General features: G+C 71.2%; 49 protein-coding genes, 2 pseudogenes and 1 riboswitch (2 of these 52 cut by a window edge). Of the genes and pseudogenes, 19 read left to right on the forward strand and 32 right to left on the reverse strand.

Features of this window, described 5'->3' with window-relative positions:
* The 4 genes from ligA to AAW14_RS20330 form a co-directional block, all read right to left on the reverse strand.
* A protein-coding gene (ligA, locus tag AAW14_RS20315; protein ID WP_265565319.1) for an NAD-dependent DNA ligase LigA crosses the window boundary here: on the reverse strand, positions 1-852 show its 5' end (the start). The gene continues 1,341 nt to the left of window position 1, outside the view; the window shows 852 of its 2,193 coding nt (coding positions 1-852); its start codon is at positions 850-852; its stop codon lies beyond the left edge, outside the window.
* A 15-nt stretch (positions 853-867) separates the two neighbouring features.
* A complete protein-coding gene (locus AAW14_RS20320) occupies positions 868-1,875 on the reverse strand; it encodes a methionine synthase (protein ID WP_265565320.1) in 1,008 nt (335 codons plus the stop codon).
* A gap of 205 nt (positions 1,876-2,080) precedes the next feature.
* Complete coding sequence (locus AAW14_RS20325) at positions 2,081-2,770, reverse strand: SDR family oxidoreductase (protein WP_265565321.1); 690 nt, start codon at positions 2,768-2,770, stop codon at positions 2,081-2,083.
* Between the two features lie 24 nt (positions 2,771-2,794).
* The gene (locus tag AAW14_RS20330) at positions 2,795-3,334 is read right to left on the reverse strand and encodes a TIGR00730 family Rossman fold protein (protein ID WP_265565322.1); all 540 of its coding nucleotides are present in this window, start codon (positions 3,332-3,334) and stop codon (positions 2,795-2,797) included.
* 50 nt (positions 3,335-3,384) lie between these two features.
* Between AAW14_RS20330 and AAW14_RS20335 the strand changes: the two genes are divergently transcribed.
* Both AAW14_RS20335 and AAW14_RS20340 read left to right on the forward strand, forming a co-directional pair.
* Positions 3,385-3,708, forward strand: coding sequence for a DUF427 domain-containing protein (locus AAW14_RS20335; protein ID WP_265565323.1), 324 nt, complete (start codon positions 3,385-3,387; stop codon positions 3,706-3,708).
* Positions 3,709-3,745: 37 nt separating this feature from the next.
* On the forward strand, positions 3,746-4,525 hold the full coding sequence (locus AAW14_RS20340; RefSeq protein WP_265565324.1) for an alpha/beta fold hydrolase: 780 nt from the start codon (positions 3,746-3,748) through the stop codon (positions 4,523-4,525).
* 141 nt (positions 4,526-4,666) lie between these two features.
* Here the strand turns inward: AAW14_RS20340 and mnmA are convergent, their stop codons facing one another.
* The 4 genes from mnmA to AAW14_RS20360 all read right to left on the reverse strand — a co-directional run bounded on the left by mnmA (position 4,667) and on the right by AAW14_RS20360 (position 7,703).
* Complete coding sequence (gene mnmA / locus AAW14_RS20345) at positions 4,667-5,791, reverse strand: tRNA 2-thiouridine(34) synthase MnmA (protein WP_265565325.1); 1,125 nt, start codon at positions 5,789-5,791, stop codon at positions 4,667-4,669.
* A 157-nt stretch (positions 5,792-5,948) separates the two neighbouring features.
* Positions 5,949-7,112 carry a cysteine desulfurase family protein gene (locus AAW14_RS20350; RefSeq protein ID WP_265565326.1) on the reverse strand — a complete coding sequence of 388 codons (1,164 nt, stop codon included), beginning with the start codon at positions 7,110-7,112 and terminating at the stop codon, positions 5,949-5,951.
* Positions 7,113-7,185: 73 nt separating this feature from the next.
* On the reverse strand, positions 7,186-7,497 hold the full coding sequence (locus AAW14_RS20355) for a DUF4190 domain-containing protein (RefSeq protein WP_416223341.1): 312 nt from the start codon (positions 7,495-7,497) through the stop codon (positions 7,186-7,188).
* A 38-nt stretch (positions 7,498-7,535) separates the two neighbouring features.
* Entirely contained in the window at positions 7,536-7,703 is a 168-nt protein-coding gene (locus AAW14_RS20360; RefSeq protein WP_265565327.1) for a hypothetical protein, read from the reverse strand.
* A 147-nt stretch (positions 7,704-7,850) separates the two neighbouring features.
* On the opposite strand from AAW14_RS20360, the gene AAW14_RS20365 reads away from it, so the two are divergent.
* The gene (locus tag AAW14_RS20365; RefSeq protein WP_265565328.1) at positions 7,851-8,477 is read left to right on the forward strand and encodes a TetR family transcriptional regulator; all 627 of its coding nucleotides are present in this window, start codon (positions 7,851-7,853) and stop codon (positions 8,475-8,477) included.
* A gap of 72 nt (positions 8,478-8,549) precedes the next feature.
* Here AAW14_RS20365 and AAW14_RS20370 read toward each other — a convergent pair whose 3' ends face one another.
* On the reverse strand, positions 8,550-9,515 hold the full coding sequence (locus tag AAW14_RS20370) for a helix-turn-helix transcriptional regulator (RefSeq protein WP_265565329.1): 966 nt from the start codon (positions 9,513-9,515) through the stop codon (positions 8,550-8,552).
* A 101-nt stretch (positions 9,516-9,616) separates the two neighbouring features.
* On the opposite strand from AAW14_RS20370, the gene AAW14_RS20375 reads away from it, so the two are divergent.
* The gene (locus tag AAW14_RS20375) at positions 9,617-10,201 is read left to right on the forward strand and encodes a TIGR03086 family metal-binding protein (RefSeq protein ID WP_265565330.1); all 585 of its coding nucleotides are present in this window, start codon (positions 9,617-9,619) and stop codon (positions 10,199-10,201) included.
* A 3-nt stretch (positions 10,202-10,204) separates the two neighbouring features.
* On the opposite strand, the gene AAW14_RS20380 is transcribed toward AAW14_RS20375, so the two are convergent.
* Positions 10,205-11,065, reverse strand: a complete 861-nt coding sequence (locus tag AAW14_RS20380) for a thioesterase family protein (protein ID WP_265565331.1) — start codon at positions 11,063-11,065, stop codon at positions 10,205-10,207.
* A 230-nt stretch (positions 11,066-11,295) separates the two neighbouring features.
* Between AAW14_RS20380 and AAW14_RS20385 the strand changes: the two genes are divergently transcribed.
* Positions 11,296-12,519, forward strand: a complete 1,224-nt coding sequence (locus AAW14_RS20385; RefSeq protein ID WP_265565332.1) for an alpha/beta hydrolase — start codon at positions 11,296-11,298, stop codon at positions 12,517-12,519.
* Here AAW14_RS20385 and AAW14_RS20390 read toward each other — a convergent pair.
* From AAW14_RS20390 to AAW14_RS20435, 10 genes are all read right to left on the reverse strand, one after another.
* Positions 12,419-13,084: a trimeric intracellular cation channel family protein gene (locus AAW14_RS20390; RefSeq protein ID WP_265565333.1), complete on the reverse strand. Its 666-nt coding sequence runs from the start codon at positions 13,082-13,084 to the stop codon at positions 12,419-12,421. The two genes, AAW14_RS20385 and AAW14_RS20390, sit on opposite strands and share 101 nt — an antisense overlap.
* A 68-nt stretch (positions 13,085-13,152) precedes the next feature.
* Positions 13,153-14,544: a M1 family metallopeptidase gene (locus AAW14_RS20395; protein ID WP_265565334.1), complete on the reverse strand. Its 1,392-nt coding sequence runs from the start codon at positions 14,542-14,544 to the stop codon at positions 13,153-13,155.
* A 97-nt stretch (positions 14,545-14,641) separates the two neighbouring features.
* Complete coding sequence (locus AAW14_RS20400) at positions 14,642-16,087, reverse strand: ABC transporter ATP-binding protein (RefSeq protein ID WP_265565335.1); 1,446 nt, start codon at positions 16,085-16,087, stop codon at positions 14,642-14,644.
* A gap of 23 nt (positions 16,088-16,110) precedes the next feature.
* Positions 16,111-17,208, reverse strand: coding sequence for an ABC transporter ATP-binding protein (locus tag AAW14_RS20405; RefSeq protein ID WP_265565336.1), 1,098 nt, complete (start codon positions 17,206-17,208; stop codon positions 16,111-16,113).
* The gene (locus AAW14_RS20410; protein ID WP_265565337.1) at positions 17,205-18,203 is read right to left on the reverse strand and encodes an ABC transporter permease; all 999 of its coding nucleotides are present in this window, start codon (positions 18,201-18,203) and stop codon (positions 17,205-17,207) included. Before AAW14_RS20410 ends, AAW14_RS20405 begins: the two co-directional genes overlap by 4 nt.
* Before the next feature lie 109 nt (positions 18,204-18,312).
* Entirely contained in the window at positions 18,313-20,100 is a 1,788-nt protein-coding gene (locus AAW14_RS20415) for an ABC transporter substrate-binding protein (RefSeq protein ID WP_265565338.1), read from the reverse strand.
* 68 nt (positions 20,101-20,168) lie between these two features.
* On the reverse strand, positions 20,169-21,176 hold the full coding sequence (locus tag AAW14_RS20420; RefSeq protein WP_265565339.1) for an ABC transporter permease: 1,008 nt from the start codon (positions 21,174-21,176) through the stop codon (positions 20,169-20,171).
* A gap of 328 nt (positions 21,177-21,504) precedes the next feature.
* On the reverse strand, positions 21,505-22,305 hold the full coding sequence (locus tag AAW14_RS20425) for an enhanced serine sensitivity protein SseB C-terminal domain-containing protein (protein WP_265565340.1): 801 nt from the start codon (positions 22,303-22,305) through the stop codon (positions 21,505-21,507).
* Between the two features lie 275 nt (positions 22,306-22,580).
* Positions 22,581-23,372, reverse strand: coding sequence for an enhanced serine sensitivity protein SseB (locus tag AAW14_RS20430; RefSeq protein WP_265565341.1), 792 nt, complete (start codon positions 23,370-23,372; stop codon positions 22,581-22,583).
* Positions 23,373-23,439: 67 nt separating this feature from the next.
* The gene (locus tag AAW14_RS20435) at positions 23,440-24,114 is read right to left on the reverse strand and encodes an AAA family ATPase (protein ID WP_265565342.1); all 675 of its coding nucleotides are present in this window, start codon (positions 24,112-24,114) and stop codon (positions 23,440-23,442) included.
* 167 nt (positions 24,115-24,281) lie between these two features.
* A riboswitch (glycine riboswitch) is annotated at positions 24,282-24,384 on the forward strand.
* Positions 24,385-24,532: 148 nt separating this feature from the next.
* Between AAW14_RS20435 and gcvT the strand changes: the two genes are divergently transcribed.
* The 6 genes and pseudogenes from gcvT to AAW14_RS20465 all read left to right on the forward strand — a co-directional run.
* Complete coding sequence (gcvT, locus tag AAW14_RS20440) at positions 24,533-25,651, forward strand: glycine cleavage system aminomethyltransferase GcvT (RefSeq protein ID WP_265565343.1); 1,119 nt, start codon at positions 24,533-24,535, stop codon at positions 25,649-25,651.
* 106 nt (positions 25,652-25,757) lie between these two features.
* Positions 25,758-26,135, forward strand: coding sequence for a glycine cleavage system protein GcvH (gene gcvH / locus AAW14_RS20445; RefSeq protein WP_265565344.1), 378 nt, complete (start codon positions 25,758-25,760; stop codon positions 26,133-26,135).
* 10 nt (positions 26,136-26,145) lie between these two features.
* Complete coding sequence (gene glyA / locus AAW14_RS20450) at positions 26,146-27,408, forward strand: serine hydroxymethyltransferase (protein WP_265565345.1); 1,263 nt, start codon at positions 26,146-26,148, stop codon at positions 27,406-27,408.
* 74 nt (positions 27,409-27,482) lie between these two features.
* Positions 27,483-28,850 (forward strand): L-serine ammonia-lyase, encoded by a 1,368-nt coding sequence (locus AAW14_RS20455; RefSeq protein WP_265565346.1) that lies wholly within the window; start codon positions 27,483-27,485, stop codon positions 28,848-28,850.
* A 484-nt stretch (positions 28,851-29,334) separates the two neighbouring features.
* Positions 29,335-30,894, forward strand: a complete 1,560-nt coding sequence (locus tag AAW14_RS20460) for a S53 family peptidase (RefSeq protein ID WP_265565347.1) — start codon at positions 29,335-29,337, stop codon at positions 30,892-30,894.
* 64 nt (positions 30,895-30,958) lie between these two features.
* Positions 30,959-31,088 (forward strand): annotated as a pseudogene (locus AAW14_RS20465) (aldehyde dehydrogenase family protein); the annotation flags it as partial.
* Positions 31,089-31,143: 55 nt separating this feature from the next.
* Here the strand turns inward: AAW14_RS20465 and AAW14_RS39770 are convergent.
* Positions 31,144-31,443 (reverse strand): annotated as a pseudogene (locus AAW14_RS39770) (aldehyde dehydrogenase family protein); the annotation flags it as partial.
* 149 nt (positions 31,444-31,592) lie between these two features.
* The gene (locus tag AAW14_RS20470; protein WP_265565388.1) at positions 31,593-32,567 is read right to left on the reverse strand and encodes an MFS transporter; all 975 of its coding nucleotides are present in this window, start codon (positions 32,565-32,567) and stop codon (positions 31,593-31,595) included.
* 1,270 nt (positions 32,568-33,837) lie between these two features.
* On the opposite strand from AAW14_RS20470, the gene AAW14_RS20475 reads away from it, so the two are divergent.
* The 3 genes from AAW14_RS20475 (at position 33,838) to AAW14_RS20485 (ending at position 36,867) form a co-directional block, all read left to right on the forward strand.
* Positions 33,838-35,415, forward strand: coding sequence for a trypsin-like serine peptidase (locus AAW14_RS20475; RefSeq protein WP_416223343.1), 1,578 nt, complete (start codon positions 33,838-33,840; stop codon positions 35,413-35,415).
* A gap of 352 nt (positions 35,416-35,767) precedes the next feature.
* Positions 35,768-36,583: a hypothetical protein gene (locus AAW14_RS20480; RefSeq protein WP_265565349.1), complete on the forward strand. Its 816-nt coding sequence runs from the start codon at positions 35,768-35,770 to the stop codon at positions 36,581-36,583.
* Positions 36,584-36,714: 131 nt separating this feature from the next.
* Positions 36,715-36,867 (forward strand): hypothetical protein, encoded by a 153-nt coding sequence (locus AAW14_RS20485; RefSeq protein WP_265565350.1) that lies wholly within the window; start codon positions 36,715-36,717, stop codon positions 36,865-36,867.
* Between the two features lie 144 nt (positions 36,868-37,011).
* Here AAW14_RS20485 and AAW14_RS20490 read toward each other — a convergent pair whose 3' ends face one another.
* Positions 37,012-40,251 carry an AfsR/SARP family transcriptional regulator gene (locus AAW14_RS20490; RefSeq protein ID WP_265565351.1) on the reverse strand — a complete coding sequence of 1,080 codons (3,240 nt, stop codon included), beginning with the start codon at positions 40,249-40,251 and terminating at the stop codon, positions 37,012-37,014.
* A gap of 270 nt (positions 40,252-40,521) precedes the next feature.
* On the opposite strand from AAW14_RS20490, the gene AAW14_RS20495 reads away from it, so the two are divergent.
* A complete protein-coding gene (locus tag AAW14_RS20495) occupies positions 40,522-41,940 on the forward strand; it encodes an XRE family transcriptional regulator (protein ID WP_265565352.1) in 1,419 nt (472 codons plus the stop codon).
* Between the two features lie 31 nt (positions 41,941-41,971).
* On the forward strand, positions 41,972-43,621 hold the full coding sequence (locus tag AAW14_RS20500) for a DUF885 domain-containing protein (protein WP_265565353.1): 1,650 nt from the start codon (positions 41,972-41,974) through the stop codon (positions 43,619-43,621).
* A gap of 51 nt (positions 43,622-43,672) precedes the next feature.
* Here AAW14_RS20500 and AAW14_RS20505 read toward each other — a convergent pair whose 3' ends face one another.
* The 9 genes from AAW14_RS20505 to AAW14_RS20545 form a co-directional block, all read right to left on the reverse strand.
* Positions 43,673-44,509, reverse strand: a complete 837-nt coding sequence (locus AAW14_RS20505) for an isocitrate lyase/PEP mutase family protein (protein ID WP_265565354.1) — start codon at positions 44,507-44,509, stop codon at positions 43,673-43,675.
* A gap of 119 nt (positions 44,510-44,628) precedes the next feature.
* Positions 44,629-45,618, reverse strand: a complete 990-nt coding sequence (locus AAW14_RS20510) for an MmcQ/YjbR family DNA-binding protein (protein ID WP_265565355.1) — start codon at positions 45,616-45,618, stop codon at positions 44,629-44,631.
* A 25-nt stretch (positions 45,619-45,643) separates the two neighbouring features.
* Positions 45,644-46,912: an ATP-grasp domain-containing protein gene (locus tag AAW14_RS20515; protein ID WP_265565356.1), complete on the reverse strand. Its 1,269-nt coding sequence runs from the start codon at positions 46,910-46,912 to the stop codon at positions 45,644-45,646.
* Positions 46,913-46,934: 22 nt separating this feature from the next.
* Positions 46,935-48,191, reverse strand: a complete 1,257-nt coding sequence (locus tag AAW14_RS20520; protein ID WP_265565357.1) for an ATP-grasp domain-containing protein — start codon at positions 48,189-48,191, stop codon at positions 46,935-46,937.
* Positions 48,192-48,216: 25 nt separating this feature from the next.
* Positions 48,217-49,338, reverse strand: coding sequence for an NAD(P)/FAD-dependent oxidoreductase (locus AAW14_RS20525; RefSeq protein ID WP_265565358.1), 1,122 nt, complete (start codon positions 49,336-49,338; stop codon positions 48,217-48,219).
* A gap of 36 nt (positions 49,339-49,374) precedes the next feature.
* Positions 49,375-51,003, reverse strand: a complete 1,629-nt coding sequence (locus AAW14_RS20530; protein WP_265565359.1) for a class I tRNA ligase family protein — start codon at positions 51,001-51,003, stop codon at positions 49,375-49,377.
* A 3-nt stretch (positions 51,004-51,006) separates the two neighbouring features.
* Positions 51,007-51,372, reverse strand: a complete 366-nt coding sequence (locus AAW14_RS20535) for a cupin domain-containing protein (protein WP_265565360.1) — start codon at positions 51,370-51,372, stop codon at positions 51,007-51,009.
* Between the two features lie 55 nt (positions 51,373-51,427).
* The gene (locus AAW14_RS20540) at positions 51,428-52,726 is read right to left on the reverse strand and encodes a lysine N(6)-hydroxylase/L-ornithine N(5)-oxygenase family protein (RefSeq protein WP_265565361.1); all 1,299 of its coding nucleotides are present in this window, start codon (positions 52,724-52,726) and stop codon (positions 51,428-51,430) included.
* 63 nt (positions 52,727-52,789) lie between these two features.
* The gene (locus tag AAW14_RS20545) at positions 52,790-54,049 is read right to left on the reverse strand and encodes an ATP-grasp domain-containing protein (RefSeq protein ID WP_265565362.1); all 1,260 of its coding nucleotides are present in this window, start codon (positions 54,047-54,049) and stop codon (positions 52,790-52,792) included.
* Between the two features lie 186 nt (positions 54,050-54,235).
* Here AAW14_RS20545 and AAW14_RS20550 point away from each other — a divergent pair, with 186 nt between their 5' ends.
* The 3 genes in view from AAW14_RS20550 to AAW14_RS20560 are tightly spaced (at most 47 nt apart) and all read left to right on the forward strand, a layout consistent with a single transcriptional unit that may run on beyond the window.
* Positions 54,236-54,568, forward strand: a complete 333-nt coding sequence (locus AAW14_RS20550) for a hypothetical protein (RefSeq protein ID WP_265565389.1) — start codon at positions 54,236-54,238, stop codon at positions 54,566-54,568.
* A 2-nt stretch (positions 54,569-54,570) separates the two neighbouring features.
* Entirely contained in the window at positions 54,571-55,956 is a 1,386-nt protein-coding gene (locus AAW14_RS20555; protein ID WP_265565363.1) for an FAD-binding oxidoreductase, read from the forward strand.
* A 47-nt stretch (positions 55,957-56,003) separates the two neighbouring features.
* Positions 56,004-57,059 carry the 5' portion of an MFS transporter gene (locus AAW14_RS20560; RefSeq protein WP_265565364.1) on the forward strand. It continues 336 nt past the right edge of the window, so 1,056 of the gene's 1,392 nt are visible here — the first part of the coding sequence; the start codon lies at positions 56,004-56,006; its stop codon lies beyond the right edge, outside the window.

The following is a 57,059-nucleotide window of genomic DNA, read 5'->3' on the forward strand; positions in this document are numbered from 1 at the left end:
GCCGTAGTACGCGATGAACTCGCGGACGCCGTCGAGGTCGCCGACCACCTTGTTGTGCCGGGCGGTGGGCAGGCCCCAGGAGTGCAGCAGGTCATAGGCCTCGGAGAGGCGGGTGAGGCCCTCGAAGCCCTCCAGGGCGCCGATGCCGTGGACCACCATGTGCAGCGGGCGGGTGGCCGTGATGCGCGGGTCCTTCTGGCGCAGGGAACCCGCCGCCGCGTTGCGCGGGTTGGCGAAGGGCTTGTCGCCGCCCTCCACCAGACGGGCGTTCAGCTCCTCGAACTTCTCCATCGGGAAGTAGACCTCGCCGCGGACCTCGACGAGGCCGGGGACGTGGTCACCCTTGAGGCGGTCCGGAATCTCCGCGATCGTACGGACATTGGGGGTGATGTCCTCGCCGGTGCGACCGTCGCCACGGGTTGCCGCGCGCGTGAGGCGGCCCTGCTCATACGTGAGGTTGACCGCGAGGCCGTCGACCTTCAGCTCGCACAGGAAGTGGTGCTCGGAGGTGCCGACCTCCTTGGCGACACGGTCGGCCCAGGCGGCGAGCTCCGCCTCGTCGAAGGCGTTGTCGAGGGAGAGCATGCGCTGGCGGTGCTGGACGGCCGTGAAGTCCGTTTCGTACGCCCCCGCGACCTTCTGGGTGGGCGAGTCGGGGGTGCGCAGCTCGGGGTACCGGTCCTCGAGCGCCCCGAGAGAGCGCAGCAGCCGGTCGAACTCCGCGTCGCTGATGACGGGAGCGTCCTTCACGTAGTACCGGAAGCGGTGCTCCTCGACCTGCTCAGCGAGTTGCGCGTGCTGCTCCCGTGCCTCGGCGGGCACCGTCGTCTCCGCTTGCTTGTCGCCGGCCACCGTGTTGTCCTCCCGTTACTCTGGGTTGTCCGCGAGGGATCTCGCCGCCTGGACGCAGTGGGCCAGCGCCCTGCGGGCGTAGTCCGGGGAAGCCCCCGCGAGCCCGCACGCCGGCGTGACCGTCACCGCGTCCGGGAGAAGCCCCGGATGCAGCCCCAGCCTGCGCCACAGCGTCCTGACACCCATGACGCTACCGGCAGGGTCTGACAATGGGCCGTCCGTGCCGGGGACGACGCCGACGAAGAGCCGGGTACCCCCTTCCACCGCCTCGCCGATCGCGTCGTCGTCACGCTCGGTGAGGAGCGAGAAGTCGAAGGAGACCGCGTCCGCGCCGGACCTGCGCAGCAGGGCGAACGGAACGTCCGGTGCGCACGAGTGGACCACCACCGGGCCGTCCGCATGAACCCCGATGACGTCCCGCAGCGTCGACTCGACGGCCTGCCGGTCGACCGAGCGGTGGGTCCGGTAGCCGCTCGCCGTCCTCACCCGGCCGCGCAGGACCGCGGTGAGCGACGGCTCGTCCAGCTGGAGGACCAGCCGGGCGCCGGGTACGCGGCGGTGCACCTCGTCCAGGTGGAGCCGCAGCCCCTCGGCGAGCGAACCGGCGAGGTCGCGGCAGGCGCCCGGGTCGGAGACCGCCGCCTCGCCGTTCTTCAGCTCCAGTGCCGCGGCCAGCGTCCAGGGACCCACCGCCTGCACCTTCAGCGGCCCCTCGTAGCCCTGGGTGAACTCCTCGAGCGCGTCGAGGTCCTCGCCGAGCCAGGCGCGGGCCCGCCTGGTGTCCCGCCCCGGCCGGTCGCCGAACCGCCAGCCGCTGGGCTCCACGCGCGCGTACAGATCGACGAGCATCCCGGCGGTCCGCCCGATCATGTCCGCACCGGGGCCGCGGGCCGGCAGCTCGGCAAGAAACGGAAAGTCCTCGAAGCTCCCGGTGGCGGTCTTGGCCGCCTCCCGCGCGTCGCCTCCCGGCAGGGAACCGACGCCGGTGGCGGCACCGAACCTGACATGGTTGTTTTCGCTCACCCGTGCAGCCTAGGCCCTCCAGGGGAGCCGCCCGGGGGCTGCCATCCGCTGGGGGGATGCCCGGTGGCCGAGGTGCCGTCCCGGGGGCTGCGCCCTTGGACCTCCGTCGGCCCAACGGCCTCGTCCTCAAACGCCTGACGAGCCGGCGATGTCCGGCCCCCGCTGGAGATGCCCACGCCGGGCCCCCGTTTGGGCGACGCCCCGTTCAGCGGCCCGGTCGCACCGTCAGGTCGTTGACCTCCGCGTCCCTCGGCAGGTCCAGGCACATCAGGATCGTCGTCGCCACCGACTCGGGGTCGATCCACTCGGCCGGGTCGTACCGCTTGCCCTCCTGCTGGTGGACCTTGGCCTGCATCGGGCCGGCCGTGCGGCCGGGGTAGACCGAGGTGACCCGGACGCCATTGGCATGCTCCTCATGGCGCAGGGAGTCCGCGAGGGCTTTCAGACCGTGCTTGGAGGCGGCGTACGCGGACCAGTCCGCGTGGGCGTTCAGGCCCGCGCCCGAGTTCACGAACAGGACGTGGCCGCGCGCGGCACGCAGCTGGGGCAGGAAGTGGCGGGTCAGCTCGGCGGGGGCGATCAGGTTCACGTTGAGCTGGTGACGCCAGGACTTCGGGGTCAGCTCCGCCACCCGGCCCAGGTCGACCACGCCCGCGATGTGCAGGAGCGAGTCCACCCGGTCCGGCAGGGTCTGGTGGGAGAACGCCCAGGACAGTTTGTCGGGGTCCGCGAGGTCGCCCACCAGGGTCCCGGCCCCGGGGAACTCGGCCGCCAGCTCCTTCGCCCGCCCCGCGTCGCGCACATGCAGCACGAGGTCGTCCCCGCGCGCGTGCAGGCGGCGGGCGACGGCGGCGCCGATGCCGGAACCGGCCCCGGTGATCACATGAGTAGCCATGCCCGCCATGCTCGCACCACGGCGCTAGCGGCTTCCGAGCGACTCCTCCAGATATGCCAGCGCCCCCACCGGCTCCTCCGCGAAGAACACCAGCTCGGTCAGCGGCCGCGGCAGGAAGCCCTCGTCCTCCATGCGCTGGAACTGCTCCTTCAGACCGTCGTAGAAGCCGGCCGTGTTCAGCAGGACCACCGGCTTGTCGGTGTGCCCGTGCTTCTTCAGCTCCAGGATCTCGGTCGCCTCGTCGAGCGTTCCGGTTCCGCCGACCATGATCACGATCGCGTCGGCCCTCTCCAGGAGCAGCCTCTTGCGCTCGGCAAGGTCCTTCGCGATCACCATCCCGTCGGTGCCCGGCCGGGCCTTGGCCGCCAGGAACGCGACGGAGACACCCAGCAGCCTGCCGCCCGCCTCCTGCACCCCGTCGGCGACGACCTTCATGAGGCCGACGTCGGAGCCGCCCCACACCAGCGTGTGTCCGCCCTTGCCCAGCAGTTCCGCGAATTCCCGGGCGGGGCGCGTGTAGCGGTCGGCCAGGTCCGCGGCGGAGAGGAAGACGCAGATGTTCATGCCGTAACCGTACGCGGGAAGAACGGGGGCCCGGCGGGTGCTTACCAGGTATGACCGAAGGACACACGATCACCATCGAGCAGAGCGACCGGCACGTGCGCGTGGTGCACGGCGGACAGGTCCTGGCGGAGAGCGACCGGCCCCTCGTGCTGCGCGAGACCGGCTGTCCCGTGCGGTACTACATCCCCGCCGAGGACGTACGCCTGGACCTGCTGACCGCCTCGGACACCCATACGCACTGCCCCTTCAAGGGCACGGCTTCGTACTGGTCCCTGCCGGAAGCGGCGGACCTCGTGTGGGCGTATCCCGATCCCAAGCCGGACGTCGCCCCGATCAAGGACCACCTCTGCTTCTACGAAGTAGAAGTGTCGTGACCGACGAATGCCGTGCTCTGCGGCAGTCTTCACAGACATGGACAAGCAGACCATCTCCCGCGACGGCACACCGATCGCGTACCAGCGCACCGGAAAGGGCCCGGCAGTCGTCCTCGTGAGCGGCGCGATGTCCACGGGCGCGACGGTCGCACCCCTGGCGCCGCACCTCTCGGACCGCTTCAGTGTCATCGTGTACGACCGCCGGGGCCGCGGCCGGAGCGGCGACACGCAGCCGTACGCGGTGACCCGCGAGGTCGAGGACCTCGCGGCGCTCATCGAGGTGGCGGGCGGTGAGGCGGCGCTGTACGGCATCTCCTCGGGCGGCGCACTGGTGCTGGAGGCGGCGGCGAGCGGGCTGCCGGTGCGCCAGGTGGCGGTCTACGAGCCGCCGTTCGCCGACTACGGGGGCGGCGGGCCGGAACGCGCGGAGTACACCGTGAATCTCGGCGAGGCCCTCGAGCAGGGCAGGCTCGGGGACGCGGTGGAACTGTTCCTCAGGCTCACCGGCCTGGCTCCCGAGGTGATCGCGACCGCCCGTCAGTCCCCCATGTGGGCCGACATGGAGGCGATCGCGCCTTCCCTCGCGTACGACAACGCGGTGATGCGCGACGGGCTGGTGCCCCGGCACCGGCTGGCCTCGGTCGCCGTCCCGGTCCTGGCCGTCGCGGGCGGCGCCAGCCCCGAGTGGCTGCGCAGGGCGGCCGAGGCGGTCGCGCAGGCGGCTCCGGGGGGCACGTATCGCGTCCTGGCGGGCCAGAACCACATGGTGGAGCCGCAGGCACTCGCCCCGGTGCTGGCGGAGTTCTTCGCGGGTTAGCGCGAGGGCGCTGCGCGTCGGCACGAGGCGACCTCGCACCGCGGCCCAGGGTCCTTGAGCGGCTCCAGGGCCCCTCACGCCGTGGCCCGAGGGCCCTTCACGCCGTGACCCGAGGCTCTTCCGAGCCGTGGCGCGGGGACGTCAGGCCACCGCCGTCGTCACCGGGGTCGTCGTCGCGATCGTCGCCGAGCCCACCACGCGCGTGCCGTCGTACAGGACGATCGCCTGTCCGGGGGCCACACCGCGGACCGGCTCGGTGAAGCGCACTCGGAGTTCGCCGTCGGCCGGCTCCGCCGTCACCTCCGTCTCGCCGCCGTGGGCACGGAGCTGGGCGGTGTAGGTGCCGGGACCGGCCGGGGCGACTCCGCACCAGCGGGGCTTGACGGCGGTCAGGGCGGCGACGTCCAGGGAGGACGCCGGGCCCACCGTCACCGTGTTGGTGACCGGCGAGATGTCGAGGACGTAGCGCGGCTTGCCGTCGGGCGCCGGGGTGCCGATCCTCAGGCCCTTGCGCTGGCCGATCGTGAAGCCGTACGCCCCGTCGTGCGTGCCCAGCTTGGCGCCGGTCTCGTCGACGATGTCGCCCTCGGCCCGGCCGAGCCGCCGGGCGAGGAAGCCCTGGGTGTCACCGTCCGCGATGAAGCAGATGTCGTGCGAGTCGGGCTTCTTGGCGACCGCGAGACCCCGGCGCTCGGCCTCCGCACGGATCTCGTCCTTGGTGGTGACCGTGTCGCCGAGCGGGAACATCGCGTGGGCCAGCTGCTTCTCGTCGAGCACGCCGAGGACGTACGACTGGTCCTTCGCCATGTCGGAGGCGCGGTGGAGCTCGCGCGTGCCGTCCTCGAGGGTGACGACCTTGGCGTAGTGGCCCGTGCAGACCGCATCGAAGCCGAGCGCGAGGGCCTTGTCGAGCAGCGCCGCGAACTTGATCTTCTCGTTGCAGCGCAGGCACGGGTTCGGTGTGCGTCCGGCCTCGTACTCGGCGACGAAGTCCTCGACCACGTCCTCACGGAACCGGTCGGCGAGGTCCCAGACGTAGAACGGGATGCCGATGACGTCCGCGGCGCGGCGGGCGTCGCGCGAGTCCTCGATGGTGCAACAGCCGCGCGCGCCCGTACGGAACGACTGCGGGTTCGCGGACAGCGCGAGGTGGACGCCGGTCACGTCGTGGCCGGCTTCAGCCGCGCGTGCGGCTGCGACGGCGGAGTCGACTCCGCCGGACATGGCGGCGAGGACGCGGAGGGGGCGCTGCGGGGTGTCAGTCATAGCTCTTCAAGAGTACGGGGCCCGGGGAACCGGGGCTCGTGGGTATCCGTGGACGACCGGCCCGGCGCACAGCGCGGCGGCGTGCTACGTCCTGCGCGGGGCACCTGGACCGGTACGTGTGGCTCGTGGAGCGGGCGCGGGCGGCGGGCCTAGGACGTCAGGTCAGTCCGGCGGTGCGGGCACGCTCCACCGCGGGGCCGATCGCCTTGGCCACCGCCTCCACGTCGGCCTCCGTGGACGTGTGCCCCAGGGAGAAGCGGAGGGTGCCGCGGGCGAGGTCCGGGTCCGAGCCGATGGCGAGCAGCACATGGCTCGGCTGGGCCACACCGGCCGTGCAGGCGGAGCCCGTGGAGCATTCGATGCCCTGCGCATCCAGCAGCAGGAGCAGGGAGTCGCCCTCGCAGCCGGGGAAGGTGAAGTGGGCGTTCGCGGGCAGCCGGTCCACCGGGTCCCCGCCCAGGATCGCGTCCGGGACGGCCGAACGGACCGCGGCGATCAGGTCGTCACGCAGGCCGCCGATCTCGCGGGCGAACCACTCGCGCTGCTCGGCGGCGAGGTGCCCGGCGACCGCGAAGGAGGCGATGGCCGGGACGTCGAGGGTGCCGGAGCGGACATGGCGCTCCTGGCCACCGCCGTGCAGCACCGGGACGGGGCTGTACCGGCGGCCGAGGAGCAGTGCCCCGATGCCGTACGGGCCGCCGATCTTGTGGCCGGAGACGGTCATCGCGGCGAGACCCGAGGCCTCGAAGTCCACCGGGACCTGGCCGAAGGCCTGGACCGCGTCGGCGTGCAGCGGGATGTCGAACTCACCCGCCACATCGGCGAGTTCGCGCACCGGCATGACCGTGCCGATCTCGTTGTTGGCCCACATGACGGTGGCGAGGGCGACGTCGTCGGGGTTGCGGGCGATCGCCTCGCGCAGGGCCCCCGGGCTGACGCGGCCGTAGGTGTCGACGGGCAGGTACTCGACGGTGGCGCCCTCGTGTTCGCCGAGCCAGTGGACGGCGTCGAGAACCGCGTGGTGTTCGACGGGGCTGGCGAGCACCCGGGTGCGGGCCGGGTCGGCGTCGCGGCGGGACCAGAACAGGCCCTTCACAGCGAGGTTGTCCGCCTCGGTGCCGCCGGAGGTGAAGACGACCTCGCTGGGGCGGGCGCCCAGCGCTTCGCCGAGGGTTTCGCGGGCCTCTTCGACGGTTCGCCTCGCGCGGCGGCCGGACGCGTGCAGCGAGGAGGCGTTGCCGATGATCCCGAGTTGCGCGGTCAGGGCCTCTGCCGCCTCGGGGAGCATCGGGGTGGTCGCGGCGTGGTCGAGGTATGCCATGGTGGGCCCGATTCTACGGGCCGTCGTTCTGCGTCCTCAGCCCCGCCGGGGTCCCGTGCCGCGTACCGGTCTCCTACAAACTCCAGGAGACCGTCTGGTCCATCGCCATGAACGTCGCCAGGACCACCAGGTCCGCGATGCCCAGGCCGAGGCCGAGGAGCGCGCGGCCCCGGCGCTCGGTGCCGCGCCACAGGGCCACGGCCGCCAGGGTGATGGCGATGGGGCCGAGGAAGACGTTCAGGACGAGGAGGCCGAGCAGCCCCAGCACGAAGGACGCGACGGCCATGCCGTCGGTGTCGCGCACTCCGGTGCGGCGGGCAGGCACGGCGGTGTCCTCGGTTCGTTGGGGGTTTCGGGCGGTCGTTCGTACAGCGGTGAGTTGCATGACGGTCAGCTCCCGAAGATGGGTTGGGGTACGGCGGTTCAGTGGGCCGATGTGTGCCGCCGGCGCCCGTGCCACTCGCGGACCGCGAAGACCACGAGCCACACCGCGATGACGGCGGCGGCGGCGAGGGTGAAGGAGAGCGGGGCGTGGGCGACGGTGCCCAGGACCGCGCCCAGCAGCAGAAGTGCGGCGACGAGGAACAGCATGGGACGAGATCCCCTTCCGAGATGCTCGTTTTCCGAGATGCTCGTTACATTTCGGTGAACGATTGTGGTTACAGTTGTTCACTGACTTCCTAGTCTAGCGCGTCCGACACCTTTCCAATTCCAGAGAACAGTTGTTAACTGCATGGCATGAGTCACACCCTCGGCATCCGGCAGGCCCAGAAGCAGAAGACCCGGCAGGCGCTCCTGGACGCGGCGTTGGGGCTGCTGGAGGAGCAGAGCCTGAGCAGCCTGGGCCTGCGCGAGGTCACCCGCGCGGTCGGCATCGCCCCGACAGCCTTCTACCGGCACTTCCGCTCCACCGCGGACCTCGGCGTGGAGCTGGTCGAGGCGGCCCTCGGCAGCCTCCACCCCATGATCGAGTCCACGGTCTCGGACGCCGGCGACAGCGACGAACGCATCACGCGGGCCGTGGACCTGATCGCCCGGCACGTGGACGCGTACCCCGCGCACGTACGGTTCATCGCACGCGAGCGCCACGGCGGCGTCCAGCCGGTGCGGGAGGCGATCCGGCGGCAACTGGCCCGGTTCGCCGAGGAGGTGAAGGTCGCACTGGCCGAGCACCCCGAGTCCGCGGGGTGGAGCGACGAGGACCTGCTGATGCTTGCCGGCCTGTACGTCGACCAGATGCTGATGACGGCCTCCCAGTTCCTGGAGGCACAGGAGGGCGGCGCCGAAGAGCGCGACCGGGTGGCCCGGATGGCGACCCAGCGGCTGCGTCTGATCAGCATCGGCCGCCACCACTGGAAGGACTGACCCGGCCCGCGCCTGCGTTTCGGGCACGGGGGGCTCAAGTGACCGCGTCGGCCCGCTCCTTCACCTCACTCTTCAGCCCTCGCGCCGGTAGAGCTCCGCGACGGAGGCCGCCGCGCGCGCCACTTCCTCGCGCGCCTCGGGCGGGTCCAGGACCTCGAGAAGGTCGGCGAACACGAGGAGTTGACGGACCTCGCGGACAAAGCCGTACGACAGCCGGGCGGTCACCCATGCGCCGGCGCCGTCGTCCTGCGGCAGGGCGACGAGCGCGGAGGCGGTCAGGCGCTGGAACATGTCGAGGACGTCGCGGCGCACCCGGACCGTCACCTCGAAGCCGCCGGGCCGTTCCTCGACCTGTCGGCGCAACACCTCCCAGGCGTCGGCGAGTTCGACGCCCGGGCGCCGCCGGACCGGGTCGGGCAGCAGGGTCGCCGAGCGCACCCGGTCCGCGCGGAAGAGCTGCGGCCTGCCGCGCCGGTCGGCGACCAGGTACCAGACACCCGCCTTGGAGACGAGCCCGTACGGGTCGACGGTGTAGGTGTGCGGCTCGGTGTCCCCGCTGTGCCGGTAGCGCAGCCGCAGCCGGCGGTCGGCGAACACCGCGTCCTGCAGGACGTCCAGGTCGACGGCGGGCTGCGGGCCGCCCTTCCAGCGTGTCGCGTCGACCAGGATGCGACGGCTGGTGGCCTCGGCGGCGGGCCGGTGCGGGGCGGGCAGCGCGGCCATCACCTTGCGCAGCGCGGACCCGAGGGCGGCGTCCAGGCCGAGCGCGGCGTGGGCGCCCTGCGCGGCCAGGATGAACAGGGCGCGGGACTCGTCGGCGGTCAGTCCGGTGACGTCCGTGCGGAACCCGGCGAGCAGTTCGATGCCGCCGTGCCGTCCGCGCTCCGCGTACACCGGGACACCGGAGGCCGACAGGGCCTCGACGTCACGGTAGATGGTGCGCACCGACACCTCGAGCCGCTCGGCGAGTTCGTGCGCCGGGACGCGGCCTCGGGTCTGGAGCAGCAGAAGGATCGAGAGCAGGCGGTCGGACTTCACCCGCCCAGCATCGCGGCGGAGCGAAGTCCCGCGCAAATGCTGACGGAAGTTGTCAGGTTATGAAGCGAACCTCATGGCACGAACCCACGGAGAGGACAACCATGAACACCGACCCCCGCCCCCTGTACGCCCGCGCCACCGACCAGGCCGCCGCGCTGGTCAGGACCGTAAGGCCGGAGCAGCTCACCGGTCCCACGCCCTGTACCGGGTTCGACGTACGCATGCTGCTTTCGCACCTCGTCGGTGCCGCGCACCGGACCGCGGCGATCGGCGCGGGCGGCGACGGCATGGCCGTACGCCCGTTCGCGGACGGGGTCGCGGACGACAGCTGGCCGGACGCGTACGACGAGGCCAGGACCGAGGTTGCAAGGGCCTGGGCCGACGACGCCCGGCTGGACGCGCCGGTACGCGCACCCTGGGGCGAGACGTCGGGCCGCAATGCACTGTCCGGCTATGTCATGGAGTGCGTGACCCACACCTGGGACCTGCGGGAGGCCCTGGGCCGTCCCTTCGAACTCGACCCGGAACTGGCGGAGTTCGCGCTCACCGTGGCCCGCGGCGTCCTGCCCGAGCCGGAGCGGGGCGACGACGTGCCCTTCGACTCGGCGCTGCCCGCCCCCGAGGGGGCGGACGCCTATGAGCGCCTCGCGGCCTGGCTGGGGCGCAGGCCGCTCGAGGGCGCCTGAGACTCAGTCGAGCTTGGCCTTTGCCAGTTGGCGGGACTGGGCGACCAGACGGTCGGCGCTGTCCCAGACCTCGGCGTCCTCCTCGAGGAAGCCGCCGGCCAGATTGCGCGTGGTGATCGACACCCGCAGCGGTCCCGGCGCCGGACGGGACCGCACGTGCACGGTGAGCTCGACGGTCGGCACCCAGCCGAAGAGCCCCATTTCGAAGGCGGTGGGCGGCAGCGCGTCCACCGCGAGGAGGAGCGAGAGCGGGTCGGCGTCGCGGCCGTCGGCGAGCCCGAACCAGGCCCTCATCTCCCCCTTCCCGGAGGGCGAGCCCAGCGCCCAGCCCAGCGTGGCGGGATCGAGCTTGAGCATCAGCCGCTCGGTGATGGCCGAGCTGCCCGGTACGGGCGCCGGGCCGTCCTCGGGGCCGAAGCACTGGTCCATCGGCGGGAGGACCGGCGGCTGCGCGGTCGTACGGACGTCGTCGGGCAGGGCGTCCAGTTCACCGTAGGAGGCGAGGACCCGGATCCGCTCGACCTCGCGGCCCTCGTCGTCGTACTGGAAGAGGGATGCCTGCCCCGTGGAGAGGGAGCGGCCCGTGCGGACGAGGTCCGTGCGGATCACCGCGGGCCCCGGCTGGGACGCGGTGAGGTAGTACGCGGAGATCGTGAACGGGTCGGGGTGCGGCAGGGCGTCGGCGAGGGCGCGGCCCAGGACCGCCAGCAGATAGCCGCCGTTGACGGCGCTGATGATCGTCCAGCCCGCGGAGAGATCGATGTCGTAGACACCGGGCTCACGGAGGGTCACCGCGATGTCGCGGTCGAACTCGCTGTCACCGACCGTGGCCCGCGCGGCAGGTGCGGTAGCTGCTTCTGGCATGCCTGAACAGTACAACAGGAAATTACTAAGCAGTAGCTTTTACTATTGGGCTTATCGTTACGACTCAGGTGACACTCAGCCGAACTCCGCGTGGATCCAGACCCGCGCGGGTGAGGTTTTGGCAATTTCTAGGTAAGTGTCCGCACTCGTCCGTGACCGACGGGCTGTCCTTCCCCTCTCAGAAGACGTACAGCTTGTTCCGCCCGTTCACAGGAAGAGCCGCAAAGCCGATGAGCCTGACCGGGACGCCGTTCCTCCTCATGTCGATCGTCCTCGTGGCGATCGCCCTCATCCTGCCGCTGTTCCTGTGGTCCCGGATCCGTGGACCCCGGATCGCACGCCACGCCGTCCGGGTGCTTATGCTCCTGTTCGCGCAGGTCACAGCGGTCACTCTGGTCTTCGTGCTGGTCAACAACGCCAACAACCTCTATGACAACTGGGCCGACCTGTTCGGCACGGGCAACCACGTCCAGCAGGCCGCCGACCTCGGCAAGGACGGCACCGGCGGGATCCAGGTGAAGGCCCTGCCGAAGGTCAAACAGACGTTCACCCAGGCCGACGGCCCCGGCATGCGCGCGGCGGGCGGGGTGCAGGTCACCCAGCTCAAGGGCCGTGTGTCGGGCGTCAACGCCGAGGTCTACGTCTGGCTGCCGCCGCAGTACAACGACCCCGCTTACAAGGACAAGAAGTTCCCGGTCGTGGAGCTGCTGTCCGGCTACCCGGGCTCGGCCAAGGCATGGTTCGGCTCGCTGAAGGTGCACGAGCAGCTGCTGCCGCTGATGAAGAACGGACAGGTGGCACCGTTCATCCTGGTGTCCCCGCGCACCAACCTGATCGCCAAGGTCGACACGGGCTGCGCCAACGTGCCGGGCGCCGTGAACGCCGACACCTGGCTGAGCATCGACGTACCCAAGATGGTGATGGACAACTTCCGCGCCGACTCCGCGCCGAACGGCTGGGCGACCGCGGGCTACTCCGCGGGGGCGCACTGCGCGGCGAAGCTCGCGATCGCGCACCCCGACCGCTACCGGGCCGCGATCAGCCTGTCCGGCTACAACGACCCGATCGGCGAGCGCAACTCCCTCGCCGCGCAGAGCGTCCAGCTGCGGCGGGAGAACAACCCCTACTACATCCTGAAGGGCTACCGCACCCCGCCGCACGTCGCGCTCTACCTGTCCGGCGAGTCCGGTGACGGCTACCAGGCGGCCGCTGCGCTGCAGCAGATCGCCAAGCCGCCGACGACCGTGCGCGCGGTGCTCATCCCGCGCAGCGCCGGCGGGCACAGCATGGCCCTGTGGCGGCCGCAGATCCCGACGGTGTTCACCTGGCTGAGCCAGCAGATGAGCGGCCAGGCTACGGGAGCTCTTCCTCAGCCACATTGGAGCGCCGGTTCCAAGCGCGCGGCGCTCGCCAGTGGAAACGCATCGCGAGCAGGCGTAGTACGAAAGCGGTGACGGCCGCGAGGCCGGAGGTGAGCGGGGTCAGCACGCCGTAGCGGATGCAGAGCGCGACCATCGTGGCCCCGACGATCGCGGGAACCGCGTACAGGTCGCGGTCCCAGCGCAGCAGCGAGGGCACCTCGTTGGCGAGGACGTCACGCAGGACGCCGCCGCCCACGGCCGTGGCAAGGCCGAGGGCGGCGGACGCCGTCAGGCCCAGCCCGTGGTCGTACGCCTTGGTCGTCCCGGCGACGCAGAACAGGCCGAGGCCGGCCGCGTCGAAGACGTTGACGCCAACCTGAATGCGCTCCACCTGAGGGTGGAGGAAGAACACCAGGAGCGCGGCGAGCAGCGGGGTCAGGAAATACCCCAGATCCGTGAACGCGGCCGGCGGCACGGCACCGATGATCACGTCCCGGAAGAGACCTCCGCCCAGCGCGGTGACCTCGGCAAGCACCGCGATGCCGAAGACGTCGAAGTTCTTGCGGACGGCCAGCAGAGCGCCGGAGATCGCGAAGACGAAGATGCCCACGAGATCGAGCGTGTGCTGGACGGAGGGGCTGAACAATTGCTGGAGCACCCTTATATTCTGACCCATCAAAGGGTGCACGCCTTACAAAGCAAGGCCAAGACGTGGGAACGCCGAGGTTACAGGGCGGGTCTCCCGGTCGTGAAGATCCACTTCTGGAACAGGTCGCCCAGCTTCCGTCCCGAGACCTTCTCTGCGAGCCGGATGAAGTCCTCGGTGCCGGCGTTGCCGTACCGGTGCAGCGCCGTCCAGGCGGGCAGGAGCCTGAAGAACGCGGTGTCGCCGATGCGCTCGCGGAGCGCCTGGAGCGTCATCGCGCCCCGCTCGTAGACCGCGGAGGCGAACATGGTGTCGCGCTGCGGGTCCGCCACCTTGATCTGCCAGAACGCGGTGTCGGACTGGCGGGCGCCGTACGCCGCCAGGAAGGAGTCGTGCGCCGAGCGGGTGCCCTTGTGCTCGGCCCACAGCCACTGGGCGTAGGTCGCGAAGCCCTCGTTGAGCCAGATGTCCTTCCATCGCTCGACCGAGACCGAGTCGCCGAACCACTGGTGGGCCAGCTCGTGCACGATCGTCGTCTCGTTGCGCACGGCCGAGTACGCGGGCTTCGACTGGACCTCCAGGGAGAATCCGGCCTCGGGCATGTCGTCGACGATGGCACCGGTCTCCTCGAAGGGGTACGGGCCGAAGACCTTCGACCAGTAGTCGGTGGCCTCTGCGGTGACGGCGTACACGTCGACGGTGTTGCTGTGCGCCAGAGCGGGGTCGATGGCGACGTAGATCGGGATCCCCGACGGGGTCCTCCCGGTCCGCACGTCGAACTTGCCGATGGTCGCCGTCGCCAGGTACGTGGCCATCGGCCTGGACTCCCGCCAGTGGGTGACCGTCCGGCCGCCCTTGTCGTACGTCGAGACCAGCCTGCCGTTGGAGACCGCGGTCAGGCCCTTGGGCGCCGTGATGCGGATGTCGTAGGTGGCCTTGTCGGAAGGGTGGTCGCTGGACGGGAACCAGGTGGAGGCGGCGTTGGGCTCGCAGGCGACGAAGACGCCGTCGGTGGTCTTCATCCACCCGTACTTGGAGCCGAACACAATGGGGCCGCTGAGCGGCTGGGGAACACCGCCGTAGGTGACGGTGACCGTGAAGTCCCTGCCCTTGCGGAGGACGCCACGCGGGGTGATGCGGATCTCATCACCCTCGCGCGTGAACGCGGCGCGTCTGCCGTTGACCTCGATCCTCGTGACCTCCAGCTTCTGCAGGTCGAGGTCGAAGGAGGTCAGGCTCTGGGTGGCGCGGGCCGTGATCGTCGTACGGCCGTCGAGGCGGGCGGTGCCCGGGTCGTAGGAGACGTCCAGGGCGTAGTGACGGGCGTCGAAGCCGCCGTTGCCGAGCTGCGGGAAATAGGGGTCGCCGATACCGGGGGCGCCGGGGGACGGGGCGGGGGAGGCGGCGATGACGAGGAAGGAGGCCGCGGCGGCGGTGAGGGCCCCTAAGCGTGCCGAACGGGAGAGTGCCATGAGTCGTCCCTTCGAGCGTGCTGTCGATCAGACGGACACGCCAGACTCTGCGCTCTCCCGTTCGGTCATGCACATGACTTTGCCAACTCGTCACGTGCTACTTCTCGGTTGACTCCTGACGGTCGGCTTCCGCGTCCTCGGAGGCACCGTCCTCCGAGGCACCGTCCTCGGAGGCACCCTCCTCGGCAGCCGCGGGCTTCTCGGCAGCGGGCTTCTCGGGGGTCGCGGGCTTCTCGGCGGCTGCCTCGGGCTCCTCGGAAGCATCCTCAGGCTCGTCGGCAGCGACCGCAGGCTCCTCGGAGGCAGCAGGCCCCTCGGAGGCAGCAGGCCCCTCGGAGGCAGCAGCCTCGGCGGACTCCTCGGCCGCCTGCTTGGCGGAAGCCTCGGCCTCCACCTCCGCGGCCACCGCCGCCGACGTCTCCGCCGACTCCTCCAGAACGGCGTCCGGCACCAGCTCCGCCGCCTCCTTGGCGTCGGACAGCAGAACCGTGTCCTGCGGGGCCTGGTCCTCGAAGTTCTCCGGGTGGTGACAGGCCACCCGCTGCCCGGGCTTCAGCTCGAGCAGCAGCGGCTCGGTCGTCCGGCAGATCTCCGTCGCCTTCCAGCACCGCGTGTGGAAGCGGCAGCCGCTCGGCGGCTCGATCGGCGAGGGGACGTCGCCCTTGAGCAGGATGCGCTCGCTCTTCGCCGACTTCCGCGAGGGGTCCGGGATCGGCACCGCCGACATCAGCGCCTTGGTGTACGGGTGCATCGGCGCCTTGTACAGCGAGTCGCGGTCGGCCAGCTCGACGATCTTGCCCAGGTACATCACCGCGATCCGGTCCGAGACGTGCCGGACGACCGACAGGTCGTGCGCGATGATCACGTACGTGAGGCCGAGCTCCTCCTGGAGGTCGTCGAGCAGGTTGACGACCTGCGCCTGGATCGACACGTCGAGCGCGGAGACCGGCTCGTCGGCCACGACCAGCTTCGGGTTGAGCGCGAGCGCGCGGGCGATGCCGATGCGCTGGCGCTGGCCGCCGGAGAACTCGTGCGGATAGCGGTTGTAGTGCTCGGGGTTGAGACCCACGACCGACAGCAGCCGCTGCACTTCCTTCTTGACGCCGCCCTCGGGCGTGACGCCCTGGAGCCGGAAGGGAGCGCCCACGATGGTGCCGATGGTGTGGCGCGGGTTGAGCGACGAGTACGGGTCCTGGAAGATCATCTGCACATCGCGGCGCAGCGGGCGCATGCCGCCCACCCCGAGGTGCGTGATGTCCTTGCCCTCGAACTCGATCGTGCCGCCGGTCGGCTCGAGAAGACGGGTGATGAGCCGGCCCATCGTCGACTTGCCGCAGCCCGACTCGCCCACCACACCGAGGGTCTCACCGGCCCGGACCTCGAAGTCGAGGCCGTCGACCGCGTGCACCGCGCCCACCTGCCGCTGGAACAGGCCCTTGCGGATGGGGAAGTGCTTCTGGAGCCCGGTCACCTTCAGCAGGGTCTCGCCGGGTGCGGCGTCCTTGGTGAGAGTGGCACCGTCGCTCTGCGCAGGAATCTTCACTGCCGCGTCTTTGGGGTTCTCGCTCACAGCTTCGGCGCAATCTCTTCGGTCCAGATACGCTCCCGCTGCTCCTGCGTCATGTGGCAGGCGGCCCAGTGCTTGCTGCCGACCTCGGTCAGCTCGGGACGGACCGTGCGGGTGACGTTGTCCTTCGGGAGGTCCGCGTACGGGCAGCGCGGGTTGAAGGCACAGCCGGACGGGATGTTGATCAATGAGGGCGGCGAGCCCTTGACCGGGATGAGGCGCTCCTGCTGCTCGCGGTCGAGTCGCGGCATCGAGCCGAGCAGACCCCAGGTGTAGGGGTGGCGGGGCTCGTAGAACACCTTCTCGGCCGGGCCGCGCTCGACGCAGCGCCCGCCGTACATCACCAGGATGTCGTCGGCCAGCTCGGCGACGACGCCCAGGTCGTGGGTGATGATGATGACCGCCGAGCCGAACTCCTTCTGCAGATCCCGGATGAGGTCGAGGATCTGCGCCTGGACGGTCACGTCCAGTGCGGTCGTCGGCTCGTCCGCGATGAGCAGCTCGGGGTTGTTGACCAGCGACATCGCGATCATCGCGCGCTGGCGCATACCGCCTGAGAACTCGTGCGGGTAGTTGTCGACCCGCTTGTCCGGCTGCGGGATGCCCACTCGGTCGAGCATCTCGATCGCCCGCTTGCGGGCGGTCTTCTTGTCGACGTCGTGGTGGATGCGGTACGCCTCCACGATCTGCTGGCCGATCGTGTAGTACGGGTGCAGCGCGGACAGCGGATCCTGGAAGATCATCGCCATCTCACGGCCCCGCAGCTTGCGCACATGCTCGGGGTCGGCGGACAGCAGCTCGGTGCCGTTCAGCCAGATCTCGCCGGAAATCTGCGCCTTGCGCTTGCCGTACTGGCCGGCGGTGTGCAGACCCATGATGCCGAGCGAGGTCACCGACTTGCCGGAGCCCGACTCGCCCACGATGCCGAGGGTCTTGCCCTTCTCCAGCGTGAAGCTGAGCCCGTCGACGGACTTGACCAGGCCGTCGTCGGTCGGGAAGTGCACCTTAAGATCGCGGACTTCGAGGAAGGAGCTGGGGGCGGGCGAGTCGCTCACGGGCTCGCTCACGGCCGCTCCGATCTTGCTGGGTTCGGTCATGTGAGCCTCACTCGGGGGTCGATCACGGCGTACAGGATGTCCACCACGAGGTTGGCGATGAGCACCGCGAGAGAAGTGATCAGGGTGACGCCCAGGATGAAGGGCAGGTCCTGGTTCTTGATGGCGTCGAGCACCTTCTGGCCGAGGCCGGGCAGGCTGAAGGTGGTCTCGGTCAGGATCGCGCCGCCGATCAGGGCTCCCAGGTCCATGCCGAGCATGGTCAGGATGGGCGTCATCGTGGAGCGCATGGCGTGCTTGCCGATGACCGTCTGCTCGCGCAGGCCCTTGGCGCGGGCGGTGCGGATGTAGTCCTCGCCGAGGATCTCCAGCATGGTGGCGCGGGTGATGCGCGCATACATCGCCGCGTAGAGGAAGGCGAGGGTGATCCAGGGCAGGATCATGCCTCCGATCCAGCCGGTGAAGCTCTGGCCGATCGGGACGTACTGGGCGTCGATCCACTTCAGTCCGTAACTGAAGATCGCCAGCGAGAGCAGGCCGGTGAAGTAGATGGGGAGCGACACACCGCCGAGGGCGACGACCATCGCGCCGCGGTCCCACAGGCTGCCCCGCTTGAGAGCGGAGAGCACGCCCGCCGCGACACCGAAGACCAGCCACAGCACGGCCGCGCCGAGCGCAAGACCCAGGGTCACCGGGAAGCGGTCGGTCAGCACCGGCCACACGGCCTGTTCGCTGCGGAAGGAGTAGCCGAAGCACGGCGCGGCACAGCGGGTGACGTCGCCACCCGCCGCATAGGTACGGCCGGCGAAGATGCCCTTGAAGAACTCCCAGACCTGGGAGTAGATCGGGTCACTCAGGCCCAGCTTCTCCCGCACCGCCTGCACGGCGGCCGGGTCGGCCTGCTTGCCCACGAAGCTCGTGGCGACGTCGACGCCCGCCCACTTGGGGACGAGGAAGAAGATGCTGAAGACCACCAGGATGATGACCAGCAGCATCACTGCGGCGGCGAACAGCCGCCTGATGAGGTAAGCGAGCACAGCTTACGGCCCGCCGCGGACCGCGGGCCCCGGAGGTCGTCCGGGGGCCCGCGGTCACGCCGCGCCGGCCTTCACCTGCCTTTCGTGCCGTACGGCGGGTGTGCCGGGTTTACTTCGTGGACTTCAGACCGAGGTTGACGAAGTCGTACATGCCGCTGTACGCGTCCGACGTGTAGACGTTCGACAGTCGGTCCGAGCGCCAGTTGATGAACCGCTCGAAGACGAAGGGCAGGTAGTAGCCGCCCTCCATGACCTTGTGGTTGATCTGCGTGGCGATCTCGGTCTTCTTCGAGTCGTCGAGCGAGTTGACGTACTGGTCGAACAGGCCGTCGATGGCCGTGTCCTTGATCATGGCGTAGTTGTTGTTGCCGCTCGGCAGGATGTACTTGCTGTCCCACAGCGGCAGACCGAAGCCCTGGACCGACGGGAAGTCGGGGCCCCAGCCCATGATGATGATGCCGTAGCCCTTCTTCTGCACGTTGGCGGGGCTACCGATGATGCCGGTGGTCTGCGAACCGTCGAACTGGTCGATCTGGGCGTTGACGCCGATCTTCTTCAGCGACGCCTGGAGCGACTCGGCCGTGGCGACCTCGACCGGCTTGTTGTTGCGGACGGCGATGGTGGTGCTGAAGCCGTTCGGCTGACCGCAGGCCTTCAGTTCCTCCTTGGCCTTCGCCACGTTGCCGTTCTTGTTGGCGCCGGCGAGCCCGAACGGGTCGTACTTCTGGCCCTCGCCACCCGCCACGGACGGAGGCAGCATGTTGGTGCCGATGTCACCGCCGGCGACCGGGCCGCCGCGCGCCGTCTGCAGCGACACGTGGTCCGCGCCGTAGATCACGGCGTTGCGGCAGTGGATGTTGTCGAACGGCTTCACGGTCTGCGGGAAGACCGCGTAGCGGATGTAGCCGGAGACCGGGTTGTCCAGGTTGCCCTTGTGCTCCTTCAGGGCGGTGGTGCGGCCCTGCGGGGACATGCCGGTCTGGTTCAGGTCCAGGTCGTAGTCGCCGGCGATCAGGCGCTGGTCCAGGTCGTTCGCGTTCGAGAAGAACTTGATCGAGATCTGGTCCGGGTAGGCCTTGCGGATCGGGTCCGAGGCCTGCTTCCAGTTGGTGTTACGGACCAGGGTCAGGTCCTTGCCCGGGTTGTACGACTGGAACTTGTACGGGCCCGAGGAGAACGGGTGCAGACCGTACTTGGACTTGGTGTCCATGTCCTGGCGGACCGGGGAGGCCGAGACCAGCGACAGCATCTCCTCGAAGTCCGAGTTGGCCTTCGGCAGGTGGAAGACGACGGTCTTGTCGTCCGGCGTGTCGATCGCCTTCAGGCCCAGGTGGTCCGCGCTGGTGTCCTTGTAGGGGCCCTGGTACTTGCCGTCCGGGTCCAGGACGTCCTTCAGGTAGGTCGGGCCGCCGGACAGCACGTCCTGCGCCCAGACGCGCTCGATGCCGTACTTGACGTCCTTGGAGGTGATCGGCTTGCCGTCCTCCCAGCTGACCCCGTCACGCAGCGTGTACGTGTAGGTCTTGCCGCCGTCGCTGACCTTGGCGAGACCGGTGGCGAGGTCCGGGGTCAGCTGGGCGCCGGCCTTGCCCGGCTCCGTCTTGTCCGTGACGAGCTGGCGGCTGTAGTAGCGGGCGAAGTCCCACATGAAGCCGTAGTAGCCGCGCGTGGTGTCCCACGAGTCGGCGTCCTGGGCGGCGCCGAACTTCAGCGTGCCGCCCTTCTTGGCTGCGGATGCCTGGGCGACCTTGTTGTTGGCCGCGTCGAAGCCGGCCGCGCCGTTCTTCGAATCGCCACTGTTGCCGCCGCCGCACGCCGCCGTGGTCAGCAGCGCCGCGACCACGGCGGCAGCGGCCATGGCCTGCTTACGCCGCCCTGAGGTGCGTTGGGTAGTCACGTTCTCGGATCCTCCGGATAGATGAGAGACCCCGTGTGGGTGCACGGGTCGCTGGGGGGTACGGCAGTTCAGCGGGAGCCCTTGGGATCCAGCGCATCGCGCACGCCGTCGCCGAAAAGGTTGAAGGCAAGGACGGTGATGAAGATCGCCACACCGGGGACCACCATGTACATGGGGTCCGAGTCGTAGTAGTCGATCGCGTTCGAGAGCATCTGCCCCCAGGAGGCGGTCGGCGGCTTGACGCCGACGCCGAGGAAGCTGAGCGCCGCCTCCGTGAGGATGTTGGTCGGGATCATCATCGTCGTGTACACGATGATGGGGGCCACGAGGTTGGGCAGCAGCTCCTTGAAGAGGATGTAAAGGCGCCCGGCACCGAGCGAGCGGGCGGCCTCGACGTACTCGCGTTCGCGCAGGGAGAGCGTCTGGCCGCGCACCACGCGGCCGATGTAGGGCCAGCCGAAGAAACCGATGACCAGGATCATCACGAAGACACGCACACCCGTGCCGGTCAGGCCGAGCATCTGGTTCGGCATGACCGACACCAGCGCGATGATGAAGAGCAGCTGCGGGAAGGCGAGCAGGCCGTCCATCACCCGGCTGATGACCGAGTCCACCCAGCCGCCGAAGAAGCCGGCCAGGATGCCCAGGACGGTACCGAGAACGACGGCGACCACCGCGGACAGGAAGCCGACGAGCAGCGAGATCTGGGCGCCGTAGACGATACGGGCGAAGATGTCGCGGCCGCTGACCGGTTCCACGCCGAAGAGGTGGCTGCCACTCAGTCCGCCCAGGGAACCCTTGGGGGTGCCGAAGAGCGGGTCGATCAGGTCCTCGTGGTGGAGCTCCGGGTCCTGGCCGACCGCGTGCGCGATCACGGGCGCGAGGATCGCGACCGCGATGAGCAACAGCACAATGATGCCGCCCGACAGGGCGAGCTTGTCCCGCTTGAGGCGCTCCCAGGCGATCCGCCCCAGGGAACGTCCCTGTACGGCCTTGGCATCGGCGCTGGCTACCGCCGCTTCATCGGCCGCGCTCGGGGCCGCTTCCGCGGTCGGCTCGTGCAATGGTGCCGTCATCTGGCAGGGACCCCTCTCAACCGGCGGTGACCGGCGCGCACTTGCCGCTGTGGCGGCATGATCAGTCCGTCGTACACAGGGGCGAAGGCCCCTTGGAGCGGGAGTCTTCAACGCTTTGGCGATCTGTTGCCAGACTTGACGGGGAATGGATGCGTAAACGTGATCCGGGCAGGAGGGTTCCGTTATCCGGACAGTGGGTAGCGGGGGTCGGACGGGTGTCAATTAGGACACAACCGGCAATATGTGGGTAATTCACCCCAGATCTACGCGCGCAGAGGGCTTTCCGGTGCCCGGACCGGCGGCCCCGCCAGGAGCGTCGGCCCGGGTTTCAGTAGCCGCCGCGGGCCGGCGGATAACCGTAGCCGCCCGCAGCGGGAGCCTGCACCGGGGCCGCCTGGGCCTCACGGTCGTAGAAGGGCCGGGCGCCGGCGCGCAGCCACATCACCACCGGGTCGTACTCGTCGGACATCGCGACGGTCGACACCGGCAGTCCCTCGGGCACGGCCACGATGGACTGCTGCATCATCGCGCGCACCGAGTCCACGGCGGGCGGCGAGGTGTCGTACACGTCCAGGCCGATCGCCAGATAGGGCGCGCCGAGGGCGGGCTGCACCCAGGCACGGCGCAGGGAGCGCACGGCAGGCGTGCGGTGCGCGTTCTGGGCGAGGAGGGCGTAGAACTGCGGGATCTGGATGGCCGGTTCGGACAGCATCAGCGGTCCCGCGGGCTGGCGCTCCAGACCGGTGGCGATACGGCGCAGGTCCAGCCAGGGGATCCCGACGCCACCGCCCGGCGCATGCGGGTTCAGCCACAGGCCGTGGTGATCCGGGTAGAGGGTGCGGGCCACGTCGAGGCCGTCGACCACCTCGTACGACCGGTTCCAGCCGCTGACCGAGAGTTCCTGGGCGGAGGTGACGCAGGGCGCGTAGCCGTAGCCGTCCACTTCCATGGTGCCGTACTGGGCGTCGGGCGAGCCGGCCTGGCCGTGCCAGAGCAGCATCCAGACCTGGCCGGACGACGGGGTCGCGAGCGCGCGGAGGAGCGCCTCGTAGGCGTCGTAACGCCCGGGTGTCACCTGGCGCAGCATGTGCTCGACCTGCCCGGCCGCGGCCGTGCCCGACGCGCTCACCCTCTACCGCCCCTTCACGACAGACCTGACAACCCCGACGGATGTCTCCGGTGCGTTGCGGGCGGATTCCAGCCGCACCACCCCGACCGAGCCATTCTCCCCTGTCCGGGGACCCCCGTGGCACTTGGCGGCGCCGCCGCGGGCCGGCCCCCCACGGCCGGAAGCGGGCTCGCTCCGCTCCGGCCATGAAACCAGGTTAAGGCGCCATCCTGACAGCAACTTGACGCGCGTCACCCCGCATCCCCCGGGGACGGCGCACCCCGCCTCCGGCCGGTTCAGTAACCCTGCTGGTAGAAGGGCCGTACCCGCTCCCGCAGCCAGTCCCCCACCGGGTCCTGGGCCACGTCCATGAAGACCATGTTGACGGGGGTGTTCACCGGCACCTTGCCGAGCGCCCGGCCGAGCGCGTCCAGCGGGAGCGTGCGCGCGTCCGCCTCCCAGGAGGAGAGCTCGACGCCGATGAACATCACCGGGTCGGCGGTCTCGATCGCGGCCAGGCAGCGGCGAGCCGTGAGCACCACGCCGGTCGCCGCGAACTCGGCCGACGCGGCGGCGAGGAAGTCCACCGGGTCGTCCTGCCAGTCGGGCTCGAAGAGGCGGACACGACCGCCGCTCGCCGGCCCGTCCAGCGGGGTGCGCCCCACGCGGCACAGCTCGGCCACCGCCTCCGGCGGCAGCGGAACCCCGACCACACCGTCCGGGTTGACCGCGACGCCGACCTGCGGGGGCAGCCCCCGGGCGAACTCCACGGCGGGCGCGATCGTGTACGACATGTGGTTGCCGACGACCTGGCGGAACTGCTCCTCCGAGCTGAACACCGGGACGTACGCCTGGCCCGCGATCTGAAGCGTGGGCAGGTCGAGGGGACCGCCGTGCGGGCCGCCGCCGCCCGGCAACGGCACCCAGAGGAAGCTGCGGCCGAGGACCTCGATGATGCGGGCAGCGGCCGAGGGGACGCCGAGAGAGGCGGACAGCACCTCCTCCAGCTCGTTGCCCGGCCATCCGCCGTGCGGATGGGGGTGTGCCTGTGCGGGGAAGTCCGCGGGAAGGTCCGCCGGGAAGTCCATCTGCCTACCGTCTGCTCGGAACCACTGCTGTGGCTGAAAAGGCTAACGGGTGTGCCCGCACGGTCACTCAGCCCTCGAAGTCGATCCTGCGCAGCACGTCCGCCGCGTCCCGGTCGAGCAGCACCGCCGATCCGCAGCCCTGGGGCAGCGAGCCCCGCTCGACGCAGCGCAGCAGGCCCCGGGTGGTCCGGCGGTGCCTCAGGAACGCGTAGCGCGAGACGCCGCGGCCGCGCTCCCGCTGGCCTGCCATGGCCGTGTCCGGGGTGACGTCGAGCAGGAGCAGATGGAGCGTGCCGCCGCGGCGGCGGGCCTCCCGCGCCAGCCAGCCCCGCACCCAGCTCTGCGCACCGCAGTCGTGCACGACGACTCCGGTGCCGGCGCGCAGGGCGCGGCGCAGGCCCGCGTAGTGGGCGAGGCGGACGAGAGGACGGTAGACCGCATACGGAAGGAAGCGGGCCAGGCGCGTGTCCCAGCGGTCTCGGGCGTCCTGGGAGTCGACCCGGACGCCCCGCACGGCGCGCCGCATGAGCGTGGACTTGCCGCTGCCGGGCAGACCGGTGATCACGACGAGGTCGCCCCCGCCGAAGGTGAGTCCGTACGGACTGTGCCCTCCGCGATCGCGCAGATCGCGCACCACGGCGGGCCGCAGCGCTCCGGGGACCTCCCGTGCCGCCGCTCCCTCCGTCTTGGGCACCGTGATGCCCGTGGTCGTGGCGTACGCCGTCGTCCTGTTCACCGTCATCGCCCTCCCCTTGGTTCCGGAAGTCCCTCCCCACCGACCGTAAAGAGAAGGTAATGAATCCGTCTCTCGATTTCGTTCGGGTACCGCCACAGCACGGTTACGGATGCGGCCTGCCACGATCGGGCGATGCGTGCAATGATGTGCGCGCCAACTGCATACCGGCCGCTTGAATCCGCGCGGGAGAGTTCCGGGTACGTACGTGCCGCCCGGACGCCGAAGGAGCAAGTCCCTCCCTTGAATCTCTCAGGTCCCCGATACCGCGCGGGCGAGGCACATCTGGAAAGCGGGCCGCTTCTGCCGGCTCCACCCAAGGTGCAAGCCGTGACGACCCGCCGCGGGGAGTCATGGCGAACCTCTCAGGTTCCGATGACAGATGGGGAGGAACGCCCTCGCCCGTCCTGTCCTGGGAGCACAACCGATGAGCAGTAGCCCCCTGCGCCGTACCGCGCTCGATGCCCTGCATCGTTCGCTCGGCGCGACGATGACCGACTTCGCCGGCTGGGACATGCCCCTGCGGTACGGCTCCGAGCGCGACGAGCACGTCGCCGTCCGTACGAAGGCGGGCCTCTTCGACCTCTCGCACATGGGCGAGATCACCGTGACCGGGTCCGAGGCGGACCGGCTCCTCGATTACGCCCTGGTCGGCAACATCGGATCCGTCGGCGTCGGCCGCGCCCGCTACACCATGATCTGCCGGGAGGACGGCGGCATCCTCGACGACCTGATCGTGTACCGGCTCGGAGAGCGGGAGTACATGGTCGTCGCCAACGCCTCCAACGCCCAGGTGGTGCTGGACGCGCTGGTGGAGCGGTCCTCCGGTTTCGACGCCGAGGTGCGCGACGACCGGGACGCCTATGCGCTGATCGCCGTCCAGGGCCCCGAGTCCCCCGGCATCCTGAAGTCCCTGACCGACGCCGACCTGGACGGTCTGAAGTACTACGCGGGCCTGCCCGGCACGGTCGCCGGCGTCCCGGCGCTGATCGCGCGCACCGGCTACACCGGCGAGGACGGCTTCGAGCTGTTCGTCGCGCCGTCCGACGCCGAGAAGCTGTGGCAGGCGCTCACCGAGGCGGGCACGCCCGTCGGGCTCGCCCCCTGCGGACTGTCCTGCCGGGACACACTGCGCCTGGAGGCGGGCATGCCGCTGTACGGGCACGAGCTCGGCACCTCACTGACTCCTTTCGACGCCGGGCTCGGCCGGGTCGTGAAGTTCGAGAAGGAGGGCGACTTCGTCGGGCGCACGGCCCTCCGGGAGGCCGCTGCCCGGGCTCAGGAGAACCCGCCGCGCGTCCTGGTCGGCCTGGTCGCCGAGGGCCGGCGCGTCCCGCGTGCCGGGTACTCGGTGGTCGCGGGCGGTGAGGTCATCGGCGAGGTCACCTCCGGGGCACCCTCCCCCACGCTGGGCAGGCCGATCGCGATGGCGTACGTCGACGCCGCGCACTCCGCGCCGGGTACGCCCGGGGTCGGGGTGGACATCCGGGGCAGCCACGAGCCGTACGAGGTCGTGGCTCTGCCGTTCTACAAGCGCCAGAAGTAGAGACTGGGCGCGGGCAGGACGTGACACTGCGCACGCCCGCCCTGCTCACGAGCGTCTCCAGCAGTCCCCCCTTCACCACTCCCCCGCGTACAGGAGAATTCAGGCCATGAGCAACCCCCAGCAGCTGCGCTACAGCAAGGAGCACGAGTGGCTGTCGGACGCCGAGGACGGCGTCGCGACGGTCGGCATCACGGAGCACGCGGCCAACGCGCTCGGCGACGTCGTGTTCGTCCAGCTCCCGGAGGCCGGTGACACGGTGAGCGCGGGCGAGACCTGCGGCGAACTGGAGTCGACCAAGTCGGTCAGCGACCTCTACTCCCCGGTCACCGGCGAGGTCACGGAGGTCAACGAGGACGTGGTCAACGACCCGTCGCTGGTGAACTCCGCCCCGTTCGAGGGCGGCTGGCTGTTCAAGGTACGTGTTGCGGAGATGCCGGACGACCTGCTCTCCGCCGACGAGTACACCGCCTTTTCCGCCGGCTGAGGAGTCCCGCATGTCGCTTCTGAACACGCCCCTGCACGAGCTCGACCCGGACGTCGCCGCGGCTGTCGATGCCGAGCTGCACCGTCAGCAGTCCACCCTCGAGATGATCGCCTCGGAGAACTTCGCCCCGGTCGCGGTCATGGAGGCCCAGGGCTCGGTCCTCACCAACAAGTACGCCGAGGGCTACCCGGGCCGCCGCTACTACGGCGGCTGTGAGCACGTCGACGTGGTCGAGCAGATCGCCATCGACCGCATCAAGGAGCTCTTCGGCGCCGAGCACGCCAATGTGCAGCCGCACTCGGGCGCGCAGGCCAACGCGGCCGCGATGTTCGCGCTGCTGCAGCCCGGCGACACGATCATGGGTCTGAACCTCGCGCACGGCGGGCACCTGACCCACGGAATGAAGATCAACTTCTCCGGCAAGCTCTACAACGTGGTCGCCTACCACGTCGGTGACGACGGTGTCGTCGACATGGACCAGGTGGAGCGCCTGGCCAAGGAGTCCCGGCCGAAGCTGATCGTGGCCGGCTGGTCGGCCTATCCGCGTCAGCTGGACTTCGCCGCCTTCCGCCGGATCGCGGACGAGGTCGGCGCGTACCTGATGGTCGACATGGCGCACTTCGCCGGACTGGTGGCGGCGGGCCTGCACCCGAACCCCGTCCCGCACGCCCATGTGGTCACCACCACGACACACAAGACGCTGGGCGGCCCGCGCGGTGGCGTCATCCTGACGACGGCCGAGCTGGCGAAGAAGATCAACTCCGCCGTCTTCCCCGGTCAGCAGGGTGGTCCGCTGGAGCATGTGATCGCCGCCAAGGCAGTCGCCTTCAAGGTCGCGGCCTCGGAGGAGTTCAAGGAGCGGCAGCGGCGGACGCTTCAGGGCGCGAGGATCCTCGCCGAGCGTCTGGTCCAGGACGACGTCAAGGCCGTGGGCGTGGACGTCCTGTCCGGCGGCACCGACGTGCACCTCGTCCTGGTCGACCTGCGCAACTCCGAGCTGGACGGCCAGCAGGCCGAGGACCGCCTCCACGAGGTCGGCATCACGGTCAACCGCAACGCGATCCCGAACGACCCGCGCCCCCCGATGGTCACCTCGGGTCTGCGCATCGGCACGCCCGCCCTGGCGACCCGCGGCTTCACGGCCGAGGACTTCGCCGAGGTCGCGGATGTCATCGCCGAGGCACTGAAGCCGTCCTACGACACGGAGGCCCTCAAGGCCCGGGTCAAGGCCCTGGCCGACAAGCACCCGCTGTACGCGGGTCTCACCCAGTAATTCAGGACGCCGCGCACACTGGAAGGTGGGCGCGGCGTCCCGCCCCCGCATCACCCCCGTATTGAGGAGTCACCGTGGCCGTCTCGGTCTTCGACCTGTTCTCGATCGGCATCGGCCCGTCCAGCTCCCACACGGTCGGCCCGATGCGTGCGGCGCGCATGTTCGCCCGCAGGCTGAGCAACGAGAGCCTGCTGGACAAGGCCGCGTCGGTACGGGCGGAGCTGTACGGCTCCCTCGGCGCCACGGGCCACGGCCATGGCACGCCCAAGGCGGTGCTGCTCGGGCTCGAGGGCTCCTCGCCGCGCACGGTGGACGTGGAGACGGCCGACCAGCGGGTGGAGGAGATCAAGACCTCCGGCTCGCTCCGGCTGCTCGGCGAGCGCGAGATAGCGTTCGCCTTCGACGACGACCTGGTCCTGCACCGGCGCAAGACGCTTCCGTACCACGCGAACGGCATGACCCTGTGGGCCTACGACGCCTCGGGTGCCGAGCTGCTCACGAAGACGTACTACTCGGTGGGCGGCGGCTTCGTCGTCGACGAGGACGCGGTGGGCGCCGACCGCATCATGCTCGACGACACGGTGCTCAAGTACCCCTTCCGCACGGGCGACGAACTGCTGCGCCTGACGAAGGACACAGGCCTGTCGATCTCCGCGCTGATGCTGGAGAACGAGCGGGCATGGCGCACGGAGGAGGAGATCCGGTCCGGGCTGCTGGACATCTGGGGGGTCATGCAGGCGTGCGTGTCGCGCGGCATGTCGCGCGAGGGCATCCTGCCCGGCGGGCTCAAGGTGCGCCGCCGCGCGGCCGTCACCGCGCGCCAGCTGCGCGCCGAGGGCGACCCGGTGGGCCGCGCGATGGAGTGGATCACGCTCTACGCGATGGCCGTGAACGAGGAGAACGCGGCGGGCGGCCGGGTGGTCACCGCGCCGACGAACGGCGCCGCGGGCATCATCCCGGCGGTCCTGCACTACTACGTCAACTTCGTGCCGGGCGCGGACCAGGACGGTGTCGTCCGCTTCCTGCTCGCCGCGGGCGCGATCGGCATGCTCTTCAAGGAGAACGCGTCCATCTCCGGCGCCGAGGTCGGCTGCCAGGGCGAGGTCGGCTCGGCCTGCTCGATGGCGGCGGGCGCGCTGGCGGAGGTGATGGGCGGCACTCCCGAACAGGTGGAGAACGCCGCCGAGATCGGTATGGAGCACAACCTCGGTCTGACCTGCGACCCGGTCGGCGGTCTGGTGCAGATCCCGTGCATCGAGCGCAACGGCATGGCGGCGGTCAAGGCCGTCACGGCCGCCCGTATGGCGATGCGCGGCGACGGTTCCCACAAGGTTTCCCTCGACAAGGTCATCAAGACCATGAAGGAGACCGGCGCGGACATGAGCGTGAAGTACAAGGAGACGGCGCGAGGCGGGCTCGCGGTGAACATCATCGAGTGCTGATGATGTAGGCCCTGACCAGCGTGCTCGTGCCTTTCAGTGCTGCCAGGGCCGTCTCTGCCCATCCGGTGTGAAGTTCCCGCAAGATGGATGTCGTCAGTCGGCCGGTCTGTCCGGGCGGGTACGCCGCGGCGTAGCTCGTGGGACGTGAAGAGGCCGGAGTTGGCGCACAGTTCCTGCCGAGTTGCGTCGGCCGCCATGGCGTGGTCACGTGGAAGAAGGCATTGGTAGGAGACCGAAGTCAGGGCCAGAGGTCTGGCACGAAAGAGCTCCGGCCTGTGCGGCACATTGGTCCTAAGACGCCATGGCCGGGACCGTCCCTCGCCGCTCCTTCGCGTTCCGCCTTCGACCGGTGTGATGCGTGGTCATGTGCCTCAGCGGAGGCTGTCTCTTTCGGACTCGGCGAGGCCTGGACGGCCTGCTCGTACAAGGGTCTTCGCCGGACAGCCGTCCCAATCGCACGCCCATCGCACGATCGGTGAGACCGATGGCAACGAAATCACTGGTTCCCCTCAGCGGCAGCGAACGCATGGCGATTCCTGATGCCCGCCCCGTCGACGAGGTGGACGACGCCCAGCAGATCGACATCACCCTGATCCTGAAGCGCCGCGAAGAAATCCCCAAGAGCCTGGTCGAAGGATCCGACACCGTCTCAGGCACGCAACTCGCCGAGCGGTACGGCGCGAATCCCGACGACATCGACCTCATATGCCGCACGGCGCAAGACCGCGGACTGACCGTCGTGAAGGCGGACCAGGCATCACGCCGGGTCGAGATCGCCGGGCCCCTTGGCCGACTGCGGACCGTGGTGGATCCTGGACGGCTCACCTGGGTCAAGAGCACAGATCCCATCACCGGCAAGGCGACTGAGCACCGCCAGAGGGAGGGCACGCTGCGGATCCTCCCCGAGTGGAAGGGCATCGTGAGCGCGGTGCTCGGCTTCGACGATCGCCCTCAGGCGCGCCCTCACGTGCACCGTGGAGACGCCGGGAGCGAAGGGATCTCCTATTCGCCTGCCGAGTTGGGCCGTCTCTACCAGTTCCCGCCGGGGACTGATGGCACCGGTCGAACAATTGCCCTCGTCGAACTCGGTGGCGGCTTCGACCAGGAGAACTTGATGAGCTACTTCGCCGATCTCGGAGTGCCGACTCGGCCGAGCGTGACCGCTGTTGGCGTGGGCCACGGGCAGAACGCGCCCGACGGACGCCCGGACGGCGACGACGGCGAGGTCCAACTCGACATCGAAGTGGCCGGTGCCCTGGCACCTGGAGCCCAGCAGATCGTCTACTTCGGCGAGAACAACGACAAGGGCTTCGTCGACGCCGTGAGCGCTGCGGTGTACGCCGATCCCCCGCCGACCGCCCTCAGCATCAGCTGGGGCAAGCCGGAGGACGCCTGGTCGCCGCAGGCCCGTGACGCGATGGACGCCGTGTTCGCGGACGCGGCGGCGCTGGGAGTGACCGTGTGCGTGGCCGCGGGCGATCACGGGGCGAGCGACGGGGTGCCGGACGGCAGGCCGCACCCCGACTTCCCGGCCACCAGCCCCCATGCCCTCGCCTGTGGCGGCACCCGGCTGGAGGCGGATCCCCGGACAGGGGCGATCGACTCGGAGACCGTGTGGAACGACGGCCAGGGCTGGGCCAGTGGTGGCGGCTACAGCACCGCTTTCGAGCAGCCTTCCTGGCAGGCGGCCGCGGGCAACTCCGATGGTGTCACCGGCTGGCGCGGCATACCGGATGTGGCGGGTGACGCGGACGGCGACACCGGATACGAGGTGCGAATCGACGGGGAGGACACGGCCCTCGGCGGCACCAGCGCAGTGGCTCCGCTGTGGGCGGCTCTGGTCGCCCGCCTCTCCGAATCGAAAAACCGGCCTCTCGGCCTCATGCAGCCCCAGCTGTACGCCGGCATCACGCCTGGTGGGTCCGTCCCCGGCTTCCGGGACATCACTGAGGGCGACATCGGCGACTACGGGGCGGCGCCCGGCTGGGACGCGTGCACCGGCCTCGGCGTCCCCGTCGGCGCCGAGCTGGTGAGTCGGGTGTAGCGAGTCGGCTCGTACCGCGGCGCGCCGGACGGCGACACTCGGGCGGTGGCCGGCCGACCGGCGTTCGATGGCTGTCACCCGCCGAGAGCCGTTCGGAGTGGTAGGCGCCATCACGCCGTTCAACTTCCCGCTCAACCTGGCGATCAACAAGATCGCCCCGGCGCTCGCCGCGGGCAACACCGTCGTGCACAACACGTCGAAGGCCCGCGCGACGGTGATCGGCTTGCCCACGTTGAGGGACTCCAGCAGGGCCAGCTCGTCCGCGCGCTCCTCGATCGCGTCGGCGATCCGCAGCAGCACCCGGCCGCGCTGCGGAAGGGTGAGTCCGCCCCACTCCTCGCTCTCGAACGCGGCCTGCGCGACGGAGACGGCCTGGTCCAGATCAGCGTTCGAGCCCCAGGCGACCCGGCAAATCACCTCCTCCGTAGCCGGATTTATGATCTCTCGGGTCTCACCGCTCTCGGAGGGGCGGGGCTTCCCGTCGATGAAGAGCTGTCCATCCGCTAAGTTCCGGGCTGGAGAAGACATGACTGCACTCCTGTCGCGCATACGATGATTTCGGCTGCAGGTGGCATCGCCGATCGCCGGCGGATCTCCCGGTTCTCTCCGACCGGCCCGCTCGCCCAGCAATCCAAACGCTATCCACGCCTTGCTCCCGATCGGCGTTCTGCGGCAGGCCCGGGTGCAGTCTCGTTGAGTCAGATCTGCCTCGGCCGGCCGATGAGCAGGTGGACCAGCAACGCCACGACGGCGAGCGCGGCGCCGGCGAGGCAGAGCGTGCGCACCCCTGTCGCATGGCCGAGCAGGATGCCGCCCAGGCCGACACCGAGGGCCTGGCCGAAGTAGATGCCCGAGGAGTTGAACGAGATCACCACGGGCGGCAGTTCGGGCACCAGCGCGGTGAGGCGGTGGTTGTTCGGCGTGGCCACCGCCCATCCGGCGGCACCGTTGAGCACCATGACGACCACGACGGCCGCCGTGGAGGACGTAACCGCCAGCGCGGCCAGGGTGACCGCCAGCACGACCAGGGCGAGCGACAGAGTCCGCTCGGCACCCCAGCGATCGGTGAGCCAGCCGCTTCCGAAGGAGCCGACCATGCCGCCGACGCCCCAGAGGAGCAGCGCGATCGCGAGTGCCGTGCCGGTGGTGTGCGCCGTCACGCGGAGCACATCGGCGACGTAGGCATAGACCATGATGCTCGACGCGCTGGCCAGCAGCATGAAGGCGACCAGGGCCACCACCCGTCCGCGGGCGAGCACCGCCAGCCGGGCCGACATCGGTACGGCCGGCGGGATGGGCAGCGCGGGCAGCGTGGCCAGCAGTCCGAGGAGGGCGATCCCGCCGACCACGGCGACGAACACCAGGCTCGCCTGCCAGGACATGTGCTGGCCGATCGCGGTGCCGACGGGGACGCCGCAGACGGTACCGACGGTCAGGCCGCCGAGGATCACCGCCAGGGCCTGCCCGCGGCGAGCGGGACCGGCGAGGGCCGCCGCCGCGGAGGCGTTCGGCGTGTAGAGGGCGGCGCCAAGTCCTGCCAGGACGCGCGCCACGAGCAGCAGCGTCAGGGAGGGCGCGGCGGCCGAAGCCAGGGCCGGTCGGGCCGCAGGCCGTGGTGAGTGTGCAACAGCACCTGGGCGGCACCGAGCAGTTGCCCCTGCCCGCCCGGGCATCGACCCGCGACGGTCCAGGATGGTCTCGGCCCTGGCCCGGATACCGCTGCCCAGGGGTTCCGGAAGCGCCGCCACCCAAATCGTGCGGGTGATCGGCGAACTGAACGGCCGGGTTTGTCATGGAGCCACCCACCCTTCAGCGCGCTCCTTCCCTGAGGAGGCCGACCCCACGCTGCGTGGGTGATCGGCAACCTGTACTCTTCGGTAACAGGTGTTCGAACCACCCCTGACCAGGGTGGCGCCGAACGCTGTCAGGGCATCATCCGCGCCCGGATTCGCGAGTCGCCCAGGGCGACGGAGGGCGGCGGACACTGCTTGGGGGGAAAAGCTTGTCCATCAACGACGATCCGCGGGTGAAGACGACCACGTGGACATCACCGCACCTGGGCGACGACGACCGGTCGTCCGAGCCAGGTGGAACTACGGCATTCCGGATCGCCGGCGAAGGCAACGCCCCCGATACCTGCCGCACGGCCGCCACCTGCCCTTGCGCCGACAACCCGGGGTGCGGCCGCAATGACCGGTCGGCCGCGTGCGATGGACATGCCGCCCCACGGCCGGGCCTCGCACCGGAAATCCACCCCGTGACGGTCACCCGCCGCCACGGTCGGCGGACCGGCAGCAGGCCGTCGTCGGCGGTGGCCCTGCTGCCGCCCGGCCCTCGGGCATCACGGGCACTTGGGCCCGGGCAGCTGCGGGAGCGACGGCCTTCGGCGCAACGGTCCTCGTACGCCTGACGGTGCTTCAGGTTTGACGTGGGCATCGGGCGACAGCTCCGCGCTTCGGCGACAACTGCCCCCGGCGCACCACGGGGCGCGGCCGCCACTTCGGGCACCGCGCCCAACACGTGTGGCCTCCTTCGGCTCTCGCGTCCGCCCGCCCGTGTGTCGCACCCCGCCCTGCCGTCGGGGGCCGGACAGGGCGCTTCCCCCGTTTTCAGGCATTCCTCACCCAGTGGAGTCTTGCTGTGCACCGAATACGCACGCTCAGTGCGGTCACCGCCATGCTGTGCGGCCTTCTCCTCGCCGGTAATCCGGGGACGGCGACCGCTTCTCCTTCCCCTGCGCCTCGGACGGACAACGCGCAACACCGTTCCTCCGGTCATCGTCCGGCGCCGTCCCCATGGTCCAGGCCGACGACGGGGGCCGCCGATCCGGACGACGACCCGAACTGGACGGCCGAGGATGCCATCCGGTTCTGGACGCATGACCGCATGGAGGCGGCCATCGACCCCTCCGGCCGCCATGCCGAACCGGCGGGGCATGCGTCGATGCGAAGGGGTCCGGCCGTCAAGTCGCCCGCTGACGGCGGAAAGCACTTCGCCGGGATCAAGTCCGTCGGGACTCTCTATGGCGGAAGCGCTCCTCAGACGCACTTCTGCACGGCCAGTGTGGTGGACAGTCCGGGGCACGACCTGATCCTCACCGCCGGGCACTGCCAGAGTGCCCACGGTATGTTCGTCCCCCGGTACGACGGCAGGAAGTCCGCCGACGCCCAGCCGTTCGGCGTCTTTCCCGTCCAGGAGTGGTTCCGCGACCCCCAGTGGGCAGCGGACAAGGGCGCCAACTCCGACCTGGACTTCGCCTTTGCGCGGGTCGGTACCTACCACGGCAAGAAGGTCCAGGACGTGGTCGGTGCGAACACCGTGGCGCCCACTCCGGGATTCACCAACGATGTCACCGTCATCGGTTACCCGATGACCAGGTACGACCGCGCGGACCAGGCGGTGAGCTGCCCGGCCAGGACCAGCGCCCTGGCGGGGTTCAATCAGATGCGCATCGACTGTGCCGGCATGTGGGGAGGAGTCTCCGGCGGGCCGTGGTTCTCCAGGGTCGACGTGAACGGCTCGGGTACCGGGGAGATCGTGGGCAACGTCGGCGGCTGGAACGCGGGCGGCCCTGACGTGCCGACCAGTGATCCGCTGTACAACCGGCTCACGTACAGCCCTGTGTACGGCGACCGCTTCTTCCAGCTGTACGGCGACGCCAAACTCGGTGCCCATACCGATCACGGCCCCTACCAACAGCCTGCGCTCCCCTACTCCATGGGCACCTGGGACGCCTGGCGGCACGCCCGGCTGCTGGTTTCCGGGGACTTCCGGGGTACCGGCCACGGCGACATGATCGCGATGTGGAGTGATGGCCGGGCCACCTTGTACCTCGGCGACGGCAACGGAGGGTTCGCCTCCGAGCATCAGCTCCTGGCTCCCAACACCACCTGGCCCCATGCGCAGGCCATCACCGCGGGGAACTTCACGGGCTCGAACCGGTCCGACCTTTTGGTGCGCTGGTCCGACGGCGAGGTCACCCTGTACGACGACGTCGCGGACAACGGGCTGAACACGGCCGGTACCCAGATCACCGGCCCCAACCCGACGTGGCCCCATGCCACCCAGATGACGGCCGGCCACTTCACCACGGGCCAGGACGCGACCGACCTCATCGTGCGCTGGTCCGACGGCGAACTGTCCCTCTACTCCGGCGTCGGTGCCGGCACCTTCGGCAAGGAAAGCCAATTGAAGGGGCCCAGCCGTGCCTGGCAGGACGCCGCCGGTCTGACCAGCGGCGAATTCCTGGGCGGCGGGGAATGGAATTTGATGGTCCGCTGGAAGAACGGCGAACTGGACACCTACCCGATCACCACCTCCGGAGTGGGAAGCGCGGCCCGCCTTCAGGGCCCCAGCACGTTGTGGACCGGCGACCAGGCCATGACCGCCGGGAACTTCACCCCCAATGGGCAAACCGATGACCTCGTCGTTCGCCGCCCCGACGGCGGAACGACGCTTTACACGGACACCGTCTCCAACAAACTCGGCACCGCGCGCGCTCTCATCGCACCGGCCCCCTGAACAAATTCCCCGTGAGGATGGTCAGGTGGTTCTTGTTTGTGACGCCGTATTAGGTTCACGGTCGACCATTTAGTGCTTCGACGAACAGAAGGACAAGTTCATTCTGAGGCCGCCGAATCAGGTGCCTCTGATCGAGCGGCTTCGTCGAGCCCGAGAGCGACAGCTGTCCAGGCCTTCGAGGTCCTCGAGTACCGAGAGAACGGCCCTGACCCGCGGTGGGTGTCCACCGCAGCGGTCAGGGCCGTTTTCCGTGCGGGGGGGGGCGGAGCCCAGGGAACCGTTCAGGAGGTCGACGGGAAGGCACGGCGGGACCGTGGCGGCGTTCGGAATGGGCCGGCGGGAGAGAGAGGCCGTGGCGAGCGTTGCGGAACGGATGCTGTTGGTGAAACCCGGGGAGGAGCTCGTACGGTCCGCCGTGACCGCCGGGTTCGATCTATGGGTGGTGCTGGAGCCGCGGGAGCCCGTGCCCGAGGCGGTGCGCATCGAGCGGGTGTTCGTCGCGGGCCCGGCCATGGCGGCGGACGGCGCCCTGCACGGCCTGCTGACAGGGCTCGTACGACGGTACGGGATCGGGCAGGTGCTGTGCGGGCCCGGCGCCGACGACGGCGCCCGGGGCGTGGTGCGGCGGATACGGCAGGAGCGGTCCGGGGCGCTGTGGCGCGACCCGGCCGAGGAGCGGCTGAAGGACCCCATCGGGCTGCGACGGCTGCTGCGCGGGAGCACGCAGGCGCCTGTGCGGGCGGAGGAGGCGGGCACCGTGCGCCAGGCCCGCGCTGCGGCCGAGCGGTTGGGACCGCCCGTCGTGATCAAGTCGTCCGGTCCGCAGGGCGGTTGGCGGCGGACGGACTTCGTGCGGGATGCGGAGGGGCTCGCGGTGTGGGCGAAGACCGCGGTGGACGGGACGCATCTGGTCGAGGAGTTGCTGGCGGGGCCGCGATTCCGGGTGCAGACGCTGTCGCTGGGCGGGATGCACCACGTGGTGAGCGTGGTGGTGCGGGAGGGGTTCGCGGGAAGGGCGCGTACGGGGCCGAACGCGATCTCCGAGATCCGTTCCTGCGTACGGGAGTTGCTCGATCTGGCGGGCTTCGTGAGCGGTGCGCTGCGTACCGACGTCGTGCTCACACGGGAGGGGCCCCGGATCGCCGGGTGCTCCGACGGCGGGCTCTGAGTACCGGTGACGGACCCGTGCGGAGCCGGTAACGAGACGGGACCGGATCGGGAACCGCTGCCGGAAACATCACCGACGTCGAGAGCGGGCGGCACTGCCGCCACCGCCAACTACCCCTGGGGGACGGATACATGCGCAGCAAGGCAGCGCGACTGATAGGGATCTTCGCGGCTCTGGCCCTGGCACTCGGCCTGGGCGCGGCGGTGGAGCTCCCGGCCGTGACGGGTACGGCCGCGCACCAGGTGCTTGCCGACGAGGCAAGCCCGCACACCGTACAGCCGTAAGGCCGTACAGCCGTAAGGCCCCACACAGCGGCGCATGCCGAAGGCGCCCCCTCCGGATCACCGGAGGGGGCGCCTTCCGTTTTCCGGGCACTACCTGCGGCGCGTATCCCGGCAGTGCTCGCGGCGCGTTTCCCGCCGGGCCGGTCAGCGTTCGCGGGGCGGGCGCTCCATTCCGACCAGGGTGAGCAGTTCCTGCGCGGCCGTCCGGTGTCCGTCCGCCGCCGCGTCGCCGAGTTCCCGCTCCGCGCTCGCCAGGCCGGACAGCGCATGCCACTCCTCCACCCGCAGACAGACCGAGGTAGCGCTGCGACGGGCCTGTTCGTGCAGGGCGCGGGCCGTCTCGTACCGCCCCGCGTGGAAGTGGAAGCGGGCGACGAGGTTCTGCGTCTTGGCGCGGCGCAGGGGCGCGTCGGTCCGGCCGGCCAGGTCGAGGGCCCGGGCGGCGAAGCCGTGCCCGGCCTCGGTGTCGCCGAGTTCCTGCGCGGCCCGGGCCGACAGAGCGAACAGCAGGGCCGTGTCCCCGGCCGGGATCCGCCCGTCGCACAGGGCGCGGGCCCGGGCGAGGGTGTCGCGGGCAGCCCGGTGGTCTCCCAGGCCCATCTGGGCGAAGGCCAGGTCGGTCAGGGAGACCACCTGGTTGTTGAGGTAGCCGAGGCGCCGGGAGATCTCGGCGGCCTCACTCGCGGCCTCGGCGGCCTCGGTGTAGCGGCCGAGTTCCTCGTACGCCGTGCTGAGGGTGCACAGGATGTCGGCCTGGTTGCGTACGGCGCCCAGCTCTCCGGCGAGGGCCAGCGAGCGCCGCAGGTGGCGCAGGGCCGGCTCATGGCGGGCGCGCGTGGCCTGCAGGGTGCCCAGGACACTCTCGGCGTGCGCCTCGGTGAGCCGGTTGCCGGCCCGTACGGCCACGTCGCGGGCCTCGGTGACCGTCTCGATGCCCTCCTCGAACAGGCCGAGTTTCCAGCAGGCGACGCCGAGGTTCGACAGGGCGTTGCTCAGCAGCCACAGGTCGCCGGTGCGACGCGCGGCGGCAGCGGCGGTGCGGGCGACGTCCGCGTACTCGGTGTGGTGGCCACGGGCGTTGAGGTGGAAGATCAGATTGCGGGCCAGTACGGCGGTGTGCCGGTCCAGGCGCCGCCGGAAGGCCAGCGCGGTCGCCTCGAGCAGGCCCTCGTGCTCCTGCGCGAACCAGTGCCGGGCCGTGGCCGCATCAACCAGCGGCGGCAACTCGCCCTCGTACGGCGCCAGTTCGGTGGGCTGCTGCTTGCGGCCCGGGAAGAGGACCTGGCACGCGGCCTCGGTGGCGGCGACGTAATAGCCGAGCAGCCGCTCCGTCACGGCCGCCGTCTCCTCCTCCTCGGTGGGCAGCTCCCGGGCGAAGCTGCGCACCAGGTCGTGGAAGGTGTACCGGCCGATGTCGGGCTGCTGGAGCAGATGGACGTCCAGGAGGTGCTCCAGGAGGTCCTCCGCGTCGAAGAGGTCCAGGTCGAGCAGTGCGGCGGCGGCATGCGCGTCGATCCGGGTGCCCGGGTGCACGGCCAGCAGCCGGAACGCGCTGCGGCCCCGCTCGGTCATCGCCAGGTAGGACAGCCGCAGGGTGGCCGCCACGCCCCGCTCGCCGGAGGTGAGTTCGACCATGCGGCGGGTCTCGTCGCGCAGCCGGTCGACCAGGTAGGCCAGCGTCCAGCGCGGCCGGTTGCGCAGCCGGGCGGTGGCGATGCGCAGGGCCAGGGGCAGATGACCGCAGCGTTCGGCGAGTTCGGCGGCCGCCTCCGGCTCGGCCGCGACCCGGTCCGCGCCGAGCGTCTCGGCGACCAGTTCCACGCTGTCCTCGAGGGGCAGCAGTCCGAGCGAGAGCCAGGCCGCGCCGTCCAGGTCCACCAGCCGCGCCCGGCTGGTGACCAGCACCAGGCAGCCGGGCGCGGAGGTGAGCAGCGGGCGCAGCTGCGCCGCGTCGACGGCGTTGTCCAGCAGCAGGAGCAACCGCCGCCCCACCAGCGAGGAGCGCCACAGGGCGGCCCGGCTCTGCAGGTCCTGGGGGATGCGCTCGCCCGGGGTGCCGAGCATGCGCAGCAGCACGTCGAGGGCGTTCTCGGGCCGCATCGGCTCCTCGCCCGGGGTGAAGCCCCGCAGGTCCAGGTGGAGCTGACCGTCCGGATAGTCGCCGGCGAGCTGGTGCGCGGCGCGTACGGCCAGGCAGGTCTTGCCGGCGCCGCCCATGCCGTCGATCGCCACGATCCGCGCCCGGTGTTCACGTTCGGGGGCCGTTGCCAGCTCGATGACGCGGGTGAGCTCGGTGCGTCGGCCGGTGAAGTCGGAGAGGTCGTAGGGGAGAGTGCAGGGGGCCTCCGGCCGCGTGTGCGGGGCGGGGGCAACCGGCGCGTACGGGGCCACGGGGCCGTCGGAAATCCCGGCAGTGGCTCCGGTGTCCGCCGCCACGGGAGCGCCGGTCCCGTGCAGTGACGGTTCTGCGGTGGCGGCGGCAGGGGCCGGGGCAGGGGCAGGGGCAGGCGCCGGGCTCAGCGTCGGATTGTCCTGCAGGATGTCCTCGTACAGCTTGGCCAGCCGCGGGCCCGGGTCGACGCCCAGTTCCTCGACGAGCAGGGTGCGGACCCGGCCGTACTCCTCGAGCGCCTCGGCCTGCCGGCCCGAGCGGTACAGGGCGAGCATGAGGTGGCCGCGCAGCGTCTCGCGCAGCGGGTACGCGGCGACGAGATCGCGCAGGTCCGCGACGAGCGCATTGCCCTCGCCGCACATCAGCCGCAGCTCGAACAGCTGCTCGGCAGCGGTGATCCGGCGCTCCTCGAGCACGGTGGCGGCCGCGTCGATCACCGACCCGCCCGTGCCGGCCAGGACGCGCCCGCGCCACAGGGCGACCGCCGCGCCCAGTTCCCCTACCGCGTCGGCGATGCGGCCGGCCGACTCGGCGCCGGCGGCGGAGCGCAGATGGGCGCCGAACTCCAGCAGGTCCAGGCGGACGCCGTCGAGCACGACCCGGTAGCCGGGGCCGTCGGTGACGATCAACCCGCTGCCCTCGGGGATGCGCCGACGCAGGTCGGCGACGGCCTTGCGGACCTGATGGCCGGCAGTGGTCGGCGGGGTCTCCCCCCAGGCCGCCTCGACCAGCCGGGGCACCGGGACGAGCCGGCCGGGCTCCAGCAGCAGCATGGCGAGAACGCGCTCCTGAATGGCGCCGCCGAGACGCAGCCGGTTTCCGTCCAGCCAGCCCTCCAGCGGACCGAGCAGCAGGAAGGTCAGGCCCCGCGCCGGCGCCGGCGGATGCTCGCGGGCGCCGGCGGCGTCCTGCAACGCCAGGGGTGCGGCGGCCTGATGGAGTTCGGCCGCCGTGCCACCCGCGGATCTGTTCCCGTCGTTCCCCACGTCCATGACCGCCATCGGCTCCCCCGCCCCATGCCCCAGTCCCCCAGCCACGGCACAAACCAGCGGAATCATAACGCTTGGCGCAGCGAGTGCTACGGGTTGCAACGAAGCGTCGGGACGGAACGCGGCACTGCGCCGGCAAGGGACGGAACGCGGTACCGCGCCGGTAAGGGATCGGGAACGGCCCGCCGGACCCTGCGGAGGCAGGCAGGAGAGGCGGAGGTGCGCGGCGAACCCGCGGCACACCGCCACCGACCATCCCCAAGGAGCATGAGCGTGGGCAGACCGGAGAAACCGCTGGCGCAGGACGCCGGACCGGCCACCGCCTTCGCCCGGGAGCTGCGCCGGCTCCGGGCCGCGGCGGGCTCCCCCAGTTACCGCGAGCTGGCGAAGCGGGCCTTGTTCTCCGCATCGGTGCTCTCGGACGCGGCGGCCGGCTACCGGCTGCCGACCCTCCAGGTGGCGCTCGCCTTCGCCGAGGCATGCGGCGGGGACCGGATGACGTGGGAGCGGCTCTGGCGTGAGGCGGCGCGCTGCGCGGGCGAGGAGACGGGGCCGGGGCCCAAGGCCGCGCACCAGGCGCAGGAGAGCCGGCTGCGGGCCGCCGCGGTGCGGGCGCTGCTGCCGGCGCCGGCCCAACTGCCGATGGAGCCGCGGCCGCTGGCCGGCCGGGCCCGGCAGCTGAGCGAGTCGCGCCTGCTGACCGTACCGGGCGACGGCCCCGCCCCGCCGCTGCTGATCCACGGGCAGGCCGGGGGAGGCAAGTCCGCGCTCGCACTGCGGCTGGCCCGCGAGCTGGCCGCGGACCTGCCGGACGGGCAGCTGTACGTCAGCCTCGACCCGGCCGCCGACGGGCGCAAGGACGCTGCGGGCATCGCGGGCGGGCTCCTGCAGTCCCTCGGCATCGCGCCGGAGCACATCCCGAACGACCCCGCGCAGCGTGTCGGGCTGTACCGCTCCGTGCTGCACGAGCGGCGGTTGCTGGTGGTGCTCGACGGTGTGCTCCAGGAGCGTCAGGTGCGCGAGCTGCTCGTCGCCGCCCCGCACAGCAGGATCGTCGTCACCGCACGGTCCCGGCTGCTCGGCCTGGACGGGGTACGGCGGCTGGCGCTGCCCGTCCTGGACCGGGACGAGTCGATGGAGCTGCTCGCGGGGATCGTCGGCGAGGACCGGCTCGCCTGTGCCCCGAGGGCCGGCCTGCTGCTCGCGGAAGCCTGCGGCGACCTGCCCCTCGCCCTGGTCCTCGCCGGCCGGTGGCTGGCCGCGCGCCCGGAGGCCCTGTTGGGCGAGGCGGTCGCCGAACTCGTCGCCGGAGACGGGCTGTTCGACCGGCTGCGGGTGGGCGACGAAAGCCTGACCGAGCGCTACGAGGCCTCCTACCGCCGTCTGACCCCCTGGGCCCGGCTCGTGCTGCGCCAGTTCGCGGCCGCGAAGACGGCACCCTCGGTGAACACGGTGGCCCACCGCTCCGCCACCGCCCTCGCCCGCTCCCTGGAGCGGCCGGCGGAACCGGTCGAGGACCTCCTCGAGACCCTGGTCGACAGCGGCCTGCTGGAGCGGACCGACGTACCCGGACAGTACGGACTACCGCCGCTGGTACGGCAGTTCGCGCTCTCCCGGGCGGACCCCACCGCAAGTGGGCCGGACTGCGCCCAGCACGCCGGGCGGGACCGAAGTGCCGTTCCCGCGCCCTGACCCGTACTCAGTCCTGACAGGAGATCTCAGCATGACCACTCCCACCCCCGTCGCCGCCCTCGCCGAGGAGGCCGTCGGGGTCATCGCCGCCGAGGATCCGCTCGACGACGCGCTCGAAGGGTGCCCGGAGACCGTCGGGCGGCTCGCCGACCCGTCGTGGGAGGCGCAGTCCGCCCTGCGGGAGCGGGCGCTGCGGCTCGCCGGGCGGGCGGACCGCGCGCCCGCCGAGGACGCCGACGAGCAGGTGACCCGGGCCGTGGTGGCGCAGCAGGCGCGGGCCGTCGCCGACCGGCTCGGGGCGCGCCTCGTCGAGCACACCGTCGCCGACTACCAGAACTCTCCGATCGGTCGTCTGCTCGGCTCCCTGCCCGAGGTGCGCCCGGCGGGCGATGAACAGGAGCGCGGTCATCTGGATCGGCTCGCGGCGGTGCCCGAGTACCTGGCGCAGGCGGCGGAGCGACACCGCGCGGGTCTGCGGGAGGGAAGGCTGCCCGTCGCCGAGCGGGTCCGGGCGGCGGTCGCCCGGCTCGACGCCTACCTCGCGGACCCGGCGGGGGACCCCCTGCGCGCGGTGCCGCTGCGGGAACGGCACCACGCCGAGCGGGACCGGCTGATCGACGGGCGGGTGCGTCCGGCGTTCGCCGTCTACCGCGACGTCCTGTCCGGCGAACTCGCCCCGCGGGGGCGGCCCGAGGAGCGGCCCGGACTGTGCCATCTGCCCGACGGCGAGGAGCACTACGCCACGCTCGCCCGCGTCCACACCACCACCGGACGCTCCCCGAAGGAGCTGCACGACATCGGCATCGAGCTGCTCGCCCGGCTCGAGGACGAGTACGCGCACATCGGAGCGCAGGCCTTCGGCGGGGCGCCGGACGCGGGCGAGGTACGGGACCGGCTGCGCACCGACATCCGGTTGCGGTGGAGCGGTGCGCCGGAGATGCTCGCGGCCGCCCGTACCACCATCGCACGAGCCGAGTCGGCCGCCCCACGACGCTTCGGGCGGCTGCCCGCCCGCCCCTGTGTCCTGGACGGCAAGGAGGTGCCGGGGGCACCCCAGGCCTGGTACATGCCGGCCGCGCTGGACGGTTCGCGGCCGGGAACGTACCACGCCAACACCGAGCGGGCGGCGGAGCGTTCACGGGTGCTCGCCGAGGCCACGGCCTTCCACGAAGCGGTGCCCGGCCACCACGTCCAGCTCTCCATGGCCCAGCAGCTGACCGGGCTGCCGCGGCTGCGCCGGATCGCCTGGATCAACGCCTACATCGAGGGCTGGGGCCTGTACGCGGAGCGGCTCGCCGACGAAATGGGGCTGTACTCCGGGCCGTTGGCCCGGCTGGGCATGCTCGCGATGGACTCGCTGCGGGCCGCCCGTCTGGTCGTCGACACCGGGCTGCACCACTTCGGCTGGAGGCGCGAGCAGGCGGTGGCGTACCTGCGCGACCACACCGTGCTGGCCGAGGTCGAGATACGGAACGAGACCGACCGGTACATCGAGTGGCCCGGTCAGGCGCTGTCCTACATGACCGGCCGGCTGGAGATCCAGCGGCTGCGCACCCGCGCCGCCCAGCAGCTCGGGCCGGCCTTCGACATCCGCGCCTTCCACGACCTGGTGCTCGGCAGCGGCTCGCTGCCACTGGACGTGCTGGACCAGGTGGTCGCGCGCTGGACGGCGGACTGCTGAGCGACAGCGCGGGGAAGGGGCCGGTGGCGACACCGGCCCCTTCGTCCGTGCTCAGGCGCTGAACAGCCCGTTCATCTGGAAGAAGTCGAGCGAGCCGTCCAGCTCGTCGTACGTACCGGATGCCAGCAGCTCCAGCGTGGCGCGGCGGGCCGCCGTGTACGCGGCCTGGGCCACGCCGGTGCCGACACTGACCCGGCGCACCCCGGCCTTGGACAGCTCGGCCACGCCGGGCCCGCCGGGGCCGGCCATGGCGTTCACCGGCAGCGCGGAACGGGAGGACAGTTCACCGAGAACGGCCAGGTCGAGCAGGCCGGGCACGAAGATGCCGTCCGCGCCCGCCTCGGCGTAGGCGGCGGTGCGGGCCAGCACGTCCTCCAGGCGTCCGGACTCCTCGCCGATGCCGAACAGGTACACGTCCGTACGGGCGTTGATCACCAGCTCGGGCAGCCCTGCCTCGGCCGCCGCGGCGCGCGCCGCCGCGATCCGCTCCGCCTGCTCCTGCGGTGTGAACAGCGGGCCGCCGGGAGCCTTGGAGTCCTCCAGGTTGATACCGACCGCACCGGCCGCGACCACCGCGGTGACCGTCTTCGCCACCTCGGCCGGGGCCGCGCCGTAGCCGCCCTCGACATCCACCGTCACCGGAACGTCCACGGCGGCGACGATGCGCGCGGCGGCTGCGAGCATCTCGTCCCGGTCGGCCTGCTCGCCGTCGCCCTTGCCGAGGGACCAGGCGACACCGCCGCTGGTCGTGGCGATCGCCGAGGCACCGGCGGCGGCGATCACGGCGGCGCTGCCCGCGTCCCAGGCGTTGGGCAGCACGAGAACAGAGCCCGTGCCGAGAGCGCGCAGCCGCTGGGCCTTGTCCTTGGTGCTCTGGTCAACTGTCATGGTTTTCAGTGCCTTTCACGGTTTCCGCAACTGCTGCTGCGGTGCGGGGCGACGACCGCGTGCGATCGTCACACACGGGTTCGGAAGAGGGGCGGTATTCGGACGACTCGGGCGTACGGTCAGGGGGTCGCGCGGGTGATCGTCACGTAGAGGTGTTCGTCGAGGACCTTGGGGAGGGTGACGGCCGGGCGGCCGAGATCGGCGACGAGCGCGTCGGCGGTCAGACCGCTCTCGGCGAGTACGGCGCGCGCCCAGGACCGGCCGGTGCGCAGATGGCGGGCGAAGGCGGCGCCGTCCCGGGTGCCGTACAGCTCGGTGGCGATGGCCGCGTCCCAGGGCATCACGGTGTGCGGGCGCAGCGCGTACAACGCCTTCGCGGCGGCCGTCGGGCCGAGGGTGCGGGGGCGGGGCGGGGACTTGACCGGAAGGCCGGCGAGTTCCTCGTACGCCCGGGACACGGCGTCGATGTCGCTGTCGGTCAGGTCGGGGAGCGGGGTGACGGGCAGCAAGTGCTTCTCGCTCCACGCGGCGAGGTGGTCGCCGAGCAGGTACGGCTCGCCCTCGCGCGGGTACGGCAGCCTGCACCCCCAGGAGTTGAGCCAGCGGTGCAGGGCCGAGCGGTGGGCGGGGTCCCCGGGTTCGAGGGCCGGGGCGGTCAGCTCGCGCAGCTCGAGCCAGGTGCGGTCGACACCCCGGTAGGCGGCGAACACCTGGGCGGAGGAGCGCAGTCGGGCCAGGTCCGGGGCCGGGCGCAGCGGCGGATCGGCGTCCGGGCCGAGGTGGGCACGGGCGACCTTCCCGGGGACGCACATGCGCCACGCGTCGGTGACCAGTTCCGCCAGTTCGGACGGGCTCAGCGCGGCGAGCGACGCCTGGGCCCAGTTGTAGCGCAGGTCACCGGCGCCGGGCAGCGAGAACTTCTCCGGTTCCGAGGCCACCAGGGCCTGGCGCTCCTCCTTGGGAAAGGCGAACCCCAGGGTCGTCTCGTCACGGGACAGCGCGAGATAGACGATCCGGCCGATGCGGAACTTCACCCGGTCCCGGATCAGATGCTCCTCGGTGCGCGGCAGCGCGAGTGCCAGGTGCCGCACGTCCTCGACGGTGACCATGTCGTTCCCCTCCTGTGGTGCCGGGCTACGCGGGCAGGTCCTGCGCCGGGCGGACCTTCACCTCGACCCTGTCCAGGGCTCGTACGGCGGCGGCGAGCGCCTCGGCCCCGGTGGCCGCCTCGGTGACGGCCGAACCGATCCGGTCCCAGGAGCTGCGCAGCTCGCGCACCTCGGCGCCCGGCTCCACGGTCACGGAGCACAGCTGGACGCCGGGCAGTGCGCGGGCCTCCTCGACGCCCGAGACGGATTCGACGACACCGGCCCCGGTGTGCAGGAAGCGGATCGCGGCGGCGCCGGGGGCCTTCTCGGGCAGGGGGGTGGGCAGCGGTTCACCCTTCATCAGGGTCCAGAAGGCGCGGACGAGGTCGATGCGGTACGCGCGGTCGATCAGATCGACGATACCGTCACCGGGGAAGCGGCCGGCGCACTCCACCAGATAGGGGCGGCCGTTCTCGACGATCCACTCGCAGTGTGCGACACCCGTGCCGAACCCGACGGCCGTCAGCAGGCGTTCGGTCTCCGTACGGAGCAGCGTGTCGAGCTCGCCGGGGATGTCGGCGGGGACCAGATGGCCCAGCTCGACCGGGCGGCCTCCGGGGTAGAGGTCCTTGCCCGTGACGTTGCCGAACAACACCCGGCCCCGCTCCACCAGCAGCTCCACGCTGTACTCGCGGCCCTGGACGCACCGTTCGACGAGCATGCGGAGTTCGAAGCCGCGGTCGGGGACCATCACCCCTTCGTCCATGGCGGTGGTCTCGGCCCAGGCCTCGTCGATCTCGTCGGCGGAGGCGAGGATGCGGGTGCCGAGGGCGGCCTGGCGGTTGGCCGGCTTCAGGACGGCCGGCCCGGGGTGCCGGGCCATGAAGGCGCGGACCTCGTCCGGGCCGGTGACCTCGACGGACTCGGGGTTGAGGATGCCGGCGGCCCCGCTGACCTTGCGCAGCACGGCCTTGTCGCGGAGGATCCGCAGCGCCCCGTGGCCGCCGGTGGGCAGGCCGTAGCGCTCGGCGAGGCGGGCCGCGAAGGGGGTGGCGTACTCCTGGAGCGGCGCGACGGCGACCGGGTCGAGGTCGCGGTGCGCGTTGTAGAACGCGTCGGCGGCGCCGTCGAGTTGGTACTCCCAGGCGATCAGGTCCCGCACGACGGATGCCTCGTCGGCCTTGGGCCTCAGCTCGCGCTTGCGGATTACGTCGGGTTCGTCGACGACGATCACGGAGCCGTCCGGCTGGAACTGGGCGAGCGAGGTCACCGCCACGGGGACGAAGCCCACCATGATGACGGGGCGTTCGGTCATGTCTGTCTCCTTGGTGGGTGGGTCAGGCGTCCGGGCCGGTCAGGTCGGCGCGGACCTGGGCGGCCAGTTCCCCGGCCGTGGACATCGCGTCCTCGAACGACGTACCGGTCACGCCGAGGAAGCCGAGGATGCTGTTGCCCTCCGGTGGGCGCCGGACCAGGTCGCCGGGCTTGGCGGTGAGCTTGAGAAAGAACAGGTCGTCCCGGTCGGCCACCTCGTCGGGGACGTGCACGCGCTCCACCCGGCCGGAGGCCGGGGGCAGCAGGCACAGGGCCGCCGTGTGGACGCCGGTCGGCCGGTAGTGGCCGGCCTTCGGGCGGACCCCGCGGGCCACGTCGGCGACGGCCGCGATCGGGTCGTAGCCGGCGGAGATGCGGGACATGTGGTCCAGGCCGCCGCCACCCGGCCGTACGGCGATCTCCACCAGATGCGGGCGGCCCTCGTGGAAGCGGACCTCCGCGTGCATCACGCTGCGTCGCAGACCCTGGGCGCGGGCGCCCGCCGCGACGACCTCGTGCACGGCCTCGACCTGGGCCGGGGTGAGCGCGGTCGGGGCGTGGTGGACGTCGTCGTCGAAGGTGTCGCCCTCGGCGGTGACCCGGTCGACGATCGAACCGAGGTAGACCTCGTCGTCCCAGGCGAGGGCCTCGATGAGGAACTCGTCGCCGTCGAGGAAGGACTCCACCAGCAGCCCGTGCGGACCCAGGTCGAGGCCGTCGGCCTCCATGGCGTACCAGGACAGCTCGGTCAGGCCCTGGGCTGCCTGGGCGTAGCGCTCGCGCAGCTCGGCGGCGTCGTCGGCGCGGAAGACGTAGTTGGAGGCGGCGCCCAGGGTCGGCTTGACGATGACCGGGTAGCCGAACTCCTCGGCCGCGGCGAGGGCCTCGGCCTCGTCCGTGACGAAGCGGAAGGACGGGCAGGCGGCGCCGCCGCGCTCGTGGGCCCGGCGCATCAGCAGCTTGTTGCGGCTGGCGCGGGCGGCCTCCATGCCGATGCCGGGCAGGCCAAGGGCCTCGGCGACGGCGGCGACGGCGAGCACGGCGGACTCGGAGAAGGTGAACACGCCCTCGAAGCGCTCCTCGGCGTGCCACTCCTTGGCCGCGGCGATCAGGTCCTCGATCGCCCGCGAGCCGGCGGTGCGGTAGCGGTCGGCGGGCCAGAAGTCCTCGGTGCCCTCGCCGTTGAGGACGTAGAGGTCCGCGCCGAGGCCGACGACCTGCTCGTAGCGGGAGATGTAGTAGGTGGCGTTCTGCCGGGCTTCGATCGCCAGGAGCTTCATGGCGGATCCTCTCGGGTGGAAGTGGTCAGGGCGTGGCGTCGAGGGGTGCGGTGTCCAGGGCCGCCAGGCCGGTGGGATCGGGCATGCGGCCGAGGACGCGGTCGGCGAGGGTGCGGGCGATCAGCGGCGCAAACTTGAAGGACGTGCCGCCGCAGGCCGCGTAGGCGTGGCCCGAGTCGCCGAGGGAGACCACGAGGGGGCCGCCGGTCTCGGCGTACGACAGGTAGTAGCAGTCCTTGCCGCCGAGCACCCACGCCGGTCCGAAGCCCGGCAGCAGGTCGCCGAACTCGGCCGCGAGCTCCCGCTGCCGTTCCTCGGGCGTGACCTGGTCGGTGAGGTCGTCGGCCTCGCGACAGACAGCTGCGGAGCTGAGCTTGAGCGCGGTGCCGGCCACCGGCGGGATCAGCCAGGCGCCGCGTCGCGTACCGAGGGCGGGGACGGCCGGTGTGTCCGCCCACGTCTCGGCCCGCGCCCTGGGCACCCGGCAGTACAGCAACGACTGCCTATACAGGGTGAGCGACTTGGCCACCCGCTCGGGCAGCAGCCGGCGTGCCCACGGTCCTACGGCGACCAGGACGCCGTCGCCGTGCAGCACCCGCCCGTCGGCCAGGCGGACCTGTCCGCGCTCTCCGTCCACCGCGACCGCGGGCCGGTGTTCGACGAGGTCGATGCCGGGCTGCCACTTCAGCCAGCCGACGCAGGCGGCGAGCACGCGCTCGGCGAGCAGCACCCCGGCCTCGTCCTCCAGGACCCCGCCGAGGGCGCCGTCGAGGGACAGGTGTGGATAGCGCTCGGCGAGCGCGGTCGCCGTGAGCGTCCGCGCGCGCCCGCCGGCGTCGGACAGGAGCAGCGCGCCCGCGTCGGCGGCGGCGGGCGGCAGCACGGTGAGCGCGCCGACCCGCTCGTAGAAGCGGGTGGCGAACAGTTCCTCCAGTTCGAGCCAGCGATGGTGGGCGCGCAGCGCGGCCGCGGTGGCGAGCGGATCGGCCGGATGCAGGGCCCGGATGATCCGGTGCTGGTCGAAAGAGGTGGCCCGGCTGTAGGGGATCGGGCCCTGGTCGACGACCGTGACCCGGTGTCCGGCCAGGGCGCACTCCACGGCGGTCAGCAGGGCGATCACCCCGCCGCCCACCACGGTGACACGCATCGGGCACCTCCTTTCATCGGTGGTTCGGCCGGTGGATCAGCTCTCCGCGACGGTGCGGCCGAGCGCGGGCAGGGTGAAGACGGTGGTCATGCGCTCCTCGGGCGCGACGGCGAACCTGCCGTCGAAGCCGCCCTCGGCCCGCGCCCGCTCGGCGAGGTCGATGAGGATCGGCGAGGCCGCCGCGAGCAGCGTGCGGACCTCGGCGAACAGGTCGCCCAGTGCGGCGGCGGACGCCTCACGCGTGGCCGGGGTCAGCCCGTCCAGCAGAGCCTCGGCCCGGCCGAGGAGGCGTTCGGTGTGCAGTGGGATCAGGTCGGCGGTGCGGCTGAGGCTGTAGCCGGTGAGCCGGTAGCCGGCCTCGAACCGTTCGGCCATCGCGGCCCGGCGCGCGTTAGCCGCCTGCGACACCGGCAACTCCTGGTCCTGCAGGCCGAGTTCGGCGACCGCCTTGCCGAGCAGGCTGCCCAGCCGGTTCCACGGGCCGACCAGACGCTCCCCCGTGATCTTCTCCAGGGCGGCCCGGGAGAAGTTGGTGCGGGCGTGCTCGGGAGCGGTGAGGGCGAGGTGGAAGCGGACGAGGTCGCGGGGGACCTCGCGGACCAGGTCGCGGGTCCACACCACATGCCCCTTGCTGGTGGAGAACTTCTCGTTCTCCAGCTCGTAGAACTCGTTGCAGACGATCTCGTCCGGCACGACGTAACGGCCCTCGTGGGCGAGCAACAGCGACAGATGGGTCAGGCCCCAGAAGTAGGCGTTGTCGAAGCCGAGGAAGTACACCAGCCGGATGCCGTTCCCGGCGAGCCACAACTCGTCGTCGGTCGCGGGCCGTTCCCCGTGCGCGCGCTGGGCGACTGCAGTGCAGTACATGGAGGCGGGCATGCCCTCGGCCCAGGCGTTGAGGACCTGGCCCGGCGTCTCGGGGAACGGGGCGGGAATCCCCCAGCCCGTCGGATACGTGATCGGGAAGTCCGGCAGCGGGCGGGCCAGCAGCTCGCGCATCAGCTGCACGATGTGCGGGCGCCAGGTGGACTGCTTGGCCTCGTGGTAGGCGGTCAGCTGCTCCCGGTACTCCTCCAGCGGCAGGACGAGGATCTCGGCCTCGCGGTAGGTCACCTCCGCCGTGGGGTCGACGGTCGAGCGCGGGTCGGTCAGCTCGGTGAAGTTGTTGGGGTGCCCGCAGCTCTCGCACAGCCCGCCCCGGCTGACCGCCAGGCACACCGGGCAGCCGCCGCTGACCAGGCCCTCCATCAGGAACTCTCCGGTCGCCTCGATGTACGGCAGCTTCACCTTGCGCAGCCGGAACTTGCCGGCGTCGTACAGGCGGGTGAGGAAGTCCAGCGCCATCGCGCGGTAGCCGTCGTCGAAGGGGGCGAACCCGTCGACGGAGATGCCCATCAGGCCGAGCGTCTCCTGGATGTCGTGCCAGCACTTCTCGGCCAGCGCCTGCGGGGTGGTGCCCAGCTTGGCCGCGCTGGAGACGACGTACGTCTGGCTGTCGTCCGTGCCCGTGGTGTACAGCACCGGCTGCCCGGTGGCCCGCAGATAGCGGGCGTGCACGTCGGCCGCCATGTAGGGGCCGGCGATGTGGCCCACGTGCAGGTCGCCGTTGGGGGTGGGGGGCGGGCCGATGATGACCGTGCGCCGCTGTCCTGTCTGCTCGCTCATGGCTCAGGCCTCCTGGGCGTGACGGGCGGTGAACCGCTCGGCCATGTCGGCGTCCCACCAGACGCTGTACATCTCGAAGTCGGTGCCGGACTCGTTGACGACACGGTGCTCGTGGTGCGGCGGGAAGTGCACGATGTCGCCGGCGGTGAACGGCACGCGCTCGCCGCCGGACTCCAGGAACGCCTCGCCCCGCAGGGCGATGAAGATCTCGTACTCGTGGTGGGCGTGCGCGGTGGACGCGGTGCCCGGGCTGATGACGCACCAGGAGCCCTCGAAGGGAGCGTTGAGCTGGGGCCAGGGCAGCAGGCGCTGGGCGTCGAGGCCGTTCTCATGGGTGAGGCCGGTGCGGTCGAGGGGCTTGATGAGCATGTCGTCTCTCTGGTCGGCGGGTCGTCGGGCGGGGCGGGGCCGTCAGGCCGGGCGGTCAGGCGGCGGCCAGGGCCGGTTCGCGGTCGCCGGAGGGCTGCTCGGCGCCGTGCTTGAGGATGTCCTCGGTGATCTCCGCCGAGCGGGCGGCGAGGACGCTGAGCAGGGAGTCGGCGATGCCATGGGTGGCCTCGTTGACGCCCTGGAGATAGAGCGCGGCGGTGGCCGGACGGCCCAGCTCCACGCGGTAGTTGCGGGTGACGTCGATGCGGTCCAGGCCGAGCGCCTCCCCGAGGGCGCGGACCATACGGGGCATAGCGGGGTCGAAGCCGGTGCCGAGCAGCAGCAGGTCGGTGCGCAGCTCGCGGGTGGTGCCGGAGCGACGGTCGGTGAGGGAGAGGACGATGTCGTCGCCGTCGGTCGCGGCGCCGGTGATGTCGGTCATGGTGACCATGCCGAGGCGGCCGACGCCCTCGCGCCGGTCCTGGTAGAACTGCCGGTACAGCGAGTCCAGGGTGGCCGGAGCCAGGCCGCCGTAGTTGGCGCGGTGCATCTCGGCCAGCAGCTGACGGCGGGCCTCGGGCCCGGCATCGTAGAACTCGTCGACGAACGACGAGTAGAACAGCTCGTTGGTGAACTTGCTGCTCTCGTAGCCGTTCAGGCCGATCGAGCGCATGATCATCGTCGGACGGCAGTCGGGCAGGTCGCGCAGTGCCGCGCCGAACAGCTCGGCCGCGCTCTGCGCCCCGCCGACGACGGCGACCCGCAGCGGACGGTCCGCCGGCAGGGTACCGATGCGCTGGTTGTACTCGGTGGAGTGGATGACCCGCTCGGCCGGCAGCCCCTCGAACACGGCCGGCACATGCGCGTCCCGCCCTGCGCCGATCACCAGGTAGCGGCAGCCGATGGTGTCGCCGTTCGCCAGGCCCACCGTCCAGCCGGTGACTTCGGCGTCCACGCCGGTCACGGGCGTGACCGAGGTGACCTCGCGGCCGTACTCGACCTTCACGCGCTCCAGCGAGTCCGCGACCCACTGTAGGTACTCGGATATCTCGCTCCGGTACGGCACGAAGCTGCCGAGGTTGACGAACGCGTCGAGCCGGCCGCGGGCGTGCAGGAAACTGAGGAACGAGAACTCGCTGCGCGGATTGCGCATCGTGACCAGGTCCTTGAGGAAGGAAACCTGGCTCAGGGCGTCGGGCAGCAGCATGCCCCGCTGCCATACGACGTTGTCCTCGCGCTCGACGACGAGGCTGCGGCCCGCGAGCTCGGGGGCCAGCTCCTCGAGCGCGACCGCGAGGGCGAGGTTCGCCGGGCCGGCGCCGACGGCGAGCAGTTCGACGGTGCGGTGTGCCATGAAGTACTCCAGAGAAGGGACGTCTGTGCGGTCTGGTTCCGTGAGGTGTCCGGCGAGCCCCGCTCAGGCCGGTACGGGCACGTGCAGCGGGCGGCGGTCGAGTTCGACCAGGGCCGCCGCCGCGTCGAGGCGAGCGGCGGTCTGCACCGGGTCCGCGCCGGCGACGACGACATAGGAGTGGCGGGAGAGGTAGCCGCCCGGCGGCAGGCGCAGTTCGGTGCCGGGCTCCACCATCGCCTCGGCGGCCAGCAGGCCCTCGGCCTCGGCCGGCGGGGTGACCGAGGCCACCACGCAGTCCTCGGGCGGGTAGCCGAAGCGGATGCCCACCGTGCGGTGCTCGGTGTCGGTGAAGTCGGGGCGCCGCCCCAGCGCGGCGCGGACGGCGGCGCGGGCCGGGTCGATACCGGTGGCCAACTGGCCCAGGCGCGGGATGAGGTCGCCCCCGAGCCGGCCGTTGATCTCGACGATGACCGGGCCTCGCGCGGTCAGCTTCACCTCGGTGTGGGTGATGCCGGAGCCGTAGCCGATGGCGCGGTGCGCGGCACGCAGCATCGCCAGCAGGTCCGGGTCGGTGCGCAGCGGGTCGTCGGCTGCGACGTGGTGACCCATCTCCTCGAAGTACGGGAACAGACCGACCTGTTTGCGGGCCACGAACATCGGGTGGTACTCGCCGTCCACGAGGGCCGCGTCGATGCTGATCTCCGGCCCTTCGAGGTACTCCTCGACCAGCGCGCCGCCCCGGTAGGACACCGCCCCGATCCGGCTCGCCTCGTCGGCGGTCCGGAACGCCCCGACGATTTCACCGGCGTCCGCGGCGAGCACGACGCCGATGCTGGCGCCCATCCCGCGCGGCTTCACAACGACGGGGTAGCCGATCTCCTGCGCCGCGGCGAGCGCCTCCTCGGCGGTGTCCACCCAGGCGTAGCGGGGCTGGTCGACACCCGCCTCGGTGAGCAGCCTGCGGCTGCGGAACTTGTCCCGGCAGCCCTCCACGCCGTCCACGCCCGCGCCGGGCAGGCCGAGTGCGACGGCCACGTGCGCTGTCGTCACGATCAGGGTCTCGTCCCAGCTGAGCACGCCGCGCACGGTGACGCGGCCGGCCAGCTCCCGGGCCGCCGTCAGCACGGCGTACCGGTCGGTGACGTCCACGACCGTGTGCCCGCTGAGGTACGGCGTCTGCCAGTCGGGCTCGTCGCCCGTGAACAGCCAGACCGGATGGGTCGCCGCCGCGCCTGCCAGCAGATACTCGCGGTACTTGCGCAGCCCGCACCCGATGAGCAGGATCACGCCGTCCGCGCCCTCCTGGGCGCTGTTCTCGTCCACGCGCTGTTCTCCTCCCGAAGCCGAGTGACAGTGCGATTCCACGGGGTGCGCGGGTTGCCCGGAAGCCATGTCCGGGATGGACAATCAACCCAGGTCGCGCCCCCGTCACGTCCGGTTGATTGACCGTTGACCGGCCGTCGGGCGGAGTTCTTCCGGGCAATTCCGCCGGCCGCTTCCATGGCTGACGTGATCAATTACGACGGCAAGAGATTCCGGAAGGTCCTGGCCGACCCGGCCGGCGACGCCCCCGCCGCGCTGTACCGGCAGCAGGGCGACCTGGTCTGGGCCGAGTTCGCCGGTGGCGACGTACGACGCGGCTCCCTCGCGGGGACCCGCGACGCGGACGGCGTGATCAGCTTCTCGTACAGCATGGTCCTCGACGACGGACGGGTGATCTCCGGCCACAGCGTGAACACCCCGGAGGTCCTGCCCGACGGGCGGATACGGCTGCACGAGCGCTGGGAGCGCTTCGGCGCCCACGCCGACAACGGCGTCTCGTACCTCGAGGAGGTGCGCTGACCATGACCGCCGTCGACTACTCCCGGCTGGCCCGCGAGGTCGAGGGGCGCGTCTTCCTGCCGGGCAGCGCCGGCTTCCGGGTCGGCTCGAAACTGTTCAACACCCGGTACAGGGACCGTGCTCCGGCCGCCGTCGTCACCGCGGCCCACACCGCGGACGTGCGGCGGGCCCTGCTGTGGGCGCGCGAGCAGGGCGTCCCTGTCGTCGCCCGCAACGGCGGCCACAGCTTCGCCGGCTACTCCGTCAACGAGGGCCTGGTCATCGACCTCAGCCGGCTCACCAGGACCCACGCCGACGGCTCCACCGGTCTGGTCGTCGCGGGCGGCGGCGCCAAGATCAGCCATGTCTACGACGCGATGCAGCCGTACGAGATGGTCTTCTCCACCGGCACCAGCCCGACCGTAGGCGTCGCGGGCCTCGCGCTCGGCGGCGGTGCCGCGTTCGCCGCCCGCCGCTACGGCCTGACCGCCGACTCCCTGGTGGAGACCAGCGTGGTCCTCGCCGACGGCTCCCTCGCCGTGGCGAACGAACGGGAGAACCCGGATCTGTTCTGGGCCTGCAAGGGCGGCGGCGGGGGCAACTTCGGCATCAACGTCTCCCTCACCTTCCAGGCCCACCCGGTCCCGGACGTCACCACCTTCCACCTCACCTGGAAGTGGCAGGAGGCGGCCGCCGTCCTGGACGCCGGCCAGCGCATGGTGCAGAGCGCGCCGGACGACTTCGCGGCCCGGCTCGGCGTGTGGACGTACGGCACCGGGCTCGGCGAGATCCGCGACAACGCCGAAGTCACCCTCCAGGGGCAGTACTTCGGCCCGGCGAGCGCGTGCCTGCAGATCCTGGACCCGGTGCTGAGCGCGGCGACCCCGGTGTCGAGGGACGTCACCGAGCGCACGTTCTGGGAGGCCAACAAGCACATGGTGCACGCCACCTCCGGCGACCAGTTCGCGCTGCGCTCCAACTACATCCGCGAACCGCTCGCCGCGGAAGGCGTCGAGACCATGCTGTCCTGGGTCGAGCGCTGGCCCGGCAGCCACAACCCGGACGGCGGCGGGGTCGGCCTGTTCTCCTGGGGCGGCGCCATCAACCGCGTGGCTCCCGGCGCCACCGCCTTCGTCCACCGGGACACCCTGTTCCTGGTCTCCATGGACACCTCCTGGACGGACGACGACGGCCCCGCGCAGATCGACGCCAACCTCGACTGGCTGGGCGGCCTGCACTCCGCCATGGCCCCGCACGTCACCGGCTCCGCCTACCAGAACTTCGTCGACCCGGAACTGGCGAACTGGCGCGAGGCCTACTACGGCGCCAACTACGGGCGCCTGGTCGAGGTGAAGCGGAAGTACGACCCCGACGGGGTCTTCTCCTTCGGCCAGGCCGTCGGCTCCTGAACCCCGCTCCACCGCATCCCAGAAGGTCCCCCTACGAAGGTGACGCAATGAGTGTGTCCAAGTCCACGTCGAAGTCCTCGTCGAAGTCCTCGTCCTCGTCCCGGGCCAAGGACTCCCAGGGCGGCGCCCCCGGCGTCCTGGACGCCCTGCGGGCCACACCCCGCTCGGTCCGCTATCTCCTCGGCGGTGTGCTGCTCAACCAGCTCGGCGCCTTCGTCCAGACCTTCCTGGTGCTGTACCTCATGCACCGCGGGTACGGCGTCGACAAGGCCGGCTTCCTCCTCGGCGCCTACGGCGCGGGCGCGGTCGCGGGCACCGTCCTCGGCGGCGAGCTCACCTCCCGGCTCGGCAGCCGCAACACCATCGTCACGGCGATGGGCGGCTCGGCCGTCCTGGTCTTCCTCATCCCGTGGCTGGCCGGCCCCGGCGCCTACCCGGTCCTGCTCGGCCTGGTCGTCCTGCTCGGCCTGATGACCCAGTCGTACCGCCCGGCCGCCTCGGCGCTGCTGAGCGAGCTGATGCCGGACGAGTACCGGGTCATGGGCTTCTCGATGCTGCGGATCGCCATGAACATCGGCGCCGCCGCCGGACCGCTGCTGGCCGCCGGTCTCATCCAGATCGACTGGAACCTGCTGTTCTGGGTCGACGGCGCGACCGCGCTCGCATACTCGTTGCTCGCCGCCACACTGCTGCCCCGGCCGACCACGAAGCCGGCGGAGCAGCAGGGCGCCGAAAACGCTGCCAAGGAGGCCCAGCGGACGGCGTACGGGGTCATGCTCCGCGACCACCGCTTCCTGCTCTATCTGGCCTCGATGCTGCTCAGCGCGCTGGTCTACGCCCAGTTCTTCGCGGTGCTGCCGGTCGGGCTGGCCGAGGCGGGCCACCCCACCTCCCTCTACAGCGCGGTGCTCACCCTGTCCTCGGTCCTGCTGATCGGCTTCGAGCTGGCGGTGACCGCGCGCGTCAGCCGCTGGCGGGCGAGCACGGCCGCGACCGTCGGCACCTTCGTCTACTGCCTCGGCATCGCCGGTTACGGCCTGCCCGGCAGCGTGCCGGCGCTGATCCTGCTCACCACCGCGGTCAGCGTCGGCGGTCTCATGGTC

The organism is Streptomyces hygroscopicus (assembly GCF_026168105.1).
GTDB lineage: Bacteria > Actinomycetota > Actinomycetes > Streptomycetales > Streptomycetaceae > Streptomyces > Streptomyces hygroscopicus_D.

Excerpts from the sequence above, each read along its gene's own strand:
- AAW14_RS20540 (WP_265565361.1), bottom strand. The coding sequence starts at position 52,726 with ATGGCACACCGCACCGTCGAACTGCTCGCCGTCGGCGCCGGCCCGGCG.
- AAW14_RS20430 (WP_265565341.1), bottom strand. The coding sequence starts at position 23,372 with ATGGACTTCCCGGCGGACCTTCCCGCGGACTTCCCCGCACAGGCACAC.
- AAW14_RS20500 (WP_265565353.1), top strand. The coding sequence starts at position 41,972 with ATGACCACTCCCACCCCCGTCGCCGCCCTCGCCGAGGAGGCCGTCGGG.
- AAW14_RS20330 (WP_265565322.1), bottom strand. The coding sequence starts at position 3,334 with ATGAACATCTGCGTCTTCCTCTCCGCCGCGGACCTGGCCGACCGCTAC.
- AAW14_RS20530 (WP_265565359.1), bottom strand. The coding sequence starts at position 51,003 with ATGAGCGAGCAGACAGGACAGCGGCGCACGGTCATCATCGGCCCGCCC.
- AAW14_RS20355 (WP_416223341.1), bottom strand. The coding sequence starts at position 7,497 with ATGCAACTCACCGCTGTACGAACGACCGCCCGAAACCCCCAACGAACC.
- mnmA (WP_265565325.1), bottom strand. The coding sequence starts at position 5,791 with ATGACTGACACCCCGCAGCGCCCCCTCCGCGTCCTCGCCGCCATGTCC.
- AAW14_RS20520 (WP_265565357.1), bottom strand. The coding sequence starts at position 48,191 with ATGAAGCTCCTGGCGATCGAAGCCCGGCAGAACGCCACCTACTACATC.
- gcvH (WP_265565344.1), top strand. The coding sequence starts at position 25,758 with ATGAGCAACCCCCAGCAGCTGCGCTACAGCAAGGAGCACGAGTGGCTG.
- AAW14_RS20350 (WP_265565326.1), bottom strand. The coding sequence starts at position 7,112 with ATGGCATACCTCGACCACGCCGCGACCACCCCGATGCTCCCCGAGGCG.
- AAW14_RS20535 (WP_265565360.1), bottom strand. The coding sequence starts at position 51,372 with ATGCTCATCAAGCCCCTCGACCGCACCGGCCTCACCCATGAGAACGGC.
- AAW14_RS20460 (WP_265565347.1), top strand. The coding sequence starts at position 29,335 with ATGGCAACGAAATCACTGGTTCCCCTCAGCGGCAGCGAACGCATGGCG.
- AAW14_RS20515 (WP_265565356.1), bottom strand. The coding sequence starts at position 46,912 with ATGACCGAACGCCCCGTCATCATGGTGGGCTTCGTCCCCGTGGCGGTG.
- AAW14_RS20490 (WP_265565351.1), bottom strand. The coding sequence starts at position 40,251 with ATGGACGTGGGGAACGACGGGAACAGATCCGCGGGTGGCACGGCGGCC.
- AAW14_RS20335 (WP_265565323.1), top strand. The coding sequence starts at position 3,385 with ATGACCGAAGGACACACGATCACCATCGAGCAGAGCGACCGGCACGTG.
- AAW14_RS20510 (WP_265565355.1), bottom strand. The coding sequence starts at position 45,618 with ATGGTCACCGTCGAGGACGTGCGGCACCTGGCACTCGCGCTGCCGCGC.
- glyA (WP_265565345.1), top strand. The coding sequence starts at position 26,146 with ATGTCGCTTCTGAACACGCCCCTGCACGAGCTCGACCCGGACGTCGCC.
- AAW14_RS20525 (WP_265565358.1), bottom strand. The coding sequence starts at position 49,338 with ATGCGTGTCACCGTGGTGGGCGGCGGGGTGATCGCCCTGCTGACCGCC.
- AAW14_RS20340 (WP_265565324.1), top strand. The coding sequence starts at position 3,746 with ATGGACAAGCAGACCATCTCCCGCGACGGCACACCGATCGCGTACCAG.
- AAW14_RS20470 (WP_265565388.1), bottom strand. The coding sequence starts at position 32,567 with ATGCCCGGGCGGGCAGGGGCAACTGCTCGGTGCCGCCCAGGTGCTGTT.
- AAW14_RS20325 (WP_265565321.1), bottom strand. The coding sequence starts at position 2,770 with ATGGCTACTCATGTGATCACCGGGGCCGGTTCCGGCATCGGCGCCGCC.
- AAW14_RS20380 (WP_265565331.1), bottom strand. The coding sequence starts at position 11,065 with ATGCCAGAAGCAGCTACCGCACCTGCCGCGCGGGCCACGGTCGGTGAC.
- AAW14_RS20385 (WP_265565332.1), top strand. The coding sequence starts at position 11,296 with ATGAGCCTGACCGGGACGCCGTTCCTCCTCATGTCGATCGTCCTCGTG.
- AAW14_RS20555 (WP_265565363.1), top strand. The coding sequence starts at position 54,571 with ATGACCGCCGTCGACTACTCCCGGCTGGCCCGCGAGGTCGAGGGGCGC.
- AAW14_RS20405 (WP_265565336.1), bottom strand. The coding sequence starts at position 17,208 with ATGACCGAACCCAGCAAGATCGGAGCGGCCGTGAGCGAGCCCGTGAGC.
- AAW14_RS20420 (WP_265565339.1), bottom strand. The coding sequence starts at position 21,176 with ATGACGGCACCATTGCACGAGCCGACCGCGGAAGCGGCCCCGAGCGCG.
- AAW14_RS20475 (WP_416223343.1), top strand. The coding sequence starts at position 33,838 with ATGCGAAGGGGTCCGGCCGTCAAGTCGCCCGCTGACGGCGGAAAGCAC.
- AAW14_RS20435 (WP_265565342.1), bottom strand. The coding sequence starts at position 24,114 with ATGACGGTGAACAGGACGACGGCGTACGCCACGACCACGGGCATCACG.
- AAW14_RS20395 (WP_265565334.1), bottom strand. The coding sequence starts at position 14,544 with ATGGCACTCTCCCGTTCGGCACGCTTAGGGGCCCTCACCGCCGCCGCG.
- AAW14_RS20375 (WP_265565330.1), top strand. The coding sequence starts at position 9,617 with ATGAACACCGACCCCCGCCCCCTGTACGCCCGCGCCACCGACCAGGCC.
- AAW14_RS20365 (WP_265565328.1), top strand. The coding sequence starts at position 7,851 with ATGAGTCACACCCTCGGCATCCGGCAGGCCCAGAAGCAGAAGACCCGG.
- AAW14_RS20360 (WP_265565327.1), bottom strand. The coding sequence starts at position 7,703 with ATGCTGTTCCTCGTCGCCGCACTTCTGCTGCTGGGCGCGGTCCTGGGC.
- AAW14_RS20505 (WP_265565354.1), bottom strand. The coding sequence starts at position 44,509 with ATGACAGTTGACCAGAGCACCAAGGACAAGGCCCAGCGGCTGCGCGCT.
- gcvT (WP_265565343.1), top strand. The coding sequence starts at position 24,533 with ATGAGCAGTAGCCCCCTGCGCCGTACCGCGCTCGATGCCCTGCATCGT.
- AAW14_RS20485 (WP_265565350.1), top strand. The coding sequence starts at position 36,715 with ATGCGCAGCAAGGCAGCGCGACTGATAGGGATCTTCGCGGCTCTGGCC.